Genomic DNA, 56,327 nt, shown 5'->3' with positions numbered 1-56,327 from the left:
TTACCAGTATACTGTGAAGACGTTCCTACGACCATCCCGGACATTGACTGGCTTTTAGGCCGGAGTCAGGAACGTGGAGATCGGGGAAGCTTTCGGGAAGGTGTTGCGGCAGAAACGAAAGGAGGCCGGTTTGACGCAGGAGCAGCTATCCTACGAAGCCGACATCCAACGCAACTACGTCAGCCTGATCGAGCGCGGTATCCATCAACCGACGATTACGGTCCTATTCAAGCTTGCGAGCGCTCTATCCTGCTCCCCTACCCAACTGATAAGTGAGGTGGAGTTGCTAATGAACAACACCACCCCAAGCCTTTAACCCTTTAGCGCGACGCTACGCCTGCACTGGGAACACCAATAGCTGCCAGGCAATTCGTCCTGCATTCGGGTCATGCTGACGATGATTCTGCGGAGGCAACGTATGCCCTCCGGCCATCGCTATCTCATCACCACAAGCCGTACAACGGTAGATACCTGGGTGGGGCGCTGCCGTCCCAGGGCTGTGGGTTGAATCAAAGGCTTCGTGTGTGGAGTGAGCTAACAGCCCCCCGTTTTTGTAAAGCGCCATATGTGTTCCTCGTTGGATGGTGGCGAGCAAACGATAGCCCATGGCCAGCACCCTTCAAGTCTGGTGTCTTAAACGACCGTTTTTGACCCTGTACAGTTGCACCACAGAACCAGGCTCAAAAACCAGCCTTGCCTTTCTGACACCACGATATATTATGAGACCACCTTTTTGAGACCAAATAACAACACCATGTCCCGGACATTTCTATACGCTCGTGTGAGCACATCCGACCAAACCACTGACAACCAACTTGAGGAAGTCAAGTCCGCAGGCTTTGAGATTGCACCCTTCAGGGTAGTGACAGAAACCGTTTCCTGCAGCATACCCACTAGCGACCGAAAAGCCTTCACTGCATTGATGCAGCGAATGGAGCCTGGAGACATTTTACTAGTTACAAAGCTAGATCGACTTGGCCGTAATGCAATGGATGTACGCACAACCGTCGAGAACCTAGCCAACCTGGGAATCAAGGTTCATTGCTTGGCTTTGGGTGGCGTTGACCTGACCAGCCCGGCAGGAAAGATGACAATGAGTGTTATTGCCGCTGTTGCAGAGTTTGAAAGAGACCTGTTGATTGAGCGAACGGCGTCGGGGCTCGATCGCGCAAAAGCCCAAGGTAAAAAGCTAGGCCGACCAATCGCGGCGTCAACAGAGCAGGTTAAGAAATATAAATCCCAAGGTAACAGTCAGTCAGAAACTGCATCATCCCTGGGAGTTAGCCTGAGCACTGTGAAGCGGCTATGGAACAAGTGAATTCATTGAAATATGGCGGGGTGGGTAGTATAAAATCAAACCACCCTATTTTTAGCACTAAACCCTATTGGGGCCCCATTAACCATCAGGCCTTGTCTTCCTGTCGAAACATATCCTCCAGCAAGCTAACACCCATCACCTTCTGACGCATCCGGTAGTCAGCTCCAACCAAGACACGTTTTATTTCCAGCTCAAGCTGATTCAACTTTTCAGATATTTTCTCATCGAGGCTTCTAGCCAACTGCTCGCCATTGCAAAATGAGAATGACTTCCCCCAACCCCAGACAATTCTGTTAATTTTCGTCACTGCTTGGGCGTAGCAGCCAACAGCAAACAGTTCCCCACCATCAATAATGTGCTTCGCAGCATATTTTGCCTGCCTGATCTCATCATCAATCTTGGATAACAAATTCCCCCTAGCCTTCTTGCATGGTTGCACCAGACCAGGGGTTACTTGGCACCCTAGAAAATCAAAACCATCAGAAACACGCCCATGGGAGGCCTTATCACTTGCTTCATACGGTGAGTAAGCGTTGAGCCCTACCCGCTTCAAGATTGCGGACGCACGCCTGAATGCAGAAGAAACATCTTTTTCTGTGGAGCCAAGAATGACAAAATCATCAATATAGTGAATACACGTTATGCCAGCCGAATTCATTTCACGATCAAATTCAGCCAAATACAGATTTGCAACCAAGGGCGAAAGAGGTGACCCTTGGGCAACGCCATCCATACCAATAGGAAAAAACTCCGCCAGCCTCTGACGACTTAAATCCGTCAGATTTGAAAGAGTTGTTTCAATCGAAGACTGAAACAAACGAAAGAAATCATCACTTGGCACATGCTTACGCATCTCATTAAGCACCAAGCTACGATTTACCTTCGTGAAAAAACTAGGAATATCAGAGCGAACATAAAATTTCGCCCCCAAGGAAAACTCTTGCTTAAGCCGAATAATCGCAGCCTCGACAGACTTCCCTCTGATCCCGCCAAAGCTAGTCGGAACACTTAGAACCGAATCAACATATGAAACATGTGCTTGCAACACATCAAGCACTGCCCTTTGCACTATGCGATTTTCAATTGGTGATATAACCAGAGGCCTTGGGTCTTTCCCTTCACGCCTTTTCGCTATCCCTTTCTGAGGTTTAAAAACAAATGAACCACTTTTCAAACGCGCCTGGATACGACGCAGATTTGAGATGGAGTCAGCTTCGAATTCATTTGAGCTATTACGAATTTCCTCAGATGAAGAAAACTGCGCACTTGACTTTACTACACGCCAAGCGTTCTGAAGAGTCTTCATTTTTCTAACTTGCAGAAAGAGATCAACCATCCATGTATCCCCGCTGTCCTGTTCATTGGGGCTCACCGGCAAACCTACCCCAACTGCTAGACGGACTACCTACCTTCGGGAGACCTTGATGCATTCACTGCAATCTCGGACGCGACCCGGACAGCGCCATCATATGAGACGACCCTGCCGCTGGGCACACTGGGTTCGACACCGCTACGCAGTTCGATCAGCACGCCAGCCAAGCAGAAGGTGCACAGCACTACGGCAAACACCCCGGATGCCACATTGGCACGTTTTTGCATGACGATTGATTCACGGCACTATTCTCCACTTTGGTAATGCTACCTTTTTGAAGGTTGCCGTCAACCTCGCCTCGAAAGCCCTCCAGCAAACGCTGAGAGCGCCCGACAGCGACACGCCATGCGGCCCCACACGAAGCCCCGCCCTGAAATTAAAGCTATCTACCGTCCGATGAGCCCCCGATACTTCATTCGTGGGAGTTCCGGCATACAACATAGCAGTCGGGCGAACCTTCCTACCTTCGGGAGACCTTGATGCATTCACTGCAATCTCGGACGCGACCCGGACAGCGCCATCATATGAGACGACCCTGCCGCTGGGCACACTGGGTTCGACACCGCTACGCAGTTCGATCAGCACGCCAGCCAAGCGGTTTGATGGTATCACCGTTGTGATTAAAAAAGGGACAGTGCAGTGACCTAACCGGGGAAAACGGAGTCAGGTAGGTACGCCACTGTGGAATCTGAACTCGCAATCTGGGCTGTTGATCAACTCAGCCTCTGCCGAACGCACCTTCTCAATCGTTTTAGCCACATCGGCGTCATCACCATATTGATAGGCCAGCTTCAGGTAGCCTTGGAAATGCCGTGCTTCGCTTTTCAGAAGGCCGTGATAGAACCGGCCAAGCTCTTCATCGAGATGTGGTACCAACGACTCGAACCGTTCGCAACTGCGTGCCTCAATGAAAGCCCCTACGACTAGCGTATCCACCAGTTTGGCAGGCTCATGGGCACGCACCACCTTTCGAAGCCCCGAGGCATAGCGGCCCGCAGAAATGGGACGAAGCGGGATACCACGCCGCTTCATCAAGCGCAGCACCTGTTCATGATGCACAAGCTCTTCGCGGGCTAACCTCGACATCATGTTAATGAGGTCGATGTGGGTGTTGTACTTGGCGATCAAGCTCAAGGCAGTGCTGGCAGCCTTGAACTCACAGTTCTTATGGTCAATCAGCATCACCTCCTGCTGCTCAAGAGCAGCCTGAACCCATGCATCAGGCGTTCGGCAGGCCAGGAAATCGTGAATTTCAGGCAGCATGATGGTTTCTCCGATTTCGTGGTTGCATTGCCGCCTTTTTCTCGCAGTTCTTGTGGTCGATCAGCATCGTTTCCTGGTCGGCCAGCGCCGCTTGCACCCAGGCATCGGGGGTGCGGCAACCGAGGAAGGCTTCGATTTCGGGAATGGGTTCCATGATTCACAAACGGCATGAGGACGACAGGGGCGGCGATTATACCGGCGCAGGCCGGGATCACCAGTGACTATGCTTTGATATGCATCAAGCCGCATCGTCCGGACCGCCGACTATAGTCAGGCATTGCTCGTCATTTCCCCAAGGGAGTTCATGCTCATGCAAGCCGTCCGCAGCATCCTGGTGGTCCTCGATCCCGAGCACGCCCACAGCCGCGCCCTGACCCGGGCCAAACTCATCGCCGGTGCCACCGGCGCGCGCCTGCACCTGCTGATGTGCGACCGCAAGCACGACCACAGCGCCCTGCTCAGCCTGCTGTGCAGCCAGCTGCACGACGATGGCTACGACAACGTGACCTTCGAACAGGCCTGGCACGACACCCTGCACGAGTCGATCATCGACGTGCAGCAGGCCGAGGGCTGCGAGCTGGTGATCAAGGAGCACCGCCCGGACAACCCGTTGAAGAAAGCCCTGCTCACCCCGAGCGACTGGAAGCTGCTGCGCCTGTGCCCGGCAGCGGTGCTGATGGTCAAGACCGAGCGGCCCTGGACCGGCGGGGTGATCCTCGCTGCGGTGGACGTGGGCAACAACGACCAGGATCACCGCGTCCTGCACGGCGACATCATCGACCACGGCTACGCCATCGCCGGCCTGGCCAAGGGCGACCTGCACGTGATCAGCGCCCATCCGTCGCCGATGCTGTCGGCGGCGGATCCGGTGTATCAGTTGAAGGAAACCATCGAGGCGCGCTATCGCGAGGAATGCGCGGCGTTCCAGGCCGAGTTCGATATCACCGATGAACGCCTGCACGTGGCCGAAGGGCCGGCGGACGTGCTGATTCCGTACACCGCGAGCAAGCTGGATGCGGTGGTGACGGTGATCGGCACGGTGGCGCGGACCGGGATTACCGGGGCGCTGATCGGCAATACGGCGGAGGTGGTGCTGGATTCGCTGGAAAGCGACGTGCTGGTGCTGAAGACGGCGGCGGTGGCCTCTCATCTGAACGAGTTGGCCCAGGGCTGAAGCAACGAACTGTCGGCCGTGAGGATGTCCGGCCGACAGTGCGGTCAACGCAGCGCGGCAATCGACCTGGCCGAGTAGGCAATGCTGTCGGCGTTCCTTGCCGCGACCCTGGCCCGCAACGACGGTTCGATATTGAACAGGTTGGTGGCTTCAAACAGGTCCATGGTCTGCCTTGTTCTCCGATAATTGAAGACCATGGAGTCATCGTCGGCCTCTATGATGGAAAGCGCCTCGGACATGGCGATTTCATTGAACAGCCCGGCCCTGTCGAGGAAGTGTCCCGGCACCATCTTCCCCCTGTTGACGGAATCGTCCGAGTGATCGCGCGCATTTAGATGGGAGAGATAGAAAAAGTCCTGCGTACCCGGACCGATCGCATTGATATTCGCCACTCGTCTCAAATGGGAGAGCTCATGCATGAGTGTGCATGCTCGGAGCGTGTGCACCTCGCCGCTGAAAAACATATCGTCGATAAACATCCGGCCCGCGTTTTCATTCCTGATGACCAGAGCCGTAGAACCCTGTACGCCCGATTGGATTCTGTGGAATTTCGCATGACCAGGGTAAGGCGTTGCATACTCGGAGGCGAGTTGGCCAATGGCCTCCCACGTCCGAACAACCTGCGGCGCTATCAGACTGCTCCCGGGACCGAACCAGACCTGCATTTCCTCCGCTGGCAACGGCCTCGGCTGTATCACCTTGGTCAAGATGTCGCTGGCTTCCTGCAGTGCCTCGGTTACCTGATGCCGTTCCAGCGAAGAAAACTGCGCCAGACCGCTCGCCAGCACCGGCCAAGGCAATTGCATCGCGGATGATTCATCGGCTGGCCACGCCCGCCTCATCAACCCCTGTACGTCGAAAAAGCTCACTGGATTGTTGCCTACCATGCGATAGAGATTCAGACCATCCACCCGTCCCGCCGGATCTGTACTCAACCAGCGCCCCGCCCAAGGCTGGTAATAGCGATAGCCGAAGTAATACAGCCCGGTGGCATCCCGCTCCTTGCCCGAGTAGCGCAGCGTCTTGTAGCTCGCTTCCATGGCATTGCGTGCCGTCCACACAGCGGTCCCGCCATAGGGATAGAACTCCTCGCTGCTGATCAGCGCGCCTTGCCCATCCAGCTCCAGGCCGCAGCTACCGGTCAGGTTGGTGTAGCTGTAGCGGAACTGATCGTTATCGATGCCCGCCGGCTTGCCCTGTTGCCAATGCAACACACGAACCTGGATACGCCCCTCTCCGCCGACGCAAATGACCTGCAGGGCTTCGTCTGGCACCTCGCCGTGATGGGTGGCCCTGAGTTCCAGCCCAGGCAGATAGACGACACGCCGACTGCGCAGGCCGCCACTGACGCTCTGTACGCTGTGCTTGAACAGCCGCTGGCTGTCGGCGTCGTAACCATAGTGTTCGCTGTCGACCGTGCCATCCTCCCGGCTGACCAGCGCTACGCCACGCAACTCGGCCCGCGGCGTCCATTGCAACGGCTGGCCCGGATGCAGCCACCTCTGGCCTCCGGCAGCAGTGAACAGGGCATTCACCTGCTGTGGGCTACTTGCCAGGGTCTCCAGCACCGCGCGGCAACTGCGATCGCTGACCGTGATATCGGTCGTGTAGCTGGCAGCAGCCGGCGAATGGTGGCGAATCTGAGTCAGGTTGCCGCCGTGATCGTAGCGGTAGTCGCGAATGTAGGCCGTAAGGACATCACCATCGAGTACCGTGGCACTGGCGCCCTGCCAGCGGGTAATCGCCATCTCCCGCCCCGTCGAGCGAACCAGTTGGCACAGGCTGTCGTACAGGCAGGTGTTTTCCGGCAGGATCCGCTGGTTGCGCCAGAAGCGCGGGCTCTCGGCCTGGTTCAGCACCCGCGTTACGTTGCCCTTGGGATCGTACTCGTAATGCAGCTCCTGCAAGAGCTCAGCACCCAGTGGGTGCCCAGGCGGACGCTCGATGCGAATGGCGCCCAGCCGCTGGGTCGATGCGTCGTACCGATAGTTCACTTCGACACCGTTGCCATGCACTTCCCGCAGCCGGTTGCCGGCAGCGTTGTAGGTCAGTGGGCCGGCGAGCCGCGTTTCCCCCGCGTCCCTGATCGTCAGCCAGCAGGCCGCCAGTTGGCCTGCCAGATCGTAGGCAAAGCGCTGCCGGTGGCCTGCCGCATCGGTAATGGACAGCGGCGCACCGGTAGCGTCGGCACGGGTCACGGTGGTGCAGTGGCGTTCATCGATGCCATCGAACAGATGCCGGGTCAGCGCAAGCACACCACCGCCGAGCGCCAACTGCTCGGTGGTCACCACGCCAACCGGATCATGATGTTCCACGCATTGGCCGGCGAGGTTGCGCATTTGTTCTTGCGGGCCGCTCCCGGCATAGACGAAGCGCTCGCCGACCCGATCACCGTCGCCAGCCGCCTGGTCGATGACACTCAATGGACGGCCACGCAGGGTCGCCTCCTCATAGGTCCAGGTCCGGACGACGGCGCCGTCATGATCCTCGCTACCGTCCTCGCGCACGTCGATATGGCTGAACTGCACGCTGGGTCGACGGGCGGCGTCGTGCAGCACCAGGGCCAGCCCGGAATCGCTGCTGCGCGTGCACAGGACCTGCCCGGCCAGATCGGTGTGCCAGGCCACATTCCACAGACCCAACCCATGCAGCCGCGGATCGCTGCTGCACAGAGCGAAGCCACGGGCGTCATGGCGATGCCGGGTAATCAGGCTGGTAGTCTGCGGATCATCGGGAAGACGAAGATAGGCGACATCGCGAACCTTCAGTCCACGGGCGTCGAAGGCTTGCAGCGTCGGCGTGTGCCGATGGGTGGCGGGGCCCGCAGTGTTCATCGTCAGTCTCCCTGAACCTGAAACTACTGCCGGTCTGTTTCATGTCTGCCCGAGTGGTTCCATGAGCATACAAGAGCCCCGGAAAAACGCCGTGGCAGCGGACGAACTACCTGCCGCCCAGGGCATCCTTGAGGAACCCCGGCGCGATATAGCGCTGGTAATGGGCTTCCGAGAGCAGGAAGAACTCGGTATCGATGGCATCCCGTAGCTCCGGCAGCTCCCAGTCACGAAACTCCGGCAGCAGCACCAGCCCATAGGCCTCCAGTTCGCGAATCACCCGCGCCCCCCGGGCGATCAGCTGATAAGCCCAGCAATATTCCGACTGATGGGCCACGTAGCGGATCTTGCGCTGCTCCAGCTGCTGGCGCAGGCGCTGCACGTCGAACACCTCCAGCTTGGCCGTCATCACCTGCACCAACAGTTGTTCCAGGCGCAGCCAGACGGCGCGTTTCTCGTCGTCGTTGTAGCCGTTCCAGTGGATCACTTCGTGGTGGAATCGCTTGCAGCCGCGGCACACCGTATCCCCGTAAACCGTGGAGCAGAGGCCGACGCAAGGCGTCTTGATGGACTGATTGGACATGGGCAGATCGACAGCGTGGCAGCGAAACAGGCGGACATGTTAGCCCTTTGTCTAACGAGGGTCACCCGCTAAAGTCTTCGCCGTCGCCTTACCTTTATCCGTAAATTGCCGTAGAATCACACCGCCTTTTTAGGCACCAATGTCCGTTAGAAGCTGTTTTCAAAGCGTCACGAGCACAGTTCATCCGGTAGAACGGCGTTGGTTCGGGAGATTCAGCCCTGAATGTCCCGCACCAGCCCTCATCAGCCTCCGTTCTACAGGCGTAAAACTTTGAAAGCAGCTTCTGTAAGGATTTCCTGCAACTCTGGCTACGCGGCTCAAAAAGCCGTATTTGCGCATGAGTGCGGATTTTCTGGATGAGCGTCCCGGACACCCATTTGGGACCACTGATGAGGGTAATGACTGTGCTTGAAGCCTACCGCAAACATATCGAAGAGCGCGCAGCCCTGGGTATCGTTCCCCAGCCGCTTAACGCCGAACAAACTGCAGGCCTGGTCGAGCTGCTGAAAAACCCGCCGGCCGGCGAAGAAGCCTTCCTCGTTGAACTGATCACCGACCGCGTTCCGCCGGGAGTCGACGAAGCCGCCTACGTCAAGGCCGCTTTCCTCTCCGCCATCGCCAAGGGCGAAGCCCAATCCCCCCTGATCGACCGCAAGCGTGCCACCGAACTGCTCGGCACCATGCAAGGCGGCTACAACATCGCCACCCTGGTCGAGCTGCTGGACGACGCCGAACTGGGCGCCGTCGCGGCTGAACAGCTCAAAGGCACCCTGCTGATGTTCGATGCCTTCCACGACGTGGCCGAGAAAGCCAAGTCGGGCAACGTCCATGCCAAGGCCGTGCTGGACTCCTGGGCTGCCGGCGAGTGGTTCACCTCGCGTCCGGCCATCGCCGAGAAGTACACCCTGACCGTGTTCAAGGTGCCTGGCGAAACCAACACCGACGACCTGTCCCCTGCCCCGGACGCCTGGTCGCGCCCTGACATCCCGCTGCACGCCCTGGCCATGCTGAAGATGGCCCGCGACGGCATCGAGCCTTCGCAGCCAGGTTCCGTCGGCCCGCTGGCCCAGATCGAAGCGGTCAAGGCCAAGGGCTTCCCGGTCGCCTACGTCGGTGACGTGGTCGGTACCGGTTCCTCGCGCAAATCCGCAACCAACTCCGTGCTGTGGTTCTTCGGCGACGACATCCCGTTTGTTCCGAACAAGCGCGCCGGTGGCTTCTGCTTCGGCACCAAGATCGCCCCGATCTTCTACAACACCATGGAAGATGCCGGCGCCCTGCCGATCGAATTCGACTGCACCAACCTGGCCATGGGCGACGTCATCGACGTGTACCCGTTCAAGGGTGAAGTGCGCCGTCACGAAAGCGACGAGCTGGTCACCACCTTCGAGCTGAAGACCGAAGTCCTGCTGGACGAAGTCCGCGCTGGCGGTCGTATCCCGTTGATCGTCGGCCGTGGCCTGACCGAAAAAGCCCGTGCCGAACTGGGCCTGGGCGCTTCCGACCTGTTCAAGAAGCCAGAGCAGCCTGCCGACACCGGCAAGGGCTACACCCTGGCGCAGAAGATGGTCGGCAAGGCCTGCGGCGTGACCGGCGTTCGTCCGGGCACCTACTGCGAGCCGAAGATGACCACCGTCGGTTCCCAGGACACCACTGGCCCGATGACCCGCGACGAGCTGAAGGACCTGGCTTGCCTGGGCTTCTCCGCCGACCTGGTCATGCAGTCGTTCTGCCACACCGCTGCCTATCCGAAGCCGATCGACGTCACCACCCACCACACCCTGCCGGATTTCATCCGCACCCGTGGCGGCGTATCCCTGCGTCCTGGCGACGGCATCATCCACAGCTGGCTGAACCGCATGCTGATGCCTGACACCGTCGGTACCGGCGGCGACTCGCACACCCGCTTCCCGATCGGCATTTCCTTCCCGGCCGGTTCCGGCCTGGTCGCCTTCGCCGCAGCCACCGGCGTCATGCCGCTGGACATGCCGGAATCGATCCTGGTCCGCTTCAAGGGCAAGCTGCAGCCTGGCATCACCCTGCGCGACCTGGTTCACGCGATTCCTTACTACGCGATCCAGAAAGGCCTGCTGACCGTCGAGAAGAAAGGCAAGAAGAATGCCTTCTCCGGCCGCATCCTGGAGATCGAAGGCCTGAACGACCTGACCGTCGAGCAAGCGTTCGAACTGTCCGACGCCTCGGCCGAGCGTTCCGCTGCGGGCTGCACCATCAAGCTGCCGGAAAAGGCCATCGCCGAGTACCTGCAGTCCAACATCACCCTGCTGCGCTGGATGATCGGCGAAGGCTACGGCGATCCACGCACCCTGGAGCGCCGCGCGCAAGCCATGGAAGCCTGGCTGGCCAACCCTGAGCTGCTGTCCGCCGACGCCGACGCCGAATACGCCGAGATCATCGAAATCGACCTGGCCGACGTCAAGGAGCCTGTGCTCTGCGCGCCGAACGACCCGGACGATGCCCGCCTGCTGTCTTCGGTACAGGGCGAGAAGATCGACGAAGTGTTCATCGGTTCGTGCATGACCAACATCGGTCACTTCCGCGCTGCCGGCAAGCTGCTGGACAAGGTCAAGGGTGGCATTCCGACCCGCCTGTGGCTGGCTCCGCCAACCAAGATGGACGCCCACCAGCTGACCGAAGAAGGCTACTACGGCATCTACGGCAAGGCCGGCGCGCGCATGGAAATGCCAGGCTGCTCGCTGTGCATGGGTAACCAGGCACGTGTGCAGACCGGTTCGACCGTGGTCTCCACTTCGACCCGTAACTTCCCGAACCGCCTGGGCGACGCGACCAACGTGTACCTGGCTTCGGCCGAACTGGCCGCGGTCGCTTCGATCATCGGCAAGCTGCCGACCGTCGAGGAGTACATGGAGTACGCGAAGAACATCGACAGCATGGCTGCCGACGTCTACCGCTACCTGAGCTTCGACCAGATCGCCGAGTTCCGCGAGGCGGCTGCGAACGCCAAGATCCCGGCTGTTCAGGTCTGAGCTGCAACTGCGTTGAAGGAGCCCCGCTGAGATAGCGGGGCTTTTTTATGCCTGCTGGTTTTGTGGTGCATGGTTTTGGGACCGCTTTGCGGTCCTTCGCGACGGTTCGGCGCACCGACAAGCTCGCTCCCACAAGATGATGAACCCGTGGGAGCGAGCTTGCTCGCGAAGGCCTGCGCAGCAGGCCCAGAAACCAAAAAGCGGCGCCCATCTCTCGACAAGCGCCGCCCCTGAAACCCGGGAAGAGGCTTTAGAACGAATCCCCCGGCACCCTCACCCAGCCCTCCATCAACACCCGCGCACTACGGCTCATGATGGCCTTGGTCACCGTCCATTCGCCATTCACCTGCTGCGCCTGCGCTCCCACGCGCAAGGTGCCGGACGGATGGCCAAAACGCACCGCCTCACGCTCGCCACCACCCGCCGCCAGGTTCACCAGCGTCCCCGGAATCGCCGCAGCAGTACCTATGGCCACCGCCGCCGTGCCCATCATGGCGTGGTGCAGCTTGCCCATGGACAGCGCCCGCACCAGCAGGTCGATATCTGCCGCCTTGACCTGCTTGCCACTGGACGACAGGTAGTCCGCCGGCGGCGCGACGAAAGCCACCTTTGGCGTGTGCTGGCGCCCTGCGGCTTCGTCGACATGCTTGATCAGCCCCATGCGCACGGCACCATGGGCACGGATGGTCTCGAACCGCGCCAGCGCCTCGGCATCGCCGTTGATCGCGTCTTGCAGCTCGGTGCCGGTGTAACCGATGGCTTCGGCATTGACGAAGATGGTTGGAATCCCGGCATTGATCAGGGTGACCTCGAAACTGCCGACACCCGGCACCTCCAGTTGGTCCACCAGGTTGCCGGTGGGGAGCATCGAGCCGCCGTCGCCGTCTTCATCGGCCGCCGGATCGAGGAATTGCAGCTGCACCTCGGCCGCCGGGAAGGTCACGCCATCCAGTTCGAAGTCGCCGGTTTCCTGGACTTCGCCGTTGGTGATCGGCACGCGGGCGATGATGGTCTTGCCGATATTGGCCTGCCAGATACGCACGGTGGCGATGCCGTTGTCCGGGATGCGGCTGGCGTCGACCAGCCCGGCGCTGATGGCGAAGGAACCCACTGCCGCCGAGAGGTTGCCGCAGTTGCCGCTCCAGTCGACGAAAGCCTTGTCGATGGAGACCTGGCCGAACAGGTAGTCGACGTCATGCTCGGGCTTGATGCTGCGCGAGAGGATCACCGTCTTGCTGGTGCTGGAGGTGGCTCCGCCCATGCCGTCGATCTGCTTGCCGTAGGGATCGGGACTGCCGATCACCCGCAGCAGCAGGGCATCGCGGGCAGCGCCGGGGAGCTGCGCGGCCTCGGGCAGGTCCTGGAGATTGAAGAACACACCCTTGCTGGTGCCGCCACGGATGTAGGTGGCGGGGATCTTGATTTGCGGTACGTGGGGCATTTGAGTCTGTTCCTGTCAGTCGATGTGTGGAAACCCCATCGCTGGCAAGCCAGCTCCCACAAGGTCCGCAGCGACACAGACCCTGTGGGAGCTGGCTTGCCAGCGATGAGGCCCGGACAGCCAACCTCGCTGCCTGGGCCTTGCCGCTTTCTATCAGGCCACGCCTTCCAGGAAGTCCTGGGCAAAGCGCTGCAACACGCCACCGGCCTCGTAGATCGACACTTCCTCGGCGGTATCCAGGCGGCAGGTCACCGGCACCTCGACGCATTCACCGTTCTTGCGGGTGATCACCAGGGTCAGGGTCGCCCGCGGCGTGCGCTGGCCGACCACGTCGTATAGCTCGCTGCCGTCCAGCTCCAGGGTCTTGCGGTCGGTGCCCGGCTTGAACTCCAGCGGCAATACGCCCATGCCCACCAGGTTGGTGCGGTGGATACGCTCGAAGCCCTCGGCAACGATCGCCTCGACACCCGCCAGGCGCACGCCCTTGGCCGCCCAGTCACGGGACGAGCCCTGGCCGTAGTCGCCACCGGCGACGATGATCAGCGGCTGCTTGCGCTCCATGTAGGTCTCGATGGCTTCCCACATGCGGGTGACCTTGCCTTCCGGCTCGATCCGCGCCAGCGAACCCTGCTTGACCTTGCCGTTCTCCTGGACCATTTCGTTGAACAGCTTCGGGTTGGCGAAGGTGGCGCGCTGGGCGGTCAGGTGGTCGCCGCGGTGGGTGGCGTAGGAGTTGAAGTCCTCTTCCGGCAGGCCCATTTTCGCCAGGTACTCGCCGGCGGCGCTGTCCATCATGATGGCGTTGGACGGCGACAGGTGGTCGGTGGTGATGTTGTCCGGCAGCACGGCCAGCGGGCGCATGCCCTTGAGCGTGCGCTCGCCGGCCAGGGCGCCTTCCCAGTACGGCGGACGACGGATGTAGGTGCTCATCGGGCGCCAGTCGTAGAGCGGCGCGACCTTCGGACCCTTGTCCTCCTCGATGGTGAACATCGGGATGTACACCTGGCGGAACTGCTCCGGCTTCACCGAAGCGCGCACCACGGCGTCGATTTCCTCGTCGCTCGGCCAGATGTCCTTGAGGCGGATTTCCTTGCCGTCGACCACGCCCAGCACATCCTTCTCGATATCGAAGCGGATGGTCCCGGCGATGGCGTAGGCCACCACCAGCGGCGGCGAGGCGAGGAAGGCCTGCTTGGCGTACGGGTGGATGCGTCCGTCAAAGTTGCGGTTGCCCGAGAGCACGGCGGTGGCGTACAGGTCGCGGTCGATGATTTCCTGCTGGATCTGCGGATCCAGCGCACCGGACATGCCGTTGCAGGTGGTGCAAGCGAAGGCCACCACGCCGAAGCCCAGTTGCTCCAGCTCATCGGTCAGGCCGGCTTCGTCGAGGTACAGGGCGACGGTCTTCGATCCCGGTGCCAGCGACGACTTGACCCACGGCTTGCGCGCCAGGCCCAGCTTGTTGGCATTGCGCGCCAAGAGGCCGGCAGCGATGACGTTGCGCGGGTTGCTGGTGTTGGTGCAACTGGTGATGGCAGCGATGATCACCGCGCCGTCCGGCATCTGCCCCGGGACCTCTTCCCAGGCGCCGGCGATGCCCTTGGCCGCCAGGTCGCTGGTGGCGACACGGGCATGCGGGTTGGACGGGCCGGCCATATTGCGCACGACGCTGGACAGGTCGAAGCGCAGCACGCGCTCGTACACCGCGTCGGCCAGGTTGTCGGCCCACAGGCCCGCGGCCTTGGCGTAGGTTTCCACCAGCTGGACCTGCTGTTCTTCGCGACCGGTCAGCTTGAGGTAGTCGATGGTCTGCTGGTCGATGGCGAACATCGCCGCGGTGGCGCCGTATTCCGGAGCCATGTTGGAGATGGTGGCGCGGTCGCCAAGGGTCAGCGCCCGGGCGCCCTCGCCATGGAACTCCAGGTAGGCGCCGACCACTTTCTGCTTGCGCAGGAACTCGGTCAGGGCCAGTACCACGTCGGTGGCGGTGATGCCCGGCTGCGGCTTGCCGGACAGCTCGACGCCGACGATTTCCGGCAGGCGCATCCACGAGGCGCGACCGAGCATGACGTTCTCGGCTTCAAGGCCGCCGACGCCGATGGCGATCACGCCCAGGGCGTCGACGTGCGGGGTGTGGCTGTCGGTGCCGACGCAAGTGTCAGGATAGGCCACGCCACGCTCGGCGTGGATCACCGGGGACATCTTCTCCAGGTTGATCTGGTGCATGATGCCGTTGCCCGGCTGGATCACGTCGACGTTCTTGAACGCCTTCTTGGTCCAGTTGATGAAGTGGAAACGGTCTTCGTTGCGGCGGTCCTCGATGGCACGGTTCTTCTCGAAGGCCTGCGGATCGTAGCCGCCGCATTCCACGGCCAGGGAGTGGTCGACGATCAGTTGCACCGGCACCACCGGGTTGACCTGGGCCGGATCGCCGCCCTTGTCGGCGATGGCGTCACGCAGGCCGGCAAGGTCGACCAGGGCGGTCTGGCCGAGAATGTCGTGGCAGACCACGCGGGCCGGGAACCAAGGGAAGTCGAGGTCGCGCTTGCGCTCGATCAGTTGGCCCAGTGAGGCATTCAGGGTCGCCGGATCACAGCGGCGCACCAGGTTTTCCGCGAGGACGCGGGAGGTGTAGGGCAGGCGGTCGTAGGCGCCCGGCTCGATCGCATCGACCGCCGCGCGGGCATCGAAATAGTCCAGGCCGGTGCCTGGCAGGGACTTGCGGAATTCGGTGTTCATTTCAGGTCGGCTCGGTCACGGGTTCGGTTTCTCAAGAGCACCACCTCTCTCCTGTGGGAGCGGGTTCACCCGCGATTGCGCCGGTGAATCCACTACCGTCATCGCGGGTAAACCCGCTCCCACAGGGTTAGCGTCGCTCTTGCCATCCCTGCTCTTGTTCCACAGGGTTCGGCGGTGATCTTTCGATCTCTGTCAGCGCTTCTCGATCGGCACGTAGGCGCGCTGCTCGACGCCGGTGTACTCGGCGCTCGGGCGGATGATGCGGTTGTTGGCACGCTGCTCGAACACATGCGCCGCCCAGCCGGTCAGGCGCGAGCAGACGAAGATCGGGGTGAACAGCTTGGTCGGGATGCCCATGAAGTGGTACGCCGAGGCATGGTAGAAGTCGGCGTTGGGGAACAGTTTCTTCTGCTCCCACATGGTCTTGTCGATGGCCTCGGACACCGGGTACAGGACCTTGTCGCCCACTTCGTCGGCCAGCTTCTTCGACCAGCCCTTGATCACCTCGTTGCGCGGGTCGGACTCTTTGTAGATGGCATGGCCGAAGCCCATGATCTTGTCCTTGCGCTCCAGCATCTTCAGCAGCTCGGTCACGGCTTCCTGCGGGCTCTGGAAGCGCTCGATCAGCTCCATCGCCGCCTCGTTGGCGCCACCGTGCAGCGGGCCACGCAGCGAGCCGATGGCGGCGGTGACGCAGGAGTACAGGTCGGACAGGGTCGAGGCACAGACCCGCGCGGTGAAGGTCGAAGCGTTGAACTCATGCTCGGCGTAGAGGATCAGCGAGACGTTCATCACCTTGACGTGCAACTCGCTCGGCTTCTTGCCGTGCAGCAGGTGCAGGAAGTGGCCACCGATAGTGTCTTCGTCGCTGGTGCAGTCGATGCGCACGCCGTGGTGGCTGAAGCGGTACCAGTAGCACATCACCGCCGGGAACAGGGCGAGCAGGCGGTCGGTCTTGTCGCGCTGCTGGTCGAAGTTCAGCTCCTGCTCCAGGGTGCCGAGCACCGAGCAGCCGGTACGCATGACGTCCATTGGGTGGGCGTTGGCAGGAATGCGCTCAAGCACTTCCTTCAACGCCTGAGGCAGGTCGCGCAGGGTCTTCAGGCGGGCCTGGTATTCGGCCAGCTGGGCCTTGTTCGGCAGCTCGCCGTAGAGCAGCAGGTAAGCAACTTCCTCGAACAGCGCGTTGGCGGCGAGGTCACGGACGTCGTAGCCGCGGTAGGTCAGGCCGGCGCCGGCCTGGCCGACGGTCGACAGTGCGGTCTGCCCGGCCACCTGGCCACGCAGGCCGGCACCGCTGAGTACTTTTGCTTCGGCCATGGGATATCTCCTTTCTTGAATTTGTTATGGAAGCTATTGGCTAATCAGGACCTTTGGCTCAGGCCTTCTTCTGCGCGAACAGGGCGTCGAGGCTCTGCTCGAACGCGTGGTAGTTGATGGCGTCGTACAGCTCCATACGGGTCTGCATGGTGTCGATCACGTTCTTTTGCGTGCCGTCGCGGCGCAGGGCGGCGTAGACGTTCTCGGCGGCCTTGTTCATGGCGCGGAAGGCCGACAGCGGGTACAGGGCCAGGGAGACGTCGGCGGAGGCGAGTTCCTCGGTGGTGTACAGCGGGGTCGCGCCGAATTCGGTGATGTTGGCCAGGATCGGCGCGCGCACGCGCTCGGCGAAGGTCTTGTACATCGACAGTTCGGTGATGGCTTCCGGGAAGATCATGTCGGCACCGGCCTCGATGCACGCGGCAGCGCGATCCAGGGCGGCTTCCAGACCTTCCACGGCCAGGGCGTCGGTACGCGCCATGATCACGAAGCTGTCGTCGGTGCGGGCATCGACGGCGGCCTTGATGCGGTCGACCATTTCCTGCTGCGAGACGATTTCCTTGTTCGGACGGTGGCCGCAGCGCTTGGCGCCGACCTGGTCCTCGATATGGATGGCGGCGGCACCGAACTTGATCATCGACTTCACGGTGCGGGCGACGTTGAACGCCGAGGCGCCGAAGCCGGTGTCGACATCCACCAGCAGCGGCAGGTCGCAGACGTCGGTGATGCGGCGCACGTCGGTGAGCACGTCGTCCAGGCCGGTGATGCCCAGGTCAGGCAGGCCCAGGGAGCCGGCAGCAACGCCGCCACCGGAGAGGTAGATGGCCTTGAACCCGGCGCGCTTGGCCAGCAGGGCGTGGTTGGCATTGATGGTACCGACCACCTGCAGCGGGTGCTCGGCGGCTACCGCGTCGCGAAAGCGCTGGCCGGGACTGCTTTTCTGACTCATGACTCACCTCGTGGGCTAGTGGCGTCCAGGTAGTGACGCTCGATATTGCGTTTGGAAGCGCCGATGTGACGGCGCATCAGGAGCTCCGCCAGTTCGCCGTCACGGTCGGCGATGGCGTCGAGAATCCGGTGGTGTTCGGCGAAGGCCTGGCGTGGCCGGTTGGGCGTGGCCGAGAACTGGATGCGGTACATGCGCACCAGCTGGTAGAGCTCGCCGCAGAGCATCTTGACCAGGGTGTTGTTGCCACTGCCCTGGATGATCCGGTAGTGGAAGTCGTAGTCGCCTTCCTGCTGGTAATAGCCGACCCCGGCCTGGAACGCGGCGTCGCGCTCGTGGGTATCCAGCACCCGGCGCAGCTCGTCGATCTCGGCTACGCTCATGCGTTCGGCGGCCAGGCGACAGGCCATGCCTTCGAGGGACTCGCGGATCTCGTAGAGTTCGATCAGTTCGGCATGGCTGAGGGACACCACCCGCGCCCCGACATGCGGCACGCGCACCAGCAGGCGCTGGCCTTCCAGGCGGTGGATGGCCTCGCGCAGCGGGCCGCGGCTGATGCCGTAGGTGCGCGCCAGCTCGGGCTCGGAGATCTTGCTGCCGGGGGCGATCTCGCCCTTGACGATGGCGGCCTGGATACGCCGGAAGACGTTTTCGGAAAGGGTTTCCGACTCGTCCTGGACGATTCCCGGTGCTTGCGCTGTATCCAGCATGATTGTCGACACCTTTGAAAATCAATGCGACAAAACTAGCCAAATCGCCCAGCGGAGTCAAAGACAAAATAAATATTGTCGACAATCGTCTAAGAACGAACTTCGGGGACGAGCGCGTTGTCTCAGTGGCGGCGCGCTGGCGCCGGAATGTCAGCGTGATAGAATGCCGCCGCCTCATTTTTTGCGGCATGGATAATGTGTCTGTCATTTATTTGTGCCAGACCAACGAGGAGCTAGCGCAGAAATTGCCGGTGGCCTTGCCCGTACCCCCCACAGCATTGCGCCAGGATCTATGAGACTTTCGCCACTCCTGCTGTTGCTCAGCCTCTGTTTGTTGCCGGTCATGGCCCAGGCGACAGGCAAGACTGTCTACGGCCTCAACGAATACGCCCGGCTCGGCGACATCGACCTGGAGGTCGCCGCCAAGCTCGACACCGGGGCCAAGACCGCCTCCCTCAGCGCCCGCGACATCAAGCGCTTCAAGCGCAACGGCGAGTCGTGGGTGCGCTTCTACCTGGCGATCGACGCCGCCCATTCCCACCCGATCGAACGCCCGCTGGCCCGGGTCAGCAAGATCAAGCGCCGCGCCGGTGACTACGACCCGGACGAAGGCAAGGCCTACACCGCCCGACCGGTGATCGCCCTGAACATATGCATGGGCAATGCCCTGCGCGAAATCGAAGTCAACCTCACCGACCGCAGCGCCTTCCAGTACCCGCTGCTGATCGGTTCCGAGGCGCTCAAGCACTTCGACGCGCTGGTCGATCCAAGCCTTAAATACGCTGCCGGCAAACCCGCCTGCGCCACTGACGCTCAAACCGCAGAGTAACCCCGATGCGCTCTCTTACCCTTCACCTGAAAGTCCTGATCACCGTGCTGGTGCTATTGGGCGTGCTCATCACGGCCTATCAGATCTTCTTCCTCGGCATCCCGGTGACCGAGGACGAGACCGACGACCTGTGGAACATCGACGCCAAGGTCGAGTTCGTCGCCAGCCCGAAAGACCCGGTGAAAGTGCAGATGTACGTGCCGCCGCTGAGCCATGACTACGTCAGCCTCAACGAGAGCTTCATCTCCAACAACTACGGGGTCAGCGTCAACCGCGTCGACGGCAACCGCAAGGTGACCTGGTCGGCCCGCCGCGCCAGCGGCAACCAGACGCTGTACTACCGCCTGGTGCTGACCAAGCGCTACAGCAGCGAGAAGCCCAAGATCAAGGGCCCGACCTTCCGTGACAGCCTGCCGGTGGAAGGCCCCGAGAAGATCGCCGCGGAAGCCCTGCTGGCGCCGATCCGCCAGCACTCGGCGGACGTCGAGACCTTCGTCAGCGAAACCATCAAGCGTGTCAACAATCTCAACGACGACAACGTCAAGCTGCTCCTGGCCGGCGATACCTCGGTGCAGAAGAAGGCCAAGATCATCGACCTGCTGCTGTCCATCGCCCACGTGCCGCTGGAGCGGGTGCAGACCATCCGCCTGGTGGCCGACCAGCCGCAGACCCCGGAACTCTGGCTGCGCAGCTTCAACGGCAACGACTGGCTGTACTTCAACCCGGAAAACGGCGAGCAGGGCCTGCCCAGCGACCGCCTGCTGTGGTGGACCGGTGACGACAACCTGGTCACCGTCGACGGCGGCAAGAAGGTCAACGTCAGCTTCAGCCTGAACAACAGCGAGATGAACGCCATCCGCCTGGCCAAGCTGACCGACGAGAACACCGACGCCGACTTCCTCGAATATTCCCTCTACGGCCTGCCGCTGCAGACCCAGCAGACCTTCATGATCATGGTGATGATCCCGATCGGCGTGCTGGTGATCCTCATCCTGCGCAACCTGATCGGCCTGCAGACCCTCGGCACCTTCACCCCGGTGCTGATCGCCCTGGCCTTCCGCGAGACCCAGCTGGGCTTCGGCATCGTGCTGTTCACGGTGATCACCGCCCTCGGCCTGTCGCTGCGCTCGTACCTCGAACACCTGAAGCTGCAGATGCTGCCGCGCCTGTCGGTGGTGCTGACCTTCGTCGTGGTGCTGATCGCCGCCATCAGCCTGTTCAGCCACAAGCTGGGCCTTGAGCGCGGCCTGTCGGTGGCGCTGTTCCCGATGGTGATCCTGACCATGACCATCGAACGCCTGTCCATCACCTGGGAAGAGCGCGGCGGCGGCCACGCCATGAAAGTCGCCATCGGCACCCTGTTCGCCGCGTCGCTGGCGCACCTGCTGATGAGCGTGCCGGAGCTGGTGTACTTCGTCTTCACCTTCCCGGCGGTGCTGCTGATCCTGGTGGGCTTCATGCTGGCGATGGGTCGCTACCGCGGCTACCGCCTGACGGAGCTGGTTCGTTTCAAGGCTTTCGTGAAGGCTGACGCCTGATGTTCGGACTCTGGAAAACCTGGAAGGCCCTGGAAGCCCGGGGCATCATGGGTATCAACCGGCGCAACGCGGACTACGTCCTGAAGTACAACAAGCGCCATTTGTACCCGATCGTCGACGACAAGATCATCACCAAGGAACGGGCGATCCAGGCCGGCATCCACGTGCCGGAGATGTACGGGATCATCTCCACCGAGAAGGAGATCGAGAAGCTCGACGAGATCATCGGCGGGCGCAGCGACTTCGTCATCAAGCCGGCCCAGGGCGCCGGCGGTGACGGCATCATGGTCATCGCCGACCGTTTCGAGGACCGCTACCGCACGGTCTCGGGCAAGATCATCAGCCACGAGGAAATCGAGCACCAGATCTCCAGCATCCTCACCGGCCTGTACTCCCTCGGCGGGCACCGCGACCGCGCGCTGATCGAATACCGGGTGACCCCGGACCAGATCTTCAAGAGCATCAGCTACGAAGGGGTGCCGGACATCCGCATCATCGTCCTGATGGGCTACCCGGTGATGGCCATGCTGCGCTTGCCGACCCGCCAGTCCGGCGGCAAGGCCAACCTGCACCAGGGCGCCATCGGCGTCGGCGTCGACCTGGCCACCGGCGTGACCCTGCGCGGCACCTGGCTGAACAACATCATCAGCAAGCACCCCGACACCACCAACGCGGTGGACGGCGTGCAACTGCCGAACTGGGACGGCTTCATGAAGCTCGCCGCCGGCTGCTACGAGCTGTGCGGCCTGGGTTACATCGGCGTCGACATGGTCCTGGACCAGGACAAGGGCCCGCTGATCCTCGAACTCAACGCCCGGCCGGGCCTGAACATCCAGATCGCCAACGACTGCGGCCTGACCCAGCGCACCCACGCCATCGAGGCCCACCTGGAGGAACTGGCGAAGGACGGCAAGCAGGAAACGCCCGAGGAGCGCGTGCGCTTCGCCCAGCAGCTGTTCGGTCACGTTCCTTCTCGTCAGTAGAAGACTGGCGCCCCGGCGACGGGGCGCTGTCTTGCCTCTAGGAGCAATCGTTTCGGGGGTCTACAATGCCTGCCCCGCCTTGCGACCCGTCCAGACGAATGCCGACCTGCACCGTTGTCCCCCTGCCCTACCAGGCCGACCCGGCCGCTTATTTCGCACGCGTGCGCCATGCCCCTGGCGCGGTGCTGCTCGACAGCGCCCGCCCCGGCGCCGAGCGTGGCCGCTTCGACATCCTCAGTGCCTGGCCGCTGCGCAGCCTGGTGGCGCAGGACAGTGAAAGCGGCACGGCGTTCCTGCAGCGCCTGCGCGACGGACTGGCCGATCTGGGCGAGGCGCAATTGCCGGCGGGGCTGGAACTGCCGTTTGCCGGCGGCCTGATCGGCTACCTGAGCTACGACTTCGGCCGGCGCCTGGAACAACTGCCGGAGATCGCCCGCGACGACCTCGGCCTCCCGGATGCGACCCTCGGGCTGTATGCCTGGGCACTGGTTACTGATCACCAACTGATTACAAGTCAGTTGCTCTTCCACCCCGCCCTGCCCGCCAGCGAGCGTCAGCGCCTGGCCGACCTGTTCAGCCAGCCAGCCGAAGCGGACCCCGGCGCCGGCTTCCACCTCGACGCGCCGATGCGCGGCGACCTCGGCCCCGACGACTATCGCCAGGCCTTCGAGCGAGTGCAGGACTACATCCACGCCGGCGACTGCTACCAGATCAACCTGACCCAGCGTTTCCGCGCGCCGTGCCACGGCGATCCGTGGAGCGCCTACCAGGCCCTGCGCAAGGCATGCCCGACGCCATTCTCCGGCTTCCAGGTGCTGGCCGATGGCAGCGCCCTGCTCAGCCTGTCGCCGGAACGCTTCATCCGGGTCAGCGGTGGCCAGGTGGAAACCCGCCCGATCAAGGGCACCCGCCCGCGCAGCGCCGATCCGCAGCAGGACCGCGCCAACGGCGAGGAACTGCTGGCCAGCGCCAAGGACCGCGCCGAAAACCTGATGATCGTCGACCTGCTGCGCAACGACCTCGGGCGCACCTGCGAGATCGGCTCGGTGCGGGTGCCGGAGCTGTTCAGCCTGGAGAGCTACCCCAACGTGCACCACATGGTCAGCAGCGTCACCGGACGCCTGGCGGCGGACAAGGACGCCCTCGACCTGATCGCCGGCAGCTTCCCCGGCGGCTCGATCACCGGCGCGCCGAAGATCCGCGCGATGCAGATCATCGACGAGCTGGAACCCAGCCGGCGCGCGCTTTATTGCGGGTCGTTGCTGTATCTGGACGTACGCGGCGAGATGGACAGCTCGATCGCTATCCGCAGCTTGCTGGTGAAGGATGGGCAGGTGTGCTGCTGGGGTGGTGGTGCGGTGGTGGCGGACTCGGAGTGGGAGGCCGAGTATCAGGAGTCGATCACCAAGGTCAGGGTACTGCTGGAAACCTTGCAGGGTCTTTAGTGGCCTACCACCGGCAAGCCAGCTCCCACAGGTCCTTTGCATGCAGAACCTTGTGGGAGCTGGCTTGCCAGCGATGAGGCCCTAGGCTCCTGTAAAACCTACAGGCTCAACGCCCGGTTCGAAGCCTTGATGAACTCCTGCTTCAACGCCTCGAAATCATGCACCGCCGGGAACTGCGGGAACTCGCGGATCACATTCTCCGGCGCATGGAACAGGATCCCCGCATCCGCCTCGCCGAGCATGGTGGTGTCGTTGTACGAATCACCCGCCGCGATCACCCGGTAGTACAGGCTCTTGAACGCCAGCACCGACTGGCGCTTGGGATCCTTCTGGCGCAGCTGGTAGCTCACCACCCGATCAGTCTCGTCGGTGATCAGGCGATGGCACAGCAGGGTCGGGAAGCCCAGCTGGCGCATCAGCGGCTGGGAGAACTCGTAGAAGGTGTCGGAGAGGATCACCACCTGGAAGCGCTCGCGCAGCCAGTTGACGAACTCCACGGCGCCGTCCAGCGGCTTGAGGGTGGCGATCACCGCCTGGATGTCGGACAGCTTCAGGCCGTGCTCATCGAGGATCCGCAGACGCTGCTTCATCAGCACGTCGTAGTCCGGAATGTCACGGGTGGTGGCCCGCAGCGATTCGATTCCGGTTTTTTCCGCGAAGGCGATCCAGATTTCCGGGACCAGCACGCCTTCCAGATCGAGACAGGCAATTTCCACAGCACACTCCTCGAACAACGCCAAAAATGGAGCCCGCACTCTAAGCGCAGCGATGCGACCCGTCTACCCGGCATTTTTTGGTAACATCTGCCCCACTACGAGCGCCAAGCGCCATTCAATAGACGGAAGCCGCCTGATGAGCCAACCTTTCGACGTCGCCGCCCTGGCTGCGACCTATGCCAACAAGTCCCCGCAGGACATCCTCAAGCTCGCCTTCGAGCATTTCGGCGATGACCTGTGGATTTCCTTCAGCGGCGCCGAAGACGTGGTGCTGGTGCACATGGCCCGCAAGATCAACCGCAACGTCAAGGTCTTCAGCCTCGACACCGGGCGCCTGCATCCGGAGACCTACCGCTTCATCGATCGCGTGCGCGAAGAGTTCAACCTGCCGATCGAGATCCTGTCGCCGGACCGCGACAAGCTCGACCCGTTCGTCAAGGAAAAGGGCCTGTTCAGCTTCTACAAGGACGGCCATGGCGAATGCTGTGGCATCCGCAAGATCGAGCCGCTGCGGCGCAAGCTGGCCACCGTCAGCGCCTGGGCCACCGGCCAGCGCCGCGACCAGAGCCCGGGCACCCGCAGCCAGGTGGCCGCGCTGGAAATCGACAGCGCCTTCTCCACCCCGGAACGCACCCTGTACAAGTTCAACCCGCTGGCGCAGATGACCAGCGCGGAAGTCTGGGGCTACATCCGCATGCTCGAACTGCCATACAACAGCCTGCACGAGCGCGGCTTCATCAGCATCGGCTGCGAACCCTGCACCCGTCCGGTGCTGCCGAACCAGCACGAGCGCGAAGGCCGCTGGTGGTGGGAAGAGTCGACCCAGAAGGAATGCGGGCTGCATGCCGGCAACCTGATCAGCAAGGCCTGATCCCCAGGAACGAAAAAACCGGCCGAGGCCGGTTTTTTCATGGCTGCGAAACTGCGGGTCAATGCACCGGCAGCTCGACACCTTCGAACAGCTCTTCCAGTTCCTGCTTGTTGTGGCACTGGATCGCCTTGGCCATCACTTCGCGGGTCAGGTGCGGGGCGAACTTCTCGATGAAGTCGCACATGAAGCCACGCAGGAAGGTGCCGCGACGGAAGCCGATCTTGGTGATGCTGGACTCGAACAGCTCGCTGGCGTCGAGGACTACAAGGTCGCTGTCCAGCTTCGGATCCACTGCCATCTTGGCGACGATGCCGACACCCAGGCCGAGGCGCACGTAGGTCTTGATCACGTCGGCGTCGGCGGCGGTGAACACCACCTTCGGGGTCAGGCCGCGATGGCTGAAGGCTTCGTCCAGCTTGGAGCGACCGGTGAAACCGAAGACGTAGGTGACGATCGGATATTCGGCCAGCACTTCCAGGGTCAGCTTCGGCAGCTTGGTCAGCGGGTGACCCTGGGGCACGACCACGCAGCGGTTCCAGCGGTAGCACGGCATCATCACCAGGTCACCGAACAGCTCCAGGGCCTCGGTGGCGATGGCGAAGTCGACGGTGCCGTCGGCGGCCATCTCGGCGATCTGCATCGGCGAGCCCTGGTGCATGTGCAGGGCCACTTCCGGGTACTGCTTGATGAACGAGCTGATCACCGGTGGCAACGCGTAGCGGGCCTGGGTGTGAGTGGTGGCGATGGACAGGGTGCCCTTTTTCTCGTTGGAGAATTCCTGGGCGATCTGCTTGATGCTCTCGACCTTGCGCAGGATTTCCCCGGCAGTATTGATGATCCGCTCACCCGCCGGGGTGACGCGGGTCAGGTGCTTGCCGCTGCGGGCAAACACTTCCACGCCCAGCTCGTCCTCCAGCAGGCGAATCTGCTTGCTGATCCCCGGCTGGGAGGTGTACAGGCTTTGCGCCGTGGCGGAAACGTTGAGGTCGTGGTGCGCCACTTCCCAGATGTAGCGCAGTTGTTGAAGCTTCATAGGTATCCCTCAGAGGCTGGGCGTCACCGGCAACAGCGACGAGTTATAACTATATTAGTGGTCAGGAGAATAAATCTAGAACAATTTCTCTAGTTTTCTTACAGGCGCCACGGAAAAAGCCCTCACAATTTCCGACGGCCGAGGTGCTGGGCGAGCGGCACCATGTACACCGGCACCGGCGACAGCTGCAGGATGCGCACGGCGGTGCGGCCGATCGGGATCTCCACCCCTGCCCCGTGGCTATGGCTGCCGACGATGAGCAGGTCTACATTCAGGCGCTGCGCCTGCTCCAGGATCACTTCCGCCGGGTCGCCCTGGCGTACCCGTACCGCGCGGATCAGCGCCAGGTCCTCCTGGTCGCCCAGTTCGTCGCGGAAATTCTCCAGGACCCGCTGCTCGATATTGGCCATGACGGTGTTCACGCCCTGGCTGTGCAACTGATCCAGCGTCTGTTCGTCGAGGTAACTCTGCAGCAGCGATTCAGCGAATTGCCCCATGGGCTCCACGGCATGGATCACGTAGAGCTCGGCATTGAAGGTACGCGCCAGGGCCAGCGCGTGTTGCATGACATAAGGCGCGTACACACCGAGGTCCGTGGCGTACAACATCGAACGGATCATTTGACCTCCTCGACTGCCGGAGCGGCAGGGCAAGCTTCAGCTTAGCAGCGCCCAACCGACGCGCAGGTCCCGTCCGGCGGGGCTCAGGCCGGGTCCTGCTGGTTGCTGATGCCATGCGGGACATGGCCGGTGGCGACCACCTTGCCGGCGCGTTCGCAGTGCCCGGTCTGGTCGTCGAAGAACACGTCGGCGGCGAAGGCTTCGAGGAATGCCGACTTGTCCAGGCCACCGAGGAACAGCGATTCGTCGAGGCGGATGTCCCACTCGCGCAGGGTGCGGATCACCCGTTCGTGAGCCGGCGCCGAACGGGCAGTGACCAGCGCGGTGCGGATCGGGCAGGCATCGCTGGGGAATTCCCGCTGCAAAAGGTTCAGGGCCGCGAGGAAGGGCTTGAACGGCCCGCCGCGCAAGGCCAGGCGCGCGGACTGGCGCTCGTTGGCCTGGAAGGCTTCCAGCCCCCCGAGCTGGTAGACCCGCTCGGATTCGTCGGAAAACAGCACGGCGTCGCCATCGAAGGCGATGCGCAACTCGTCGGTGGCCTCGCGGCGGGCGCCGCCGGAAAGAATGGTGGCAGCGGCGAAACCGGCGTCGAGGGCGCTGCGCACGTCACCGGCGTCGGTGGAGAGGAACAGGTGGCAGCCGAAGGCCGCCAGATAAGGATAGGGACTGCGCCCGCCGACGAAAGCCGCGCGGGAGATGCCCAACCCGTAATGCTCGATCGAGTTGAATACCCGCAGGCCGGTGTCGGCGCTGTTGCGCGAGACCAGCACCACCTCGACCCGCGGCTGGCCGAGCACGTCGTTGAGCCCCAGCAGCTTCTCCACCAGCAGGAAGGCATCCCCGGGGGCCAGATGCTCGTCTTCATGCTCGATCTGGTACTGGCGATAGGCTTCGACGCCTTCGGCGAGGAACAGCCGGTGGCTCTCGCTCAGGTCGAACAGCGCTCGCGAGGAAATCGCCACTACCAGTTTGTCACCCAGGCCTTTGTTCATCTTCGCTCCTGCTTCTCCGGATGGCCTTCAAGGGCCGCACAGGCAGCCAATCTATCCCGCCTGGCCCCACCCCGGCCACTTTAGTCGCAAAACCTGCCTTCAAAGGCCCGAACCGCCCGGTATTCAGGCGTTTACCCATTGTCGAACAAAGGGATTACGCGCTAAGGTTCCGCTCCCCGCTGAGCTCAATCATGCTGCTCCGCCGCACGGGGATCGCTGGCGGCCGGCATCCGTGACCTGACGAGTAACACGATGGCTGATTTACCGATCGACGACCTAAACGTTGCCTCCAACGAGACCCTGATCACGCCCGATCAGCTCAAGAAGGAGATTCCACTCAGCGCCACCGCGCTTCAGACCGTGACCGCGGGCCGTGAAGTGGTGCGCAATATCCTCGACGGCAAGGATCATCGCCTGTTCGTCGTGGTCGGCCCCTGCTCCATCCATGACATCAAGGCCGCCCATGAATACGCCGAGCGCCTCAAGGTACTCGCCGCGGAAGTCTCCGATACCCTGTACCTGGTGATGCGCGTCTACTTCGAGAAGCCGCGCACCACCGTGGGCTGGAAAGGCCTGATCAACGACCCGTACCTGGATGACTCGTTCAAGATCCAGGACGGCCTGCACATCGGTCGCCAGTTGCTCCTGGACCTGGCGGAAATGGGCCTGCCCACCGCCACCGAGGCCCTCGACCCGATCTCCCCGCAGTACCTGCAGGACCTGATCAGTTGGTCGGCCATCGGCGCCCGCACCACCGAATCCCAGACCCACCGTGAAATGGCCTCCGGCCTGTCCTCGGCAGTCGGCTTCAAGAACGGTACCGACGGCGGCCTGACCGTCGCCATCAACGCCCTGCAATCGGTGTCCAGCCCGCATCGCTTCCTCGGCATCAACCAGGAAGGCGGCGTGTCCATCGTCACCACCAAGGGCAACGCCTACGGCCACGTGGTCCTGCGCGGCGGCAACGGCAAGCCGAACTATGACTCGGTCAGCGTCGCCCTGTGCGAGCAGGCGCTGAACAAGGCCAAGATCAAGCCGAACATCATGGTCGACTGCAGCCACGCCAACTCCAACAAGGACCCGGCCCTGCAGCCACTGGTGATGGAAAACGTCGCCAACCAGATCCTCGAAGGCAACCAGTCGATCATCGGCCTGATGGTGGAAAGCCACCTGAACTGGGGTGCGCAGTCGATTCCGAAGGACCTCGACCAGCTGCAGTACGGCGTGTCCATCACCGACGCCTGCATCGACTGGGAAGCGACCGCCAACACCCTGCGCAGCATGCGCAACAAGCTCAAGGACGTGCTGCCACAGCGCAACCGCGGCTGATACGGCACATGCGAAAACGCCGGGCAAATGCCCGGCGTTTTCGTGTCTGCAAGCTGCCCGCGGCGATCGGCGGCGCGGGCTCCTGAGGTTCAGACCTTGGAAGAATGCTTCTGGTGACGCTCCATGTAGCGTTCGACATAGGAGCAGGAGGGAATGACGGTGTAGCCGCGCTCTTCGGCGTAGGCCAGCGCCCGTTCGGTGAGTGCCGCGGCAATGCCGCGACCACGCAAGGCGTTCGGCACGAAGGTGCGATAGATATCCAGGGTCTGCTTACCCAGGTCCATGTACGTCAGGTAAGCACGATGACCGTCCACGTTGGTCTCGAATTGATGACCAGCCTGGTCATGGTGGATGGACAACGCCTCGCTCATCACTACTCCTCGCGGGTCTTATAACAAAACCCTACCTTAACCGATGTTTGTCCGGCGAAGGAACCTCTACGCCACCCCGTGCCCCGTTGGACAGCGAGAAGAGCCAGCTCGTTCTCTGGGCAACCGAGCACGCTACAAATAGTAGGCGCCCCCTGCCCGGATACTCAAGGTACCGGTCGGAAAAATTCCCGCCCGGGACCTGCGGACGTCGCGTGGCGCAGCGTCTCGAATTACAACCGGATGATCCGTTTGTTATGACGCAACATGACACTAAAAGTCACCGTTAGTTCAACAAAAAGTACTTTTACAAGAACGCGTTACACTTGCTGAGGCGGGAAATGCGCGGTTTTCGTACACACCCCCTGTCAAGCGGGGTGGCAAGGCATTTTTTTTCCAATTCTTGCGCTCTGTCAGTTTACTTACTACAAGTAATGGGTACTATGTACGCCGGCCAGTTTCTCTTTGTTGAGAGATGGCTATTTAATAGAAAGTCCTTGAAGGGGAACACGATGAACAACGTTCTGAAATTCTCTGCTCTGGCTCTGGCCGCAGTTCTGGCTACCGGTTGCAGCAGCGTATCCAAAGAAACCGAAGCTCGTCTGACTGCTACCGAAGACGCAGCAGCTCGTGCACAAGCTCGTGCCGACGAAGCGTATCGCAAAGCCGACGACGCTCTGGCTGCCGCTCAGAAAGCTCAGCAGACCGCTGACGAAGCTAACGAGCGCGCTCTGCGCATGCTGGAAAAAGCCAGCCGCAAGTAATAATCCCTCGGGATTGTTATTTGAAGCCGACCCACTTGTGGGTCGGCTTTTTTATTGGCCGCTAGATGCGAATGGATACATGCCCTATCGCGTCACACCCGGCAATTCCTGCCGGCAATAAAAAAGCAGCCCTGAGGACTGCTCTTTCTTGAAGCACGAAGCTTACTGTTGCTGATAAGGATTGCTGGAAATGATTGGCACATTGCCAGCAGGCGCCATCGGCACCGCGATCTCCACCGGCATGCCATCTTCGGCGGCTACCACATCGCGCACCATGTCCCAGTTCATCTGCACGTTGTTGGCCAGGTCTTCACGCTTGAGCAGCGCGTTGATCACCGCGGTGTGCTTGTCCACTACCGAAGGATCGCCCTTGTCGTCCAGCGGGGTGTGCGCTTCCAGGTAAACCTTGCCACCACTGATACCGAACTTGTACGGCTCGTTGATGATCCGCACCGGAGTGCCCACCGGGGCCATCTTCGCCAGCTCCAGCACATTGTTGTTGAACATGCGGAAGCAGCCGTGGCTGGTACGCATGCCGATACCGAACTTCTTGTTCGAACCATGGATCAGGTAGCCCGGCACGCCCAGGGTGAACTTGAACGGACCCAGCGGGTTGTCGGGACCGGCCGGCACCACGTTCGGCAGCGGATCGCCGTCGGCGGCGTGTTCGGCCTTGATCGAGGCCGGCGGCGTCCAGGTCGGGTTCGGCGTCTTGGCGGTCACCTTGGTCTGCGCGATCGGCGAGCCCCAGCCTTCGCGACCGATACCCAGCGGGTAGGTGTGGACCACGTTCTCGCCTTTCGGGAAGTAATACATGCGGTACTCGGCGAGGTTGATGACGATGCCCTCGCGCGGGCCCGGCGGCAGGATGAAGCGGGTCGGCAGGATGATCTCGGTGCCGGCACCCGGCAGCCACGGGTCGACGCCCGGGTTGGCAGCGACCATTTCCAGGTAACCCAGGTCACCGGCGGTGCCGATGTCGGCGAAGGTGTCCTCGTACTTGGCCTTGATCACCTGGACCTGGCCAATGATGTCTTCGCCTGGCGGCGGCAGGGGGAACTCCAGCGCGGCAACGGGGCCGGCGGCGATCAGCGCGGCGGCCAGGGACAGGCAACGGGTGACGGCGGGAAAGCGCGGCAACATCCGGGAAATCCTTCGCAAATTCGGGGTGAAGACAGCGATTGTACACCGCTGCAGGAATTTTCGGCATACAGGGCCGCCAGGCGGCCGCTGCTGCTCAGAGCTCGGGCCAGACCGGCCGCGTACCTTTGCGCTGGGCTTCGAGGATGGCCCGGCACAGCGGACACAGGCGGCGATCCCGGTAGACGTTGCTTGGCACCCCGGACCAGCGTGGCTGCGCCGGCAGCAGGGTGCCGCAGAGGGTGCGGTCGGCCGAGCCGCCAAGTTCGAGTTGACGGGCTACCAGATGGACGCGGATCTCCTGACAGGCGAACAGGTCGAGCTGCTCATCGGGCTCGATCAATTGATAGGCATACAGGGACCAGGCGGGACGCGGCATCGGGGGCTCCAAATCGGGGGCGCAACATTAGCCGAAAGCCGGTCACTATAAAAGCGTCAAAGCAGCGGTTTGATTGCCGGCCAGGCATTTTCCAGCAACTGCGCCTGGGCCGCTTGCGCCGGATGGATACCGTCGGCCTGCATCAGCTCGGCATGACCACCGATGCCTTCGAGGAAGAACGGCACCAGGGGAACGTTTTTCTGCGCGGCAAGATCGGAATAGACCTGGGCAAAGGCTTTTGTATACCGCGCGCCGTAGTTCGGCGGCAGTTGCATGCCCAGCAGCAGTACCCTGGCCCCGGCTGCCCGGGACTTGTCGATCATCGAGGCAAGATTTTGTTGCAATTGCGTAGGAAGCTGCCCACGCAGCCCGTCATTGCCGCCCAGCTCCAGCACCACCAGGCTTGGCTTGTGCGCGGAAAGCAGCGCCGGCAGCCGCGCCTGGCCGCCCGCGCTGGTGTCGCCACTGACCGAGGCATTGACCACCTTGTCGTCGAAACCCTCGTCCTTGAGCCGCTTTTCCAGCAAGGCAACCCAACCCTGGCGGGTATCCAGGCCAAAAGCGGCGCTGATACTATCGCCGACGATCAACACCGTACCCGCCGCTGCGTTCTGCGCCATGCACAGCAAGGCCAGGCCAGCACTCAATAACCACACTCGCATCGGATTCTCCATGGGCCCCAGCATTCTCATTGCGCGGAACCTTAGCAAAGTGGTCCCCAGCGCGGAAGGCAACCTCACCATCCTCCACGAACTCTCGCTGGAACTGCAGGAAGGCGACAGCCTGGCAATCATCGGCGCCTCGGGCTCCGGCAAATCCACCCTCCTCGGCCTGCTCGCCGGTCTCGACCAGCCCAGCGCCGGCGCGGTGACCCTGGCCGGACACGACCTTGGCCCCCTGGACGAAGACCAGCGCGCCAAGGTCCGCGCCGAACATGTCGGTTTCGTGTTCCAGTCGTTCCAGTTGCTCGACAGCCTCAATGCCCTGGAAAACGTCATGCTGCCGCTGGAGCTGGACGGCCGCCGAGACGCCCGTGAGCACGCGCGTACCCTGCTGGAGCGTGTCGGCCTCGGCCAGCGCCTCAGCCACTCGCCGCGCCAGCTCTCCGGTGGCGAGCAGCAACGCGTGGCCATCGCCCGCGCCTTCGCCGCCGAGCCCGACGTGCTGTTCGCCGACGAGCCCACCGGCAACCTCGACAGTCACACCGGCGAGCGCATCAGCGACCTGCTGTTCGAACTGAACAAGGAACGCGGCACCACCCTGGTCCTGGTAACCCACGACGAACGCCTGGCGCGCCGCTGCCGCCGGCAGATCCGCCTGGATGCGGGCCATATGGTCACCCCGATGGAGCCCTAGATGGCACACCTGTCCCTGCTTCGCCTGTTCACCCTCGCCGTGCGCCAGTTGCTGCGCGATGCCCGCGCCGGCGAGTTGCGCGTGCTGTTCTTCGGCCTGCTCGTGGCCGTGGCGGCGAGTACCGCCATCGGCTACTTCGGCGCCCGCCTCAACGGCGCCATGCTGTTGCGCGCCACCGAGTTCCTCGGTGCCGACCTGGTCCTGCAGGGCAGTTCGCCGGCCAGCGCCGAGCAGGTCCAGCGCGGCAAGGACCTCGGCCTGGCCCACGCCCAGGTGGTGGAATTCTCCAGCGTGATCGCCACCGACAATGGCATCCAGCTGTCCAGCGTCAAGGCCGCCGACCAGGCCTACCCGCTGCGCGGCGAACTGCGCAGCGCCAGCGAACCCTATGGCGCCGAAACCGTGGGTGGCGGCCCGGCGCCGGGCGAAGCCTGGGTCGAGTCACGCCTGCTGGCGGCACTGAACCTGAAGATCGGCGACAGCGTCGACGTCGGCATGAAGACCCTGCGCCTGAGCCGCATACTGACCTACGAGCCGGACCGCGCGGGCAACTTCTACAGCCTGACCCCGCGGGTGATGATCAACCTCGCCGACCTCGACGCCACCGGCGTGGTCCAGCCCGGCAGCCGGGTGACCTACCGCGAGCTGTGGCGCGGCGACAACCTTGTCCTCGCCGACTACCGCCAGTTCCTCGATAAAAACCTCGCCCCCAACCAGCGCATCCGCGATGCCCGCGACGGCAACCAGCAGATCGGCGGTGCCCTGGGCAAGGCCGAGCGCTACCTGAACATGGCCAGCCTGGTGGCGGTGCTGCTCGCCGGGGTGGCAGTGGCGCTGTCCGCCAGCCGCTTCGCCGTACGCCGCTTCGACGCCAGCGCGCTGCTGCGCTGCCTGGGCCTGTCGCGGCGCCAGGCGCTGACCCTGTTCTGCCTGCAACTGGCAATCCTCGGCAGCCTCGCCGCCCTGGCCGGCGCCCTGCTCGGCTGGCTGGCGCAGCTCGGTCTGTTCGCCCTGCTCGACGGCCTGCTGCCGGCACAGATCCCCGACGGTGGCGTGGCCCCGGCGCTGGCCGGCATCGCCACCGGCCTGGTGGCCCTGGCCGGTTTCGCCCTGCCGCCGCTGGCCGCGCTGGGCCGGGTGCCGCCGCTGCGGGTCCTGCGCCGCGACCTGCTGCCGGTGCCGCCGAGCAGCTGGCTGGTGTACGGCGCAGCCATCCTCGCCCTGGGCCTGATCATGTGGCGCCTGAGCCTCGACCTACTGCTGACCTTCGCCCTGCTCGGTGGCGGCCTGGTCGCCGCGCTGCTGCTGGGCGGCCTGCTGCTGATGGGCCTGCGCAGCCTGCGGCGCATGCTCGCCGGTGCACCACTGCCTTGGCGCCTCGGCCTCGGCCAGCTGCTGCGTCATCCGCTGGCCGCCGCCGGGCAATCCCTGGCCTTCGGCCTGATCCTCCTGGCCATGGGCCTGATCACCCTGCTGCGCGTCGAACTGCTGGACACCTGGCACAACCAGTTGCCGGCCGATGCCCCCAACTACTTCGCGCTGAACATCCTGCCGGATGACAAGGCGAACTTCTCCAGGCAGCTGGATACCTTCTCCACCCACGCCGCGCCGCTGTATCCGGTGGTGCCGGGACGCCTCACCCAGATCAACGGCGAGACGGTGCAACAGATGGTCACCAAGGACTCCGCCGGCGACCGCGCCGTGCAGCGCGACCTGAGCCTGACCTGGGCCGCCGAACTGCCGGAAGGCAACGCCATCAGTGCCGGCCAGTGGTGGCAGGCACAACCGGCGAGCGAAGAGATCCCTGGCGTCTCGGTGGAAGCGAAACTGGCGGAAAGCCTCAAGCTCAAGATCGGCGACCGACTGACCTTCGTCATCGGCGGCGAGCAGCGCGAAGCCGTGGTCAGCAGCCTGCGCACGGTGAACTGGGACAGCTTCCAGCCGAACTTCTACATGATCTTCCAGCCCGGCACCCTGCAGGGCCTGCCGGCCACCTACCTGACCAGCTTCTACCTGGCGCCGGGCAACGACCAACAGATCGTCGCCCTGTCGCGGGCCTTCCCGGCGGCGACCATCCTCCAGGTCGACGCCCTGCTGGAACAGCTGCGCAGCATCCTTGCCCAGGTCACCCTGGCGGTGCAGTACGTGTTGCTGTTCGTCCTTGCCGCCGGCCTTGCGGTGCTGTTCGCCGGGCTGCAGGCAACCCTCGACGAACGCATCCGCCAGGGCGCCCTGCTCCGCGCCCTGGGCGCCGGGCGGGTGTTGCTGGTCAAGGCGCGGCGCATCGAGTTCGGCCTGCTTGGCGCAGCCAGCGGAGTGCTCGCCGCCATTGGCTGCGAGCTGATTACCTGGGTGCTGTACCGCTATGCCTTCGACCTGGACTGGAGCCCGCACCCGTCGCTGCTCCTGCTGCCGCTGGCCGGCGCGGTGCTGGTGGGCGGTGCCGGCGTGCTCGGCACCCGCCGCGCGCTGAATGCCAGCCCGCTGGCGGTGCTGCGCGAAGGCTGAGCACGCGGTACTCTTTCGCCCCTGATACAAGGCCCGCCCAGGAGAAGGCATTGGCTACCAACATCATCACCCGCGAAGGTCACGAAGCGCTGAAGGCGGAACTGGATCACCTGTGGCGGGTGTACCGCCCGGAGATCACGCAGAAGGTCGCCTGGGCCGCATCGCTCGGCGACCGCAGCGAGAACGCCGACTACCAGTACAACAAGAAGCTGCTGCGCGAGATTGACCGCCGCGTGCGCTACCTGCGCAAGCGCCTGGAAGACGTCAAGGTGGTGGACTACGGCCCGGAACAGGAAGGCCGGGTGTTCTTCGGCGCCTGGGTGGAGATCGAGAACGACGACGGCGAGACCCTGAAGTTTCGCATCGTCGGCTATGACGAGATCTACGGGCGCAACGACTACATCTCGGTGGACTCGCCGATGGCCCGGGCACTGCTGAAGAAGGAGAAGGACGACGAGGTGGTGGTGCAGACGCCTAGCGGTGAGGCGACCTGGTATGTGAACAGCATCAGTTATCCGCGCTGAACCTCGGCAAAATGCGGACCCTGTGGGAGCGGGTTCACCCGCGATTGCGTCGGTGAATTCAACATCCCAATCGCGGCGGTCCGGCGTCCCGGTGAACCCGCTCCCACAGAGTCCGCGTCGCGCCGCAAGATCTTCAGCCCAGGGTGATCAACCCTTGCCGCGCAATCCGGGTCAGATGCCCGATCACCTCCGCCGCCTGCTCCTTGTCCGGTGCCTGTACCACGGCCAGGTCAAAACGGTCATCGGCAAAGTCCGCCAGCGACGTTTCCAGATCGACGAATTGAATCAACAGTGCCGTGGCGCGGCCCTTGCGGCGAGGCCAGCCATCGAGGAAGCGGACGAGGGTCGGTTGGTGCGGGCCGCTCAGCAGCACGCGCGGGGTGCGCGCCGACTGGCTGGAAGGCAGGGGGGTCAGACAGACACTGGAACGTGGGCAACTCATGGAGTTCATATTCTCCGCCTCGCAGATCCCGCTGGGCTGCGGTGGGAGGCATCACCGAACCAGCGTTTTAGCGGTATTCGGATCACCTCGAAGGGCTCTCCCGCGCCCCGCAAGTAGCTGTTTAAATCGGCGCAGGTGGGCATCCTAGAGAAGCCCCTCGTGGACTGTCAACACGACCAATGACAAAGGGCCTGCATTGCAGGCCCTTTGATTGTCTTCAGCTTTTCGAAATCGCCGCGTCCAGCGAAGCCCGGCCAGCCCCCTCGATCAGTACCGCCACCGCGCCACCCAGCAGCGCCAGGGCGAACTCGTAGCCGTTGTTCTGCATGAACAGCCCGTTGCCGATATGCACCGAGAAGATCGCCACCACCAGCAGCCCGATCAGCGCCAGCGCCGCCGGCCGTGCCAGCAGGCCGATGAACAGGGCCAGGCCGCCGAAGAACTCCGCGCCGCCGGACAAGGTCGCCATCAGCATGCCGGGTGCCAGGCCGATGCTTTCCATGTACTGCGCAGTACCGGCCAGGCCGTAGCCGCCGAACATGCCGAAGAGCTTCTGCGCGCCGTGGGCCATGAAGATGATGCCGACGATGATGCGCAGGACGGTGATGCCCCAGCCAGCGCGGGTGGTCATTACGGAGTGGATGGCGTTCATGCTGTGTTCCTTACAAGGTGTGATGTGTTGTTGGCGCTCATAATAATCATATTATTCAATATGAAAATCGCAATTAATCCATCATAAAGATCGAATAACTGGATTATTTACGACCTTTCACCTTGTCGTTCCGGGAGGACTCCAGGGCCTCCCGCTCCCGGTCGAAGGCCAGGAAGTACTTGTTGACGCTATTAACATAGCTGACCGGCCCCATTCCCACCTGCTCCAGGGCCACGCGCTCGACCTGGAAGAACCACTGGTTCGGGTTCAGCCCGCGCCGCCGCGCTTCGCCACGCATCGCCTGGACCCGTTCCGGGCCGATGTTGTACGCGGCGAGGACGAAGGCCATGCGCTCGCGCTCGTTGAGCTTGTCGCTGGCGAAGAACTTGCGCCGGATCAGCGCCAGGTAGCGGGCGCTGGCCTCGACATTGCCGTCGAGGCTGTTGATGTTGCCGACCCCGACCCGCTGCGCCGCGCTCGGGGTGATCTGCATCAGCCCATGGGCGCCGCCCGCCCCGCGGGCAGCCGGGTTCAGCGATGACTCCTTGAAGGCCAGCGCGGCGAGGTTGAGCCAGTCGAGCTTCTGCGCTTCAGCATGCCGCTGCAGCACCGGGCGCAACTTGTCCAGGCGCTGGCGGTTGGCCCTGGCCAGCGGATAGTGGACCTTGTACAGGCGCCGGTAGATACGCTCGAACGCCACGTCCTGGTCCGCCGGGGCACGGTAATCCTGGAGGAAGCGATCGACACTGGCATGCAGCATCACCGCCTCGCGACGCATGTACCAATGGGAAGACTGCGACTCGGCCAGGCTGACCTTGCGCTGGATGTTCAGCTTGGGCATGACCTTGTGCCAGCGCTCGGCAATCGGCTGCTCGACCACCGTCAGCGGCAGGATCCCGCCCTGGACCATCTCCAGCACGTCCTCCACCGCCAGGCTCGGGTCGATCCATTCCAGCCTGATCGGCGCATGCTTGCGCAGCGCCAGCTTCTGGTTGATCTCGTGCAGGGTGTCGGCCGCGGCGCTGCCGGCGGCCAGGGCCACGGTGTGGCCCGAAAGTTGTTCGATGCGACTGAAGGTGCGTTCGCCACGCCGCCCTACCAGCACCAGCGGCACCCGCTCCAGCACCGGATCGCTGGCGCTGATGCCGTGGGTCGAGACGGGATCGAGCAGTTCCCCCGGCGCCACCAGGTCGCCCTCGCCGCGCTGCAGGGCCGGGACCAGTTGCTCCTTGGCCCGGGGAATCAGCTTCAGGCGGATTTCCTGGCCGTCGCGGGCGCGGGCATTGAGGTAGTGTTCGAAGGCGCGCAGGCGGTAATACTCGACGCCGTAGGGCTGGCCCTTCACTTCGCCGGAACTGTTGCGGCTCTGGTTGACCAGCACCCGCAGCTCGCGGCTGGTGCGGATCTGCGCCAGGTCGCGGTCCTTGCCGCTGCTCACCACCTGGGGCGGACCGGCCAGGCGCGCGCTGGCCGGCCCTGCGCAGAGCAGCCCGGCGAACAGCAGGATCAGCAAAAGGATTCGGGGCATCCGGTCTCCAGGAACAGGCCGCGATGGCGTGCGTGGCGTCATACTCTGCAGCAGTCCTGTGACAATTGACCGCAAAAGACCACGACAACTCATTGAAGTTCTTGTGTTTATTGTTATTTTTCGGCCAAGTAATGGCCATTTGGCCGCGAATTCCGAGGTAGCACCATGCAACTCATCGACATCGGCGTCAATCTGACCAACGCCAGTTTCGCCGGCATCCACCAGGACGTGCTCGACCGCGCCGAGGCCGCCGGGGTGCGCCAGATGCTCCTGACCGGCACCAGCCTGGCAGGCAGCGAGGAAGCCCTGGAACTGTGCCAGCGCCTCGACGAGAGCGGCCAGCGCCTGTTCGCCACCGCCGGCGTGCACCCCCATGACGCCAGCCAATGGAACGTCGACAGCCCGCGCCACCTGCGGGCGCTTCTTGAGCAACCCCGGGTGCAGGCCGTGGGCGAATGCGGCCTCGACTTCAACCGCGACTTCTCGCCGCGCCCGCAACAGGAAAAGGCCCTGGAAGACCAGTTGGCCCTGGCCGTGGAACTGCAGATGCCGGTGTTCCTCCATGAACGCGACGCCAGCGAGCGCCTGCTGCACATCCTCAAGGACTACCGCGACCACCTCACGGCCGCCGTGGTGCACTGTTTCACCGGCGAGCGCGAGGCGCTGTTCGGCTACCTCGACCTCGACCTGCACATAGGCATCACCGGCTGGATCTGCGACGAGCGCCGCGGCACCCACCTGCACGCCCTGGTGGGCAACATCCCCGAGGGCCGGCTGATGCTGGAAAGCGACGCGCCCTACCTGCTGCCCCGCAGCCTGCGGCCGAAACCGAAGAGCGGTCGCAACGAGCCGGCCTACCTGCCGGAGGTATTGCGTGAAGTGGCCCGTCATCGCGGCGAGTCCGAGCAACGCCTGGCGGCACATACAACCCTGTGTGCGCGGCGCTTCTTCAACCTCCCGGAGCTGGCTTGACACACATCAAGATTTACTGCTGATTTGTCGCCCAGAATGCTGGCACCTTGCCAATAAACTTTCCGCTTAAACGCTTAATTCAGAGAAGACCTACCATGGGTGCCTGGCTTAGCAACATTTCCCTGAAGTACAAGTTCTGGGCTGTCAACGCAGTGGCCTTCGTCACCACGCTGTTCCTGGTGCTCTACGCGGTGTTCCTCGAACAGCAGGCCCGGGTCGACGAGGCCCGTGACCGCGCCGTGGCCGAAGCCCGCCTGCTGGCCGCCTGGCCCGCCGGGCAGGCGCTGCCGCAAGCCGCGCACATCGTCGCCTTCACTCCCGGGCAGACGCCCAGCTACCAAGGCCAGGCGCTGGCCAGCGTGGCCAATGGCAGTGGCTGGGTCAGCCTGGAGCCCTATGCGATCTTCGGCGAGGCGCCGCTGGCCGGCGCCCAGGTGATCAGCCGCGACGGCCAGCGGGTCGCCGTGCTGGCGCCCTCGCCCAGCTTCATGCAGGTCTACAGCGACCGCTTCGGCAACTACGCGGTGTGCGTGCTGATCCTGATGCTGGCGATGCTCTGCGCCTCGCAGTTGCTGATCCGCTTCCTGCTGGCCCAGCTCAACACCCTCAAGGATGTGATCCTGCATGTGGAGAAGACCGGCGACCTGTCGGCGCGGGTGCCGCTGTCCTGCGGTGACGAAGTGGGCCAGATGGCCACGGCCTTCAACGCCATGCAGACCACCTACCATCGGGTGGTCAACACCGTCGCGGTGACCGCCGCGCAACTGGACTCCGGCGCCGCCCGCCTGGCCGCGAACATGAGCGACGTACGCCAGGGCATGCTCGGCCAGCAGAGCGAGACCGACCAGGCGGCGACGGCGATCAACGAGATGTCCGCCACCGTCTACCACATCGCCCAGCATGCCGGTGCCACCCGCGACCTGTCGCAGACCGCCGACAGCCTGGCGGGCAGCGGCAAGGACGTGGTCAGCCGGGTGCAGACCTCCATCGCCGGCCTGTCCAGCGGCGTGCAGCAGACCGCCGAGATGATCCGCCAGCTGGCCGAGGACAGCCAGAAGATCAACGGCGTGGTCAATGTGATCCACAGCATCGCCGAACAGACCAACCTGCTCGCCCTCAACGCCGCCATCGAGGCCGCCCGTGCCGGCGACCTCGGTCGTGGTTTCGCCGTGGTCGCCGACGAGGTGCGCAACCTGGCCAAGCGCGTGCAGACCTCCACCGATGAAATCACCGAGATGGTGTCCGCACTGCAGGCCGGGACCAAGGATGCGGTGGAGTTCATGACCGAGAGTTCGTTCAAGGCCGACGACTGCGTGAAGCAGGCCCAGGAGGCCGGCGAGGCCCTGGCCGAGATCACCGCGGCGGTGGCGCAGATGCGCGAGAGCAACACGCAGATCGCCGTGGCCGCCGAGCAGCAGAGCCAGGTGGCGGAAGAGATGAACCGGGCGGTGGTGAGCATTCGCGATGTGACCGAGGACACGGTGCAGCAGACGGTGTCTTCGGCGACGACCAGCAGCGAGCTGGCGACGCTTGCCGGGGAGCTGAACAAGGTGATCGGGCAGTTGAAGCTGTAGGGAATTCGAGGGCCTCATCGCTGCATGGGTATCTACACATTTTTGGTGTGGTGCAACGCGGTCGGTGTAGGAGCGGATTCACCGGGACGCCGGACCGCCGCGATTGGGCGCGAAGCGGCCACAAAACCAGTGCTCTCGGTGTGCCAGAAAGACTCGGGACTCAGGTTTTACGACGGCTTCGCCGCCGATCGCGGATGAATCCGCTCCTACAGTGATCGCATGCACCGCGAGCCCTGGCACTATCCTGCCGATCAATCCCCTCAATTGGCCGAGCCTACAGGCCACAACTATTCTTCCGACAAGCGCCAACGAAAAGTCCGAGGAATATCCATGAACAGACGCCTGCCCAACCTGCCCGCCTGGCAATGGCGCGGCTACCCCAACAATCACCGCAACCCGACCAACCTGGTGCTGCACCTGATCGCCGTACCGCTGTTCATCGTCGGTACGCTGCTGGTGCTGTCGGGTCTGTTCGGGCTGGACCTGGGCGAGATCGCCGTGGGCGTGATCGGCCTGATCGCCGGGCTGGTTCTGCAGAAACACGGGCATCGCCTGGAAGCCGAACAGCCGGAGCCGTTCAGCGACCGCCATGACGCGGTGAAGCGCCTGCTCACCGAGCAGTTCATCACTTTCCCGCGCTTTCTGTTCAGCGGTGCCTGGTGGCGCGCCTGGCGTGAACGCCACCGGCATCATTGAGGCTCAGGCGAAGACCGTTACCGTCTGCCGGCTGATCGCCAACAGTTCACCCGCAGCATTCCACATGCCCGCCGCTGTGTGCCCGTAACCGTCACGGGCATGCTCGACCTCGGCGCAGTACTGGCACCAGTCCAGCGTGCTGAGGCTGGCCACCGGCTGGACGAATTCGATGGTCCAGGTCAGGGTGCTGCCCGCCGCCGGTTTGTTCAGGTATGGCAGTACCGCCGGCGGCCAGGCATCTGCCAGGGCCAGCAGGTGGGCCTCGGTGACCGGTTCTTCCACCGGATTGCGCAAGCGCACCCAACCGCCCATCTGGCGGCCCGGCTTGTTGGTGAACGGCAGGTTGCCGATCCCCCAGCGCATCGCCAGGAAGCGGGTGTACTCCGGGGTCACGCCGGGAATGAACGGCAGCTCCGGGCTCGATTCCTCCAGGCTCTTCATCTCCACCGCCGGCAGTGCCGGGACGTCGATCACCGAGTTGCGCCCGGCGCCGAAGCTGCCCTGGACCAGGGTCACGGTCTGGCCGTTCTGAATCGCCCGGCCCAGCAGCGAACTGACCGAATTGCCCTCGCGCAGCAGTTCCACTTCGAAACTGATCGGCACGTTCGGCTCGGCGGGGCCGACGAAGGTGATCGCCAGGGAACGCACCGGCCGCGCCGGGGATACCCGGGCGTGCATGGCTTCATAGACCAGGGCCGCCATCAGGCCGCCGAAACAGGCACGGCCCTGCGCCCATTCGGCGGGAATCACCACCTCTTGCGGACGCTGGCGGACGGCGGTGAGCAGTTGGGAAAAATTCATGCGGACCTCGTCCTGCGGAAAAGTCCTACGATCTTAAGAGGACAGCTCCGAGCCGGCAGGCCGCATAAGTGCCAAGTTCGATGTCGATCAGTCGTAAATGGGGCTATCGCTTGTCGATGTGCTTGAGCAGCCTGGCCAGGGTCTTGTCCGACTTGCGCTCGGCCTCCGCCAGTTGCCGCTTCCAGTCGGCCGCGAGCGGCGCCAGGTCAGCCTGCTTCTCGGCCTGGGCCAGCCATTGCAGCAGGTCATGCCAGTGCCCGAGATCGTCCTGCGCGCGCTTGAGCTCGTTGCCCATCGACGCCTTGATCCGGCTCGCCTGCGGGTAGGCCTCGGCGCCGTAACGCGCGCGCTTGATCAACAGGCGCAGGCGATGGCGATCGTGGGCCGGATCGTGCACCGCCTTGACGATCTGCTGCCACTGCTTGTCGAGGCGCTTCTCGATGCGCTTGCCGAGGTCGGCCACCAGCCCCTGGTGCTGGATGGCCCGCAGGAATGCAGGAAAGGCATCGATCACCGCCAGCAATTTCTGCAGTTGCGTGCTCGACGCGACCGACGCGAAGACCACCCCTTCACCAGCGAGACGGCGTTGCGCCGCCTCGTCCAGATTGAGCTCGAACAGTTGCCCGGCAAGCACCTCGCGATCACGCAGCGGCGTGGTCATGTCGCCAATCGCCTTGGCCGCGCCTTCCAGCTGATCCACGCCGGGCAGCCCGCGCAACGGCCTCAACAGGCTGCGCAGGCGGCGAACCGTGGTGCGCAGGTCGTGCAGCGCCTCGCTGTCGGTGTTCTGCGCCAGGCGCGCCTGGCAAGCCATCAGCCGCACCTGGAGCCCCAGGATCTCGGCGACTACGTGATCGAACATCTTCGACATGGCGCTACCTCACTCCTCAGCGTCCTGCGCGGGACTCGCGAATGTAGAAACGGGCCTTCTCGGCCTTCTTGGCGCAGCCTTCGAAGGCTTCGAACTGCTGCTGGGTCTTGGCGCCGGTCAGCAACGACAGGGCCTTGGAATAACTCACCGTACCGGCGAAACCCTCGGCCTTGGCCAGGTCGAGTTCCTTCCAGGCGGCATCGAGCTGGGTACCGCAACTGTCACGATAGGCCGTCTTGCCCGCGCAGCCAGCGAGGGCCAGAACGATCAGGGGCAGGGAAATCCAGGCTTTCATCGGTGTTACCTCGAAAAAAGAAAAAGTCATGTCGGCACGTTCGACGGCGCTCGTCGGGAAAAGTGCCATCATCAGCGTAGCCCAGCCCCGACGGTGATTGAAGCGCGACGGCGAACAGGTGCATGCTCGGCTCATCGGACAGGGGTCGACCTCATGAAAAAACGCGTGGCACTGGTGTTGGGCTCGGGCGGTGCCCGGGGGTATGCGCATATCGGCGTGATCGAGGAAATCGAACGGCGCGGCTACGAGATTTCCTGCATCGCCGGCTGCTCCATGGGCGCGGTGATCGGCGGGATCTACGCCGCCGGCAAGCTGGACGAGTACCGCAACTGGATCGAGAGCCTGGACTACCTGGATGTGCTGCGCCTGGTGGACGTGAGCTTTCGCCTGGGCGCGATCCGCGGCGAAAAGGTCTTCGGGCAGATCCGCAAGATCGTCGGCGAGATCAATATCGAACAGTTGCGCATTCCCTACACGGCGGTGGCCACCGACCTGACCAACCAGCAGGAAATCTGGTTCCAGGAAGGCTGCCTGCACCAGGCCATGCGTGCCTCGGCGGCGATTCCCAGCCTGTTCACCCCGGTGGTCCAGGGCAACCGCACCCTGGTGGATGGCGGCATCCTCAATCCGCTGCCGATCATCCCGGTGGTGTCCAGCCACTGCGACCTGATCATCGCGGTCAACCTCAACGCCACCAACCAGAAGCAGTACGTGCTGCCGGTAATCGAGCGACCGGCAGCATTCAAGATGCGCTTCGACAGCCTGATCAGTTCGCTGGGCTCGCACCTGCCGTTCCGGCGCAAGCAGGCCGAGGCGCTGCTGGGGCTGGAAAAGGAGCTGGTGCTGGAACAGGAACTGGCCAGCGAACCCGTGCCAGCGCCCAATCCGTGGCTGGCGGACGCGGCCAGCCCCAAGGCCCAGCAACCCTCGGCGGCGCCGGAAAGCGACGGCGCGCCGCGCTCGGCCACCGGCTCGTTCATCGTCGACAATGTCGGGCCGGCGTCGTTGCTGGACCTGATCAACCAGAGCTTCGAGGTGATGCAGACGTCCCTGGCGCAGTACAAGATCGCCGGCTATCCGCCGGACGTGCTGATCAACGTGCCGAAGCGGGTGTGCCGCTTCTTCGAGTTCTACAAGGCACCCGAGCTGATCGCCCTGGGGCGGGAGATTGCCCGGGATACGCTGGACAACCATGAGGGGGAGAAGCGCTGACCGCGCGGTCGGCCTGAGAGATTCAATCCTGCCCGATCAACCGATAGCCCACCCCCGGCTCGGTGACGATGAACCGCGGCGCCGTCGGGTCATCCCCCAGTTTCTGCCGCACATGCGCCACGACGATACGCAGGTAATGGCTGTCATCCACGTGGGTCGGGCCCCAGATGTCCTTGAGCAACTGCTGCTGGGTGATCACCCGGCCCGGGTGCCGCGCCAGTTGCGCCAACAGCGCGTACTCCTTGCGGGTCAGCGCCACTTCCACGCCGTCCAGCAGTACCCGCCGATAGGCCAGGTCCACGGTCAGCGGGCCGAAGGCGAGCGCCGCCTCGGGCGTGGTCGCCTGCGGCACCTGGCGCAACAGCGCGCGCACCCGGGCGAGGAACTCCTGGATGCCGAACGGCTTGGTCACGTAGTCGTTCGCCCCGCCATCCAGGGCCTGGACCTTCTGCGCCTCGCTGGCGCGCACCGACAGCACCATGACCGGCACCGCGCTCCATTCCCGCAGCTCGCGCAGCACGTCCTGGCCATCCATGTCCGGCAGGCCCAGGTCGAGCACCACCAGGTCGGGACGGGACAGCGCGGCCTGGCTCAAGCCCTCGGTACCGGTGCCCGCCTCCAGCACCTTGTAGCCCTGGGACACCAGGCTGATGCGCAGGAACTTACGGATCTGCGGTTCGTCGTCGACGACCAGCACGGTCGCGGTCTGGCTCATGGGGTCTCGCTTTCCACTTCGGGTTGGGCCGGCAGCGGCAAGCATAGTGTGATGCAGGTGCCACGACCAGCCAGCCCGTCCTCGACGCGGATATGCCCGCCATGGGCACCGATCATGCCGCGGCAGATGGCCAGGCCCAGGCCCGTGCCCTGCCCGCCGCGATCGCCACGGGCGGCGGTGTAGAACATGTCGAAGATGCGCTCGCGATCCGCCGGGGCGATGCCCGGGCCTTCGTCGGCGACGGCAAAGCACAGCAGCTCGCCCTCGACCACGACGCGCAACTCCAGGTGCCCGTTGGCCGGCGAGAAGCGCGCGGCGTTTTCCAGCACGTTGATCAGCGCCTGCTCGATCAGCGCCGCATGCACGTACAGCAACGGCAGCTCGGCCGGCACCTCGGTGTGCAGTTGCAACGGCGCCAGCACCACGCGCAGGCGGTTCAGGGCGCTGCCGACGATATCCGCCGGCGCCACCCAGTCCCGCGCCAGCTTGAGGCCGCCGTGGCCGAGGCGGGTCATGTCCAGCAGGTTCTGGATATAGCGATCGAGGCGCTCGGCTTCATCGCGGGTGCCTTCCAGCAGCTCGCGGCGGTCTTCGGCGGGGATCGCGTCGCCGAGGGCCAGCAGGCTGTCGATGCTGCCGCGCATGGCGGTCAGCGGCGTGCGCAGGTCGTGGGACACCGAGGCGAGCAAGGCACTACGCAGTTGCTCGGTCTCACCGTGCAGGCGCGCCGCTTCCAGCTGGTCGGCCAGGCGCGCCCGGGCCAGGGCCTGGGCCAGAGGCTGGCTCAGCGACTTGAGCAGGCGCCGACGCTGCGCGGGCAGGCTCTCGTCGTCACGGGCACGCACGCCGAGCAACGCCAGCGGCCCCTCTTCCCCGGACAGCGGCCACCACCACCAGCGACCGTTGGGCAGCGTGTCACTACCCTGCCCCGCTTCCTGGTCGTGCTGCCAGGCCCATTGCACCGCCGCACGTTCGTTGTCGCTGAATTGCAGCTCGCCGCCGAAGGCCACTTGCAGGCGCCCCTCGGCATCGCGGTCGAGCAGGCAGGCCTGCACCTCGGGCCAGTTCTCCAGGTGCTGGCCAGCGGCACTGAGCACCGCCTGACGGTCGGTAGCGGCGGTCAGGCGGCGACTGAGTTCGAGCAGTTGCCCGGTCTGCTCCTGGGTCTCGCGCAGGGCCTTGAGTTGCCGGCGCTGGCGCGCGGCGAGGTTGCCGGTGAGCACCGCCATGAGCAGGAAGAACAGCGAGGTGAGCACGTCTTCCTCGCGCTGGATGGCGAAGGAGAAATTCGGCGGGATGAACAGGAAGTCGTAGGCAAGGAACGACAGCGCCGCGCAGGCCAGGGCCGGACCGATGCTGCTGCGCACCGCCACCAGCAGCACGGCGGCGAGGAACACCAGGGAGATGTTCGGCAGATCCATCACCCTGGCCACCGCCGAGGCCAGGCCGGTGGCCAGCAGCGTCGCGGCCAGCGCCAGGGCGTAGTGGCGCCAGACCCATTCGCCGGACGCGGCGACCCGTGCCGGCTCCGGTTGCTCGTCGCGGTCCAGCACGTTGATTTCCAGGCCATGGGCCTCGCGCAGCAGGCGTGTCGCCACCCCGGCGCCGAACAGTCGCCGGCGCAGGCGATCCCGCGACTGCCCCACCAGCACCAGGCTGGCCCGGCGTTCGGCGGCGTGCTGGATCAGCGTGCGCGCCACTTCCCCGGCACGCAGCACCACCACCTCGCCGCCCAGGCGCTCGGCCAGTTGCTGGGCCGCCTGCAGGCGTTGCCGCGCGGTTTCGTCGCGCAGCTTGCCGTTGTCCACGTGCACCAGGCTCCACGGCAGGTGGCGGCGCTGGGCCACGCGGCTGGCATGACGCACCAGGCGCTCGGCCTGGGCATCGCCGTCCACCCCCACCAGCAGCCGTCCGCGCAGGGCCGGGGCGTCCTGGCCGAGGCGGCGGTAGCCGTGGGCAAGATCGGCATCCACTTGCGCGGCCGCAGTCTGCATCGCCAGCTCGCGCAGGGCGGTGAGGTTGGTCTGGGTGAAGAAGGCATCGATCGCCGCCCGCGCCTGCTCGGGCACGTAGACCTTGCCGTCGCGCAGGCGCTCCAGCAGTTCCCGCGGCGGCAGGTCGATCAGCACCAGTTCGAAGGCTTCCTGCAGGACCCAGTCCGGCAGGGTCTCGCGCACCTGCACGCCGGTGATGCCGCGGACATGGTCGTTGAGGCTTTCCAGGTGCTGGACGTTGACCGTGGTGTAGACGTCGATCCCCGCCGCCAGCAGTTCCTGTACATCCTGCCAACGCTTGCTGTGGCGGCTGCCCGGCGCGTTGCTGTGGGCCAGTTCGTCCACCAGCGCCAGTTCCGGGGCGGCCTTGAGCAGGCCGTCGAGGTCCATCTCTTCGAGCAGCACGCCACGGTATTCCGAGCGCACCAGCGGCTGCTGCGGGATGCCGCCGAGCAAGGCTTCGGTCTCGCTGCGACCGTGGGTCTCCACTACCCCCGCCAGCACCCGCACGCCGTGGCGCAGACGGGTGTGGGCGGCCTGCAGCATGGCGTAGGTCTTGCCCACCCCTGGCGCTGCGCCGAGAAACACCTTGAGCCGGCCGCGCCCCTGGCGCGGCAGCTCGGCCAACAACGCATCGGCGCGCTGGGAATCACTCATGGTCGGGTCGTGTCCTTATTTCGGCAGAGGGGCAAGGCGGTCGAGAGCCGCATTGAGGGCGAGGATATTCACCACCGGCGGGCCCACCAGCGGTTGCAGGGTGGACTGCGCCACCAGTCCTTGCAACGTCTGTTGCGGGATTTGTCGCGCCGCCGCCACCCGCGGCAGCTGGTAGGCCACTGCGGCCGGCGACAGGTGCGGATCGAGACCGCTGCCGGAGGTGGTCAGCAGCGCCAGCGGCACCGGACCCTCGGCCTCTCTGTACAGCACGCCGGCGCTGTCGCCGATGCGCTGGGCCAGCGCCGGATTGCTCGGTGCCAGGTTGCTCGCGCCGCTGGACACCGTGGCGTAGTCGGCGGCCGAGGGCCGCGACTGGAACCAGGCGTCGCCACTGAAGGGCTGGGCGATCAGGCGCGAACCGCGCACCTGGCCCTGGTCGTCACGCAGCAGGCTGCCGTTGGCCTGATCCGGGAAGGCCACCTGGGCGATCCCGGTCACCGCCAGCGGATAGACCACGCCGGTCACCAGGGTCATCAACAGCAGCAGGCTCAGGGCCGGACGAAGATGGGTCGTCATGTTCATGTACTCCAGTTCACACCAGTTGCAGGGCGTTGAGCAGCAGGTCGATCAGCTTGATCCCGGCGAACGGCACCAGCAGGCCGCCGAGGCCGTAGATCAGCAGGTTGCGTCGCAGCAGATGGGCCGCGCTGGCCGCCTTGACCCGCACCCCGCGCAGGGCCAGGGGAATCAGCACGACGATGATCAGGGCGTTGAACACGATCGCCGAGACGATGGCGCTCTGCGGGCTGGCCAGCCCCATCAGGTTGAGCACGCCCAGTTGCGGATAGATCGCGGCGAACAGCGCCGGGAGGATGGCGAAGTACTTGGCCACGTCGTTGGCGATGGAGAAGGTGGTCAACGCGCCACGGGTCACCAGCAGTTCCTTGCCGACCTGGACCACATCCAGCAGCTTGGTCGGGTCGCTGTCGAGATCGACCATGTTGGCCGCCTCCCGCGCCGCCTGGGTGCCGTCGTTCATGGCCATGCCGACATCGGCCTGGGCCAGCGCCGGGGCGTCGTTGGCGCCGTCGCCACACATGGCCACCAGGCGGCCGTCGTCCTGCTCCTGGCGGATGCGCGCCAGCTTCTTCTCCGGCGTGGCTTCGGCGAGCACGTCGTCGACACCGGCCTCGGCAGCGATGGCGGCGGCGGTCAGCGGGTTGTCGCCGGTGACCATGACGGTGCGGATGCCCAGCTTGCGCAGCTCGGCGAAACGCTCGCGGATGCCCGGCTTGACCACGTCCTTGAGGTGGATCACGCCGAGCAGGCGCTTGTCCACGCAGACCAGCAGCGGGGTGCCGCCGCTCTGGGCGATCTTGTCCACTTCGCGGGCCAGCGGCGCCGGCATGTCCAGGCGCTGCATGCCGACGAAGGCCAGCAGCGAATCCACCGCGCCCTTGCGGTAGCGACGCGGGCCGAAGTCGACGCCGGACAGGCGCGTCTCGGCACTGAACGCCACCGGCACCAGCTGGCTGGCCTCGGGCTCGACGAAGTCATGCAACTGGCGCAGGTACTCGACGATGGACTTGCCTTCGGCGGTGTCATCGGCCAGCGAGGCGAGCAAGGCACCTTCGGCCAGCTCCCGCGCAGTGATGCCCGGGGCGGCGTAGACCGCACTGCAACGGCGGTTACCGAAGGTGATGGTGCCGGTCTTGTCGAGCATCAGCACGTGCACGTCACCGGCAGCTTCCACCGCGCGGCCGGAGCGGGCGATGACGTTGAGGCGCACCAGGCGGTCCATGCCGGCGATGCCGATGGCCGAGAGCAGGCCGCCGATGGTGGTGGGGATCAGGGTCACCAGCAGGGCGACGAGGAACACCGTGGGGATCGCGCCGCCCGCGAAATGGGCGAACGGCTGCAGGGTCACCACCACCACGAGGAAGATCAGGGTCAGGCCGATCAGCAGGATGTCGAGGGCGATCTCGTTCGGCGTCTTCTGCCGCCTGGCGCCTTCCACCAGGGCGATCATGCGGTCGAGGGTCGACTCGCCGGGATTGCTGGTGATGCGCACCAGCAGCCAGTCGGAGACCAGCCGGGTGCTGCCGGTGACTGCCGAGCGGTCGCCGCCGGACTCGCGGATCACCGGCGCGGACTCACCGGTGATCGCCGCTTCGTTGACCGCGGCGATGCCTTCGATCACCTCGCCGTCGCCGGGAATCATCTCGCCGGCTTCAACCCGCACCACGTCACCCTTGCGCAGGGCGGTGGCGGCTACCACCTCGAAGCCGCCGGACGCCGTGCGACGGCGTGCGGTCAGGCCCTGGTTGCCGGCCTTGAGGCTGTCGGCGCGGGCCTTGCCGCGGCCCTCGGCGAGGGCTTCGGCGAAGTTGGCGAAGAGCACGGTGAACCACAGCCACAGGGCGATCTGCACGGCGACGCCGGTGGGCACCGCGTTGTCGGGCAGCAGGCACAGCACAGTGGTGAAGATGGCAGTGAGTTCCACCACCAGCATCACCGGCGCGCGCTTGAGCTGGCGCGGATCGAGCTTGACGAAGGCCTGCAGCAGCGCTGGCCGCCACAAGGCAGCGAACGACGTCCTGGCAGTGTTGCTCGTTGCCGTTTTCACGTCGCGAATCGGCATGTTCATGTGTCGCTCCTTAGAAGCCCAGGGCCAGGTGTTCGGCGATCGGGCCGAGGGCCAGCGCCGGGAGGAAAGTCAGGCCGCTCACCAGCAGGATGGTGACCACCAGCAGGGTGACGAACAGCGGGCCGTGGGTCGGGAAACTGGCCTGCCCCACCGGCGCGGTCTTCTTCAGCGCCAGGCTGCCGGCCAGGGCCAGGACCGGGAGGATGTAGCCGAAGCGGCCGATCAACATGCCCAGGCCGATCATCAGGTTGTGGAAGGTGGTGTTGGCGCCCAGGCCGGCGAAAGCCGAGCCGTTGTTGGCGCTGGCCGAGGTGTAGGCGTAAAGCAGTTGGCTGAAGCCATGGGCACCGGGGTTGCTGACGCTGGCCGCCGGGCCCGGCAGGGAGGTGGCCAGGGCACCGAGGATCAGCACGCCGACCGGCATCACCAGCAGCGTCGCGACCAGCAGTTGCACTTCCCGCGCCTGGAGTTTCTTGCCCAGGTATTCCGGGGTGCGGCCGATCATCAGGCCGGCGAGGAACACCGCGATCAGCACGTTCAGGAGCATGCCGTACAGGCCCGCGCCCACACCGCCGAAGATCACTTCGCCGACCATCATGTTGACCAGCGCCACCATGCCGGTGAGCGGGTTGAGGCTGTCGTGCATGGCGTTCACCGAGCCGTTGGAGGCGGCGGTGGTGGTGACCGTCCAGAGCACGCTGCCGGTGGTGCCGAAGCGGCTCTCCTTGCCCTCCAGCGGCGCGCCCTGCTGCACCTGCGGATTGCTCAGCGCCGGGTTGGGCTGGTACTCGGCCCACAGCGCGGTGGCACCGCCGATGAGGAACAGGGCGAGCATGCCGGCGATGATCGCGCGGCTCTGGCGCATGTCCTTCACGTAGTGGCCGAAGGTGAACACCAGGGCTACCGGGATAAGGATGATCGATGCCACTTCGAAGAGGTTGCTCCACGCCGTGGGGTTCTCGAACGGATGGGCCGAGTTGACGCCGAAGAAGCCACCGCCGTTGGTGCCCAGTTGCTTGATGGCGATCTGGCTGGCGGCCGGACCGAGGGGAATGACCTGGTCGGCGCCCTGCAGGGTGACGGCGTGCACGTAGTCGCTGAAGGTCTGCGGCACGCCCTGCCACACCAGGACCAGCGCCAGCAGCAGGCACAGCGGCAGCAAGCCATAGAGGGTGGCCCGGGTCATGTCGACCCAGAAATTGCCCAGGGTGCCGGCGCTGCGCCGGGCGATGCCGCGGCACAGGGCGACCAGCACGGCCAGGCCGGTGGCGGCGCTGACGAAGTTCTGCACGGTCAGGCCGATCATCTGGCTCAGGTAGCTGAGGGACGCTTCGCCGCTGTAGGACTGCCAGTTGGTGTTGGTCATGAAGCTGACCGCGGTGTTGAACGCCAGCGACCATTCCTGGCCGGGCAGGTGCTGCGGGTTCAGCGGCAGGTAGGCCTGCAGGCGCAGCACGGCGAACAGGAAGAGGAAACCGGCGAGGTTGAAGACCAGCAACGCCAGGGCGTACTGCTTCCAGCTTTGCTCCTTGTCGGCATCGACCCCGGCGATGCGGTAGCAGCCGCGCTCCAGCGGGCCGAGGACCGGGCTCAGCCAGGTGCGCTGGCCTTCCATCACCTTGTAGTAGAAGCGTCCCAGCCACGGCGCTGGCAACAGCACCAGGGCGAAGAACGCCAGCAGCAACGCGTAATCGTAACTTTGCATGGCCGCTCCTAGCCGCGATCGGCGCGCAGCAGCGCCATCATCAGGTACACAAACAACGCCACCGCCAAGAGCAGTGACACCCCGTCCAGAATGCTCATCAGAAATCTCCGTCCAGCGGCCAGGTGCCGCGTAGGAAAATTTTCCGTTCAGGGGCTGTAAAGGGACGAGACCGAGTCGGCGCATGGCGCATAAAGAATGCGTAAAATCGCCAGCTTCATTCCCGAAAACAAAGGACTGCATGCTGATGAACCTGACCATCACCCCCGTCGCCGCCGACGAGTACCCGGCGTTGACCACGCTCTGGGAAGCCTCGGTGCGAGCCACCCACGACTTCCTGCCCGAGGCGCATATCGAGCGGCTGCGCCCGCTGATCCTCAATGACTACCTGGCTGCGGTGGAACTGCGCGCCGCCCGCGACGCGACGGGCGCCCTGCTGGGTTTCGCCGGGGTACACGAGGGCAAGCTGGAAATGCTCTTCATCGATCCGGCCCGGCGCGGAACCGGCGTGGGCAAGGCGCTGCTGGCCCATGCGATCGCCGAGCTGGGCGTCAGCGAAGTCGATGTCAACGAACAGAACCCACAGGCGGTGGGCTTCTACCTGCACCAGGGTTTCCACGTCACCGGGCGCTCGGAACTGGATGGCCAGAGTGAACCCTTCCCGCTGTTGCACCTGAACCTGGTGGCCCCGCAGGGGGCCGCCTGACCCCTCTTCGTTGCACCCTCCACATCACCTGAGCTTTACGCGTGCATAGATCGAATCGATATCGGTTATAAGCTAATTCGATACAAATATATTTGGGCATAAAAACATCCGTTATGCTGCGCCGGCCCCGTCGATCAAGAGCGTGTCAGGTAACGTATGGATGTAGGTTCGTTTGGCTTCACCATTGCTGGTCTGGTTGTAGGATTCATCGTCGGCATGACCGGCGTCGGCGGCGGCTCGCTGATGACCCCGATCCTGCTCTGGTTCGGCATCAACCCCGCAACGGCAGTGGGCACCGACCTGCTCTACGCGGCCATCACCAAGGCCAGTGGCGTCTGGGTCCACGGCAAGCAGAAGAACATCGACTGGGCCATCACCGGCTGGCTGGCGCTGGGCAGCGTGCCCGCGGCGGCGGCAACCCTGTGGTTCCTCAGCACCCTGCACACCGACACCGCAGCGCTCAACGCCATCATCAAGCAGGGCCTGGCGGTGGTGCTGATCCTCACCGCGCTGGCAATCCTCTTCAAATCCCGCCTGCAGGCCTTCGCCAGCAAGCATGCGGGTGACCGTTATCACCTGAGCGGGCGCAGCCTGAATGTGCTGACCGTGATTACTGGTGTCGTGCTGGGGGTGATGGTTTCCCTGACGTCCATCGGTGCCGGTGCGCTGGGTACCGTGGCGCTGTTCCTGCTGTATCCGTACCTGGTGACCCGCCGTCTGGTGGGTACCGAGATTGCCCACGCCGTGCCGCTGACCCTGGTTGCCGGGTTGGGGCATGCGAGCATGGGCAACATGGACTGGTCGTTGCTGGGCTATCTGCTGCTGGGGTCGTTGCCGGGGATCTATATCGGCAGCCATCTGACCGGGCGGATTTCGGATAGCGTGTTGCGGCCTTGCCTGGCGGGGATGTTGTTTTTGATCGGGTACAAGCTGGCGTTCTGAAATGCCGGAAAATTGAACGGAAAGGGCCGCTATTGCGGCCCTTTCCGTTTTTGGCTGACTGGCTCAACTGATGTAGGCGAGCAGGCCAGCGACGAGGAACCATCCAATGCCGATTCGTTGCAGGCGAGCGTCCTTGGCGAGCAGACGTCTGAAGTGCTCAGGAAAATTCTTGGCATCTTCCACAGAGATCAGGCCAATAGAGACAAATCTGGTTTGAGTCACTGCACCGTGCAGAAGACCCGGAATGAAAATCCGCTTCGAAAACCTGAAGTCATAGGTTTTCATAAGCGCAGTCAAATCCGGGCTGCTCTTTATTTCCGCCATCATGTCCTTCAGATACTTTCTGGTTATTTTTACCCGATAGGTGAAGGCGATGATGAATGTGACAGGAATCCCTAACATCATGCCTATCATGAACAGCGCTTCCCAAAGTCTGGGGTCAGTCATAAAGGAAAAGGTCATGAATAACCTCCCCTCCCTTGACGGTACTCTCTCCAACCGCCTCTCCCAAATGCGCACCAAGCTCGGCTCCCCAGTAGGACGAAGCTGCAACCACTGCGATGGTACAAACTGAGAACTTTCTTGGGTCCTTCGAAAGTTTGTAGCAAACAAAAGCACTTTCCTGCACCCCGAGGCTTGCTCCGTAGATCCCGCCCGCTGACATCCCGGAAAACTTCAAGCTTTCCGTTATCGCAACCTTCGTGCACTCTTTTGTCGAGCCGGTTTCACACGCCTGCTTGATTGTGAGAATCGAAGATATTCCACCAATGCCAATTGCCAGATAACCACCATATTTCATGTATGTCGTTGCTCTGGAAACACTTTCAATATAGCTCGAATAACCAGGAATTGGCCCTGGGCCACCCGCCTTTTTCCAGTGATGAACAAGGCTTTTGCTAGAAATGCGCAGGGATTTCTTTAGTGTTGAATGGTTGCCTAGAGAAAGAAAACTACGGGCCTTGGCAGAGCTCAGCAACGTACCGTCCAGCTCCGCCAGAATTGCTGTTCGCTTTGCGAAAAACTCAGGCACGTTGAGACGACCATATGTGCGATAGGTATCAGCATGCAGAGCTTCGAGACGTTGTAATGATCGAGTGATGTCATCCAGATGCTTTTCCATGCCGGCAGTAGCAACCCCTGCCCAAGTCGACACGCTTCCAAGAATTGAAGCAATTTGAGCTTGATGCTCGGTCATGAAATCCGCGTCTTCCGGCGTCAGCGCCTTCAACACTTCAGCCACTTCCTCGGCCGCCTGCATCAAGTGCGCTTCCTCCCGCATACACATGGAGTTACGCGGATCACTGAGAACGACCAGTTGCCCCGCCTTCACGATGTCATCTCCGAGACTGCCGTTCAGGCCATGAAACTTGCGCAGCACGTCTGGCGAAGGGGCATCACCGAACAGTTCGGCTTCGAGCGCACGTCGGTTGATGGACTTCGGCACGATGTAGAAACCGGGCTCGACGGGCTGGTTGTCTTCAGTGCTCGGACGCACTGGCGTTCCAGTCCACGATGAGGGTGAGGCCGAACGCGCAGGGGCAGCCGGTTGGGCGGCGGGTTGTGCACTGGTTGGAGTGCTCGCACTACGAGGCGAGGCTGCCGGGGCGGTACCCGCCGGAGGTGAACCCGCTATGGCGATCAAGCGATTGCTGCCTGGCGGACAGCCACACTGGATACGCGCGCCATCCAGCGCAGTGGGAATGTCATACCACTTGAAGATCTGTGATCCTTCGGCAATGACGCCCATTTCACCGCACCGAGGGCACCGCGTGGTCTTGTCACCGAGACGCAGCACGCCCCGGTCTTCCTGCGACATGTTGGGCA

Annotated in this window: 52 protein-coding genes; 20 read left to right on the top strand and 32 right to left on the bottom strand. The window is 63.7% G+C overall.

Annotation, left to right across the window (positions count from 1 at the left end; all coding sequences use genetic code 11):
• Nucleotides 1-73 precede the first annotated feature (73 nt).
• Both V0R59_RS26005 and V0R59_RS26000 read left to right on the top strand, forming a co-directional pair.
• Entirely contained in the window at nt 74-316 is a 243-nt protein-coding gene (locus tag V0R59_RS26005) for a helix-turn-helix domain-containing protein (RefSeq protein ID WP_330074720.1), read from the top strand.
• 438 nt (nt 317-754) lie between these two features.
• Entirely contained in the window at nt 755-1,318 is a 564-nt protein-coding gene (locus tag V0R59_RS26000) for a recombinase family protein (RefSeq protein WP_330074719.1), read from the top strand.
• 85 nt (nt 1,319-1,403) lie between these two features.
• Here V0R59_RS26000 and V0R59_RS25995 read toward each other — a convergent pair whose 3' ends face one another.
• The 3 genes from V0R59_RS25995 to miaE (V0R59_RS25985) all read right to left on the bottom strand — a co-directional run bounded on the left by V0R59_RS25995 (nt 1,404) and on the right by miaE (V0R59_RS25985) (nt 4,107).
• Nucleotides 1,404-2,654 (bottom strand): reverse transcriptase domain-containing protein, encoded by a 1,251-nt coding sequence (locus V0R59_RS25995; RefSeq protein WP_330074718.1) that lies wholly within the window; start codon nt 2,652-2,654, stop codon nt 1,404-1,406.
• A 699-nt stretch (nt 2,655-3,353) separates the two neighbouring features.
• Nucleotides 3,354-3,953, bottom strand: a complete 600-nt coding sequence (gene miaE / locus V0R59_RS25990) for a tRNA-(ms[2]io[6]A)-hydroxylase (protein ID WP_330074717.1) — start codon at nt 3,951-3,953, stop codon at nt 3,354-3,356.
• A complete protein-coding gene (miaE, locus tag V0R59_RS25985; RefSeq protein ID WP_375547366.1) occupies nt 3,943-4,107 on the bottom strand; it encodes a tRNA isopentenyl-2-thiomethyl-A-37 hydroxylase MiaE in 165 nt (54 codons plus the stop codon). Before miaE (V0R59_RS25985) ends, miaE (V0R59_RS25990) begins: the two co-directional genes overlap by 11 nt.
• Before the next feature lie 156 nt (nt 4,108-4,263).
• On the opposite strand from miaE (V0R59_RS25985), the gene V0R59_RS25980 reads away from it, so the two are divergent.
• On the top strand, nt 4,264-5,127 hold the full coding sequence (locus tag V0R59_RS25980; protein WP_330074716.1) for a universal stress protein: 864 nt from the start codon (nt 4,264-4,266) through the stop codon (nt 5,125-5,127).
• Between the two features lie 44 nt (nt 5,128-5,171).
• On the opposite strand, the gene V0R59_RS25975 is transcribed toward V0R59_RS25980, so the two are convergent.
• Both V0R59_RS25975 and V0R59_RS25970 read right to left on the bottom strand, forming a co-directional pair.
• On the bottom strand, nt 5,172-7,961 hold the full coding sequence (locus V0R59_RS25975; protein WP_330074715.1) for an RHS repeat-associated core domain-containing protein: 2,790 nt from the start codon (nt 7,959-7,961) through the stop codon (nt 5,172-5,174).
• Between the two features lie 106 nt (nt 7,962-8,067).
• Nucleotides 8,068-8,541 (bottom strand): DUF1289 domain-containing protein, encoded by a 474-nt coding sequence (locus tag V0R59_RS25970; RefSeq protein ID WP_330074714.1) that lies wholly within the window; start codon nt 8,539-8,541, stop codon nt 8,068-8,070.
• A gap of 404 nt (nt 8,542-8,945) precedes the next feature.
• Between V0R59_RS25970 and acnB the strand changes: the two genes are divergently transcribed.
• On the top strand, nt 8,946-11,546 hold the full coding sequence (gene acnB, locus V0R59_RS25965; protein ID WP_330074730.1) for a bifunctional aconitate hydratase 2/2-methylisocitrate dehydratase: 2,601 nt from the start codon (nt 8,946-8,948) through the stop codon (nt 11,544-11,546).
• A 250-nt stretch (nt 11,547-11,796) separates the two neighbouring features.
• Here the strand turns inward: acnB and prpF are convergent, their stop codons facing one another.
• The 5 genes from prpF to V0R59_RS25940 all read right to left on the bottom strand — a co-directional run bounded on the left by prpF (nt 11,797) and on the right by V0R59_RS25940 (nt 18,702).
• The gene (gene prpF / locus V0R59_RS25960) at nt 11,797-12,987 is read right to left on the bottom strand and encodes a 2-methylaconitate cis-trans isomerase PrpF (protein WP_330074713.1); all 1,191 of its coding nucleotides are present in this window, start codon (nt 12,985-12,987) and stop codon (nt 11,797-11,799) included.
• A 153-nt stretch (nt 12,988-13,140) separates the two neighbouring features.
• Nucleotides 13,141-15,726, bottom strand: a complete 2,586-nt coding sequence (acnD, locus tag V0R59_RS25955) for a Fe/S-dependent 2-methylisocitrate dehydratase AcnD (RefSeq protein ID WP_330074712.1) — start codon at nt 15,724-15,726, stop codon at nt 13,141-13,143.
• 192 nt (nt 15,727-15,918) lie between these two features.
• Nucleotides 15,919-17,046 (bottom strand): bifunctional 2-methylcitrate synthase/citrate synthase, encoded by a 1,128-nt coding sequence (gene prpC / locus V0R59_RS25950; protein WP_330074711.1) that lies wholly within the window; start codon nt 17,044-17,046, stop codon nt 15,919-15,921.
• 58 nt (nt 17,047-17,104) lie between these two features.
• Entirely contained in the window at nt 17,105-17,995 is an 891-nt protein-coding gene (gene prpB, locus V0R59_RS25945) for a methylisocitrate lyase (RefSeq protein WP_330074710.1), read from the bottom strand.
• Nucleotides 17,992-18,702, bottom strand: coding sequence for a GntR family transcriptional regulator (locus tag V0R59_RS25940; protein WP_330074709.1), 711 nt, complete (start codon nt 18,700-18,702; stop codon nt 17,992-17,994). The genes prpB and V0R59_RS25940 overlap by 4 nt, the downstream gene beginning before the upstream one ends.
• A gap of 292 nt (nt 18,703-18,994) precedes the next feature.
• Here V0R59_RS25940 and rloA point away from each other — a divergent pair, with 292 nt between their 5' ends.
• The 4 genes from rloA (at nt 18,995) to pabB (ending at nt 23,497) form a co-directional block, all read left to right on the top strand.
• Entirely contained in the window at nt 18,995-19,531 is a 537-nt protein-coding gene (gene rloA, locus V0R59_RS25935; RefSeq protein WP_330074708.1) for a retropepsin-like aspartic peptidase RloA, read from the top strand.
• 5 nt (nt 19,532-19,536) lie between these two features.
• Nucleotides 19,537-21,069, top strand: a complete 1,533-nt coding sequence (gene rloB, locus V0R59_RS25930) for an osmotic stress tolerance membrane protein RloB (protein WP_330074707.1) — start codon at nt 19,537-19,539, stop codon at nt 21,067-21,069.
• A complete protein-coding gene (locus V0R59_RS25925) occupies nt 21,069-22,052 on the top strand; it encodes an alpha-L-glutamate ligase-like protein (RefSeq protein WP_330074706.1) in 984 nt (327 codons plus the stop codon). The genes rloB and V0R59_RS25925 overlap by 1 nt, the downstream gene beginning before the upstream one ends.
• A 98-nt stretch (nt 22,053-22,150) precedes the next feature.
• Nucleotides 22,151-23,497 (top strand): aminodeoxychorismate synthase component I, encoded by a 1,347-nt coding sequence (pabB, locus tag V0R59_RS25920; protein ID WP_330074729.1) that lies wholly within the window; start codon nt 22,151-22,153, stop codon nt 23,495-23,497.
• Between the two features lie 98 nt (nt 23,498-23,595).
• Here pabB and thrH read toward each other — a convergent pair whose 3' ends face one another.
• A complete protein-coding gene (thrH, locus tag V0R59_RS25915; RefSeq protein ID WP_330074705.1) occupies nt 23,596-24,213 on the bottom strand; it encodes a bifunctional phosphoserine phosphatase/homoserine phosphotransferase ThrH in 618 nt (205 codons plus the stop codon).
• Between the two features lie 136 nt (nt 24,214-24,349).
• On the opposite strand from thrH, the gene V0R59_RS25910 reads away from it, so the two are divergent.
• The gene (locus V0R59_RS25910) at nt 24,350-25,084 is read left to right on the top strand and encodes a phosphoadenylyl-sulfate reductase (RefSeq protein WP_330074704.1); all 735 of its coding nucleotides are present in this window, start codon (nt 24,350-24,352) and stop codon (nt 25,082-25,084) included.
• Nucleotides 25,085-25,142: 58 nt separating this feature from the next.
• On the opposite strand, the gene cysB is transcribed toward V0R59_RS25910, so the two are convergent.
• The 3 genes from cysB to V0R59_RS25895 form a co-directional block, all read right to left on the bottom strand.
• Entirely contained in the window at nt 25,143-26,117 is a 975-nt protein-coding gene (cysB, locus tag V0R59_RS25905; protein ID WP_009394496.1) for an HTH-type transcriptional regulator CysB, read from the bottom strand.
• 122 nt (nt 26,118-26,239) lie between these two features.
• A complete protein-coding gene (locus V0R59_RS25900; RefSeq protein WP_330074703.1) occupies nt 26,240-26,737 on the bottom strand; it encodes a universal stress protein in 498 nt (165 codons plus the stop codon).
• 83 nt (nt 26,738-26,820) lie between these two features.
• Nucleotides 26,821-27,729, bottom strand: a complete 909-nt coding sequence (locus V0R59_RS25895; protein ID WP_330074702.1) for a 5'-nucleotidase — start codon at nt 27,727-27,729, stop codon at nt 26,821-26,823.
• A gap of 252 nt (nt 27,730-27,981) precedes the next feature.
• On the opposite strand from V0R59_RS25895, the gene V0R59_RS25890 reads away from it, so the two are divergent.
• A complete protein-coding gene (locus V0R59_RS25890) occupies nt 27,982-29,058 on the top strand; it encodes a 3-deoxy-7-phosphoheptulonate synthase (RefSeq protein WP_330074701.1) in 1,077 nt (358 codons plus the stop codon).
• A gap of 89 nt (nt 29,059-29,147) precedes the next feature.
• Here V0R59_RS25890 and V0R59_RS25885 read toward each other — a convergent pair whose 3' ends face one another.
• Nucleotides 29,148-29,429 carry a GNAT family N-acetyltransferase gene (locus V0R59_RS25885; RefSeq protein WP_042125370.1) on the bottom strand — a complete coding sequence of 94 codons (282 nt, stop codon included), beginning with the start codon at nt 29,427-29,429 and terminating at the stop codon, nt 29,148-29,150.
• Nucleotides 29,430-29,938: 509 nt separating this feature from the next.
• Between V0R59_RS25885 and oprI the strand changes: the two genes are divergently transcribed.
• Nucleotides 29,939-30,190 (top strand): outer membrane lipoprotei OprI, encoded by a 252-nt coding sequence (gene oprI / locus V0R59_RS25880; RefSeq protein ID WP_037058464.1) that lies wholly within the window; start codon nt 29,939-29,941, stop codon nt 30,188-30,190.
• Nucleotides 30,191-30,352: 162 nt separating this feature from the next.
• Here oprI and V0R59_RS25875 read toward each other — a convergent pair whose 3' ends face one another.
• The 3 genes from V0R59_RS25875 to V0R59_RS25865 all read right to left on the bottom strand — a co-directional run bounded on the left by V0R59_RS25875 (nt 30,353) and on the right by V0R59_RS25865 (nt 32,371).
• Nucleotides 30,353-31,333: a L,D-transpeptidase family protein gene (locus V0R59_RS25875; RefSeq protein ID WP_330074700.1), complete on the bottom strand. Its 981-nt coding sequence runs from the start codon at nt 31,331-31,333 to the stop codon at nt 30,353-30,355.
• A gap of 94 nt (nt 31,334-31,427) precedes the next feature.
• Complete coding sequence (locus tag V0R59_RS25870) at nt 31,428-31,709, bottom strand: hypothetical protein (RefSeq protein ID WP_330074699.1); 282 nt, start codon at nt 31,707-31,709, stop codon at nt 31,428-31,430.
• 56 nt (nt 31,710-31,765) lie between these two features.
• Nucleotides 31,766-32,371 (bottom strand): arylesterase, encoded by a 606-nt coding sequence (locus V0R59_RS25865; protein ID WP_330074698.1) that lies wholly within the window; start codon nt 32,369-32,371, stop codon nt 31,766-31,768.
• 10 nt (nt 32,372-32,381) lie between these two features.
• Between V0R59_RS25865 and V0R59_RS25860 the strand changes: the two genes are divergently transcribed.
• The 3 genes from V0R59_RS25860 to greB are packed head-to-tail and all read left to right on the top strand — an operon-like array spanning nt 32,382 to nt 36,097.
• Complete coding sequence (locus V0R59_RS25860) at nt 32,382-33,065, top strand: ABC transporter ATP-binding protein (RefSeq protein ID WP_330074697.1); 684 nt, start codon at nt 32,382-32,384, stop codon at nt 33,063-33,065.
• Complete coding sequence (locus V0R59_RS25855) at nt 33,066-35,573, top strand: ABC transporter permease (protein ID WP_330074696.1); 2,508 nt, start codon at nt 33,066-33,068, stop codon at nt 35,571-35,573.
• Nucleotides 35,574-35,623: 50 nt separating this feature from the next.
• Nucleotides 35,624-36,097 (top strand): transcription elongation factor GreB, encoded by a 474-nt coding sequence (gene greB / locus V0R59_RS25850; RefSeq protein ID WP_330074695.1) that lies wholly within the window; start codon nt 35,624-35,626, stop codon nt 36,095-36,097.
• Nucleotides 36,098-36,230: 133 nt separating this feature from the next.
• Here greB and V0R59_RS25845 read toward each other — a convergent pair whose 3' ends face one another.
• The 3 genes from V0R59_RS25845 to V0R59_RS25835 form a co-directional block, all read right to left on the bottom strand.
• Nucleotides 36,231-36,539, bottom strand: coding sequence for a hypothetical protein (locus V0R59_RS25845; protein ID WP_330074694.1), 309 nt, complete (start codon nt 36,537-36,539; stop codon nt 36,231-36,233).
• Between the two features lie 217 nt (nt 36,540-36,756).
• Complete coding sequence (locus tag V0R59_RS25840; protein WP_330074693.1) at nt 36,757-37,191, bottom strand: DoxX family protein; 435 nt, start codon at nt 37,189-37,191, stop codon at nt 36,757-36,759.
• A gap of 103 nt (nt 37,192-37,294) precedes the next feature.
• Nucleotides 37,295-38,719 (bottom strand): MltF family protein, encoded by a 1,425-nt coding sequence (locus V0R59_RS25835; RefSeq protein ID WP_330074692.1) that lies wholly within the window; start codon nt 38,717-38,719, stop codon nt 37,295-37,297.
• A gap of 165 nt (nt 38,720-38,884) precedes the next feature.
• Here V0R59_RS25835 and V0R59_RS25830 point away from each other — a divergent pair, with 165 nt between their 5' ends.
• The 3 genes from V0R59_RS25830 to V0R59_RS25820 all read left to right on the top strand — a co-directional run bounded on the left by V0R59_RS25830 (nt 38,885) and on the right by V0R59_RS25820 (nt 41,961).
• Nucleotides 38,885-39,691: a TatD family hydrolase gene (locus V0R59_RS25830; protein ID WP_330074691.1), complete on the top strand. Its 807-nt coding sequence runs from the start codon at nt 38,885-38,887 to the stop codon at nt 39,689-39,691.
• A 95-nt stretch (nt 39,692-39,786) separates the two neighbouring features.
• Nucleotides 39,787-41,265 carry a methyl-accepting chemotaxis protein gene (locus tag V0R59_RS25825; protein WP_330074690.1) on the top strand — a complete coding sequence of 493 codons (1,479 nt, stop codon included), beginning with the start codon at nt 39,787-39,789 and terminating at the stop codon, nt 41,263-41,265.
• Nucleotides 41,266-41,595: 330 nt separating this feature from the next.
• A complete protein-coding gene (locus V0R59_RS25820) occupies nt 41,596-41,961 on the top strand; it encodes an Mpo1-like protein (protein WP_330074689.1) in 366 nt (121 codons plus the stop codon).
• Between the two features lie 3 nt (nt 41,962-41,964).
• On the opposite strand, the gene V0R59_RS25815 is transcribed toward V0R59_RS25820, so the two are convergent.
• From V0R59_RS25815 to V0R59_RS25805, 3 genes are all read right to left on the bottom strand, one after another.
• Entirely contained in the window at nt 41,965-42,762 is a 798-nt protein-coding gene (locus tag V0R59_RS25815; protein WP_330074688.1) for an acyl-CoA thioesterase, read from the bottom strand.
• A gap of 103 nt (nt 42,763-42,865) precedes the next feature.
• Nucleotides 42,866-43,633: a CHAD domain-containing protein gene (locus tag V0R59_RS25810; protein ID WP_330074687.1), complete on the bottom strand. Its 768-nt coding sequence runs from the start codon at nt 43,631-43,633 to the stop codon at nt 42,866-42,868.
• 16 nt (nt 43,634-43,649) lie between these two features.
• A complete protein-coding gene (locus V0R59_RS25805) occupies nt 43,650-43,928 on the bottom strand; it encodes a hypothetical protein (RefSeq protein ID WP_330074686.1) in 279 nt (92 codons plus the stop codon).
• Between the two features lie 153 nt (nt 43,929-44,081).
• Between V0R59_RS25805 and V0R59_RS25800 the strand changes: the two genes are divergently transcribed.
• Nucleotides 44,082-45,140, top strand: a complete 1,059-nt coding sequence (locus V0R59_RS25800; RefSeq protein WP_330074685.1) for a patatin-like phospholipase family protein — start codon at nt 44,082-44,084, stop codon at nt 45,138-45,140.
• A 22-nt stretch (nt 45,141-45,162) separates the two neighbouring features.
• On the opposite strand, the gene V0R59_RS25795 is transcribed toward V0R59_RS25800, so the two are convergent.
• From V0R59_RS25795 to kdpF, 6 genes are read right to left on the bottom strand one after another with little or no spacing between them, the layout of a single operon-like run.
• Nucleotides 45,163-45,855 (bottom strand): response regulator, encoded by a 693-nt coding sequence (locus V0R59_RS25795; protein WP_330074684.1) that lies wholly within the window; start codon nt 45,853-45,855, stop codon nt 45,163-45,165.
• Nucleotides 45,852-48,506, bottom strand: coding sequence for a sensor histidine kinase KdpD (locus V0R59_RS25790; RefSeq protein ID WP_330074683.1), 2,655 nt, complete (start codon nt 48,504-48,506; stop codon nt 45,852-45,854). Before V0R59_RS25790 ends, V0R59_RS25795 begins: the two co-directional genes overlap by 4 nt.
• A 15-nt stretch (nt 48,507-48,521) precedes the next feature.
• Complete coding sequence (kdpC, locus tag V0R59_RS25785; protein ID WP_330074682.1) at nt 48,522-49,082, bottom strand: potassium-transporting ATPase subunit KdpC; 561 nt, start codon at nt 49,080-49,082, stop codon at nt 48,522-48,524.
• Between the two features lie 16 nt (nt 49,083-49,098).
• On the bottom strand, nt 49,099-51,153 hold the full coding sequence (gene kdpB / locus V0R59_RS25780; RefSeq protein WP_330074681.1) for a potassium-transporting ATPase subunit KdpB: 2,055 nt from the start codon (nt 51,151-51,153) through the stop codon (nt 49,099-49,101).
• A gap of 10 nt (nt 51,154-51,163) precedes the next feature.
• Nucleotides 51,164-52,858, bottom strand: coding sequence for a potassium-transporting ATPase subunit KdpA (kdpA, locus tag V0R59_RS25775; RefSeq protein WP_330074680.1), 1,695 nt, complete (start codon nt 52,856-52,858; stop codon nt 51,164-51,166).
• A gap of 8 nt (nt 52,859-52,866) precedes the next feature.
• Nucleotides 52,867-52,956, bottom strand: coding sequence for a K(+)-transporting ATPase subunit F (gene kdpF, locus V0R59_RS25770; protein WP_330074679.1), 90 nt, complete (start codon nt 52,954-52,956; stop codon nt 52,867-52,869).
• 146 nt (nt 52,957-53,102) lie between these two features.
• On the opposite strand from kdpF, the gene V0R59_RS25765 reads away from it, so the two are divergent.
• Together V0R59_RS25765 and V0R59_RS25760 are read left to right on the top strand one after the other, a co-directional pair.
• Nucleotides 53,103-53,561, top strand: a complete 459-nt coding sequence (locus V0R59_RS25765) for a GNAT family N-acetyltransferase (RefSeq protein WP_330074678.1) — start codon at nt 53,103-53,105, stop codon at nt 53,559-53,561.
• A gap of 156 nt (nt 53,562-53,717) precedes the next feature.
• Complete coding sequence (locus V0R59_RS25760; protein ID WP_330074677.1) at nt 53,718-54,503, top strand: sulfite exporter TauE/SafE family protein; 786 nt, start codon at nt 53,718-53,720, stop codon at nt 54,501-54,503.
• 63 nt (nt 54,504-54,566) lie between these two features.
• Here the strand turns inward: V0R59_RS25760 and V0R59_RS25755 are convergent, their stop codons facing one another.
• Both V0R59_RS25755 and V0R59_RS25750 read right to left on the bottom strand, forming a co-directional pair.
• Nucleotides 54,567-54,965: a hypothetical protein gene (locus V0R59_RS25755; protein ID WP_330074676.1), complete on the bottom strand. Its 399-nt coding sequence runs from the start codon at nt 54,963-54,965 to the stop codon at nt 54,567-54,569.
• The coding region (locus V0R59_RS25750) for a PAAR domain-containing protein (RefSeq protein ID WP_330105846.1) at nt 54,943-56,327 on the bottom strand (1,385 nt) is incomplete at its 5' end. The genes V0R59_RS25755 and V0R59_RS25750, both read right to left, overlap by 23 nt.

This window comes from Pseudomonas ulcerans (assembly GCF_036324125.1).
Classification (GTDB): domain Bacteria; phylum Pseudomonadota; class Gammaproteobacteria; order Pseudomonadales; family Pseudomonadaceae; genus Aquipseudomonas; species Aquipseudomonas ulcerans.
This window is presented reverse-complemented; position numbering and strand designations above follow the sequence as displayed.

Coding starts and splice junctions, on each gene's coding strand:
- V0R59_RS26000 (WP_330074719.1), top strand. CDS start 755: ATGTCCCGGACATTTCTATACGCTCGTGTGAGCACATCCGACCAAACC.
- V0R59_RS25995 (WP_330074718.1), bottom strand. CDS start 2,654: ATGGTTGATCTCTTTCTGCAAGTTAGAAAAATGAAGACTCTTCAGAAC.
- miaE (WP_330074717.1), bottom strand. CDS start 3,953: ATGCTGCCTGAAATTCACGATTTCCTGGCCTGCCGAACGCCTGATGCA.
- miaE (WP_375547366.1), bottom strand. CDS start 4,107: ATGGAACCCATTCCCGAAATCGAAGCCTTCCTCGGTTGCCGCACCCCC.
- V0R59_RS25980 (WP_330074716.1), top strand. CDS start 4,264: ATGCAAGCCGTCCGCAGCATCCTGGTGGTCCTCGATCCCGAGCACGCC.
- V0R59_RS25975 (WP_330074715.1), bottom strand. CDS start 7,961: ATGAACACTGCGGGCCCCGCCACCCATCGGCACACGCCGACGCTGCAA.
- V0R59_RS25970 (WP_330074714.1), bottom strand. CDS start 8,541: ATGTCCAATCAGTCCATCAAGACGCCTTGCGTCGGCCTCTGCTCCACG.
- prpF (WP_330074713.1), bottom strand. CDS start 12,987: ATGCCCCACGTACCGCAAATCAAGATCCCCGCCACCTACATCCGTGGC.
- acnD (WP_330074712.1), bottom strand. CDS start 15,726: ATGAACACCGAATTCCGCAAGTCCCTGCCAGGCACCGGCCTGGACTAT.
- prpC (WP_330074711.1), bottom strand. CDS start 17,046: ATGGCCGAAGCAAAAGTACTCAGCGGTGCCGGCCTGCGTGGCCAGGTG.
- prpB (WP_330074710.1), bottom strand. CDS start 17,995: ATGAGTCAGAAAAGCAGTCCCGGCCAGCGCTTTCGCGACGCGGTAGCC.
- V0R59_RS25940 (WP_330074709.1), bottom strand. CDS start 18,702: ATGCTGGATACAGCGCAAGCACCGGGAATCGTCCAGGACGAGTCGGAA.
- rloA (WP_330074708.1), top strand. CDS start 18,995: ATGAGACTTTCGCCACTCCTGCTGTTGCTCAGCCTCTGTTTGTTGCCG.
- rloB (WP_330074707.1), top strand. CDS start 19,537: ATGCGCTCTCTTACCCTTCACCTGAAAGTCCTGATCACCGTGCTGGTG.
- V0R59_RS25925 (WP_330074706.1), top strand. CDS start 21,069: ATGTTCGGACTCTGGAAAACCTGGAAGGCCCTGGAAGCCCGGGGCATC.
- pabB (WP_330074729.1), top strand. CDS start 22,151: ATGCCGACCTGCACCGTTGTCCCCCTGCCCTACCAGGCCGACCCGGCC.
- V0R59_RS25910 (WP_330074704.1), top strand. CDS start 24,350: ATGAGCCAACCTTTCGACGTCGCCGCCCTGGCTGCGACCTATGCCAAC.
- cysB (WP_009394496.1), bottom strand. CDS start 26,117: ATGAAGCTTCAACAACTGCGCTACATCTGGGAAGTGGCGCACCACGAC.
- V0R59_RS25900 (WP_330074703.1), bottom strand. CDS start 26,737: ATGATCCGTTCGATGTTGTACGCCACGGACCTCGGTGTGTACGCGCCT.
- V0R59_RS25895 (WP_330074702.1), bottom strand. CDS start 27,729: ATGAACAAAGGCCTGGGTGACAAACTGGTAGTGGCGATTTCCTCGCGA.
- V0R59_RS25890 (WP_330074701.1), top strand. CDS start 27,982: ATGGCTGATTTACCGATCGACGACCTAAACGTTGCCTCCAACGAGACC.
- V0R59_RS25885 (WP_042125370.1), bottom strand. CDS start 29,429: ATGAGCGAGGCGTTGTCCATCCACCATGACCAGGCTGGTCATCAATTC.
- oprI (WP_037058464.1), top strand. CDS start 29,939: ATGAACAACGTTCTGAAATTCTCTGCTCTGGCTCTGGCCGCAGTTCTG.
- V0R59_RS25875 (WP_330074700.1), bottom strand. CDS start 31,333: ATGTTGCCGCGCTTTCCCGCCGTCACCCGTTGCCTGTCCCTGGCCGCC.
- V0R59_RS25870 (WP_330074699.1), bottom strand. CDS start 31,709: ATGCCGCGTCCCGCCTGGTCCCTGTATGCCTATCAATTGATCGAGCCC.
- V0R59_RS25865 (WP_330074698.1), bottom strand. CDS start 32,371: ATGCGAGTGTGGTTATTGAGTGCTGGCCTGGCCTTGCTGTGCATGGCG.
- V0R59_RS25860 (WP_330074697.1), top strand. CDS start 32,382: ATGGGCCCCAGCATTCTCATTGCGCGGAACCTTAGCAAAGTGGTCCCC.
- V0R59_RS25855 (WP_330074696.1), top strand. CDS start 33,066: ATGGCACACCTGTCCCTGCTTCGCCTGTTCACCCTCGCCGTGCGCCAG.
- V0R59_RS25845 (WP_330074694.1), bottom strand. CDS start 36,539: ATGAGTTGCCCACGTTCCAGTGTCTGTCTGACCCCCCTGCCTTCCAGC.
- V0R59_RS25840 (WP_330074693.1), bottom strand. CDS start 37,191: ATGAACGCCATCCACTCCGTAATGACCACCCGCGCTGGCTGGGGCATC.
- V0R59_RS25835 (WP_330074692.1), bottom strand. CDS start 38,719: ATGCCCCGAATCCTTTTGCTGATCCTGCTGTTCGCCGGGCTGCTCTGC.
- V0R59_RS25830 (WP_330074691.1), top strand. CDS start 38,885: ATGCAACTCATCGACATCGGCGTCAATCTGACCAACGCCAGTTTCGCC.
- V0R59_RS25825 (WP_330074690.1), top strand. CDS start 39,787: ATGGGTGCCTGGCTTAGCAACATTTCCCTGAAGTACAAGTTCTGGGCT.
- V0R59_RS25820 (WP_330074689.1), top strand. CDS start 41,596: ATGAACAGACGCCTGCCCAACCTGCCCGCCTGGCAATGGCGCGGCTAC.
- V0R59_RS25815 (WP_330074688.1), bottom strand. CDS start 42,762: ATGAATTTTTCCCAACTGCTCACCGCCGTCCGCCAGCGTCCGCAAGAG.
- V0R59_RS25810 (WP_330074687.1), bottom strand. CDS start 43,633: ATGTCGAAGATGTTCGATCACGTAGTCGCCGAGATCCTGGGGCTCCAG.
- V0R59_RS25805 (WP_330074686.1), bottom strand. CDS start 43,928: ATGAAAGCCTGGATTTCCCTGCCCCTGATCGTTCTGGCCCTCGCTGGC.
- V0R59_RS25800 (WP_330074685.1), top strand. CDS start 44,082: ATGAAAAAACGCGTGGCACTGGTGTTGGGCTCGGGCGGTGCCCGGGGG.
- V0R59_RS25795 (WP_330074684.1), bottom strand. CDS start 45,855: ATGAGCCAGACCGCGACCGTGCTGGTCGTCGACGACGAACCGCAGATC.
- V0R59_RS25790 (WP_330074683.1), bottom strand. CDS start 48,506: ATGAGTGATTCCCAGCGCGCCGATGCGTTGTTGGCCGAGCTGCCGCGC.
- kdpC (WP_330074682.1), bottom strand. CDS start 49,082: ATGACGACCCATCTTCGTCCGGCCCTGAGCCTGCTGCTGTTGATGACC.
- kdpB (WP_330074681.1), bottom strand. CDS start 51,153: ATGAACATGCCGATTCGCGACGTGAAAACGGCAACGAGCAACACTGCC.
- kdpA (WP_330074680.1), bottom strand. CDS start 52,858: ATGCAAAGTTACGATTACGCGTTGCTGCTGGCGTTCTTCGCCCTGGTG.
- kdpF (WP_330074679.1), bottom strand. CDS start 52,956: ATGAGCATTCTGGACGGGGTGTCACTGCTCTTGGCGGTGGCGTTGTTT.
- V0R59_RS25765 (WP_330074678.1), top strand. CDS start 53,103: ATGAACCTGACCATCACCCCCGTCGCCGCCGACGAGTACCCGGCGTTG.
- V0R59_RS25760 (WP_330074677.1), top strand. CDS start 53,718: ATGGATGTAGGTTCGTTTGGCTTCACCATTGCTGGTCTGGTTGTAGGA.
- V0R59_RS25755 (WP_330074676.1), bottom strand. CDS start 54,965: ATGACCTTTTCCTTTATGACTGACCCCAGACTTTGGGAAGCGCTGTTC.